Raw genomic sequence first — 57,671 nt, forward strand, 5'->3', positions numbered from 1 at the left:
TGTTTGTCGGCGTTGGTGCATCCCGCGTCCGCGACTTGTTTAAAAAAGCCAAGGAAAACGCTCCTTGTCTGATCTTCATCGATGAAATTGACGCTGTAGGACGGCAACGTGGCACAGGTATCGGCGGCGGTAACGACGAGAGGGAACAAACCCTTAACCAGTTGCTGACCGAAATGGACGGCTTTGAAGGCAACACTGGGATTATTATTATTGCTGCCACCAACCGTCCCGATGTACTAGATTCGGCATTACTGCGTCCGGGACGCTTTGACCGCCAAGTAATAGTAGACTACCCGGATCTGAAAGGACGACGGGAAATTTTGGATGTACACGCGCGTAACAAAAAAATCGCTCCGGAAGTATCCTTAGAAGCGATCGCTCGTCGTACCCCTGGTTTCACAGGTGCTGACTTAGCCAACCTGCTCAACGAAGCCGCAATTCTAACAGCTCGTCGCCGGAAAGATGCCGTTTCAGAGTTAGAAATCAACGATGCCATAGACCGGGTGGTAGCTGGCATGGAACGAACCCCCTTGGTAGACGGCAGGAAGAAGCGCCTGATTGCTTATCATGAGGTTGGTCACGCGATCGTCGGCACCCTGAGTCCCCACCACAACCCCTTAGAGAAAGTCACCATACTGCCTCGCGGACAAGCTTTGGGCCTAACTTGGTTTACTCCTGCCGAGGAGATAGGTTTGGATTCCAAATCTCAAATTCTCTCCAGCATTACTGCTACCTTAGGCGGGAGAGCAGCAGAGGAAATCATCTTTGGCAACGATGAAGTAACTACTGGAGCCGGTAACGACCTGGAGAAGGTGACAGAACGAGCGCGACAGATGGTGACACGGTTTGGAATGTCCGAGCTTGGGCCTGTGGCACTAGAAAGCCCGAATGGGGAAGTATTTTTAGGTCGAGATTGGGGGAACCGCAGCGAGTATTCGGAGGAGATTGCTGCTCGGATTGATGGTCACGTCCGTTCAATTGTTGACCATTGCTACAAAGAAGCTTGCCGGATAATTCTGGAAAACCGTGCCTTGATAGATATGCTCGTGGATCTGCTGTTAGACCACGAAACCATCGAAGGCGATCGCTTCCGTCAGATTGTTGATGAATACATCCAAAAGCCTAAGAAAGAGCTAGTGCTTCCCTCCACTCCCTTAAAAGAGAGCGTGTAGAAAAAAAGTTCTCTTTTAATCTATTTCTCTTTCGCAGTTGAGTCTAATACACAGCCAACCCCTTCCCTTTCCTTCAAGGGAAGGGGCTAATTTTAAAGCCTCTCCCGTGAAAAGATTTTTCCTTTTCCCTCTCCTCTGAGGATAGGGTTAGGGACACGCCAAAACTGTAGTACCGCATCCACGTGAGAGCCGCTTAACTAATCTATGGTGCGTCGCCCTTGAGAGCTACCCCAAGACGGCTGTCCTGTAGATGGCTGAGAGAAACCCTGAGCAAATTGCTGAGTGGTGCCTGGTTGTTGAGAGTACATAGCTCGGAGAACCTGGGCAGGATCTACATAGTTATTAGCGTACTTTAAGCCCCAATGCAGGTGGGGGCCAGTGGTACGCCCAGTCATACCTATACGACCAATCCGCGCCCCTGCGGGGAGCTGTTGACCTTGCCAAATTATGATGCCGCCGCCACGATCAATTACATAACGGTTGCCATTGGCAGTTCCTACACTTCCTTTCAGGTGACAGTAGACGTGCTGCCATTGCCCAGATTGGATCTTAATTAAGGTGCCGCAGGCGGTATGGTCTGAGACTTCCACGACGTAACCTGCCCACCAATTGCGGATGTAGCTGCCTTCTGGCCCAGCAATGTCTAAACCGCGATGAAATTCCCAGCCAGAAGCGTCAGTGGGAGAACGGCGGTAGCCAAAGCCAGAAGTGTAGCCTTTAAAATTTTCGACGGGGAAAGATGCACCTTGCCAACTACTGCGAGTTAATAGTGAATTTGTTCTAATTTCCCTCGCCTCAACTTTCTCCTCCTGAAGTTCTACTGCTGGCATTAACCCGATTAAACTCAGCCCTAGAAAAAGTAGAAGAAATATGGGACGCAGAAAGCGGTTTTGGAGATTTGGTGGCGTTGGCGCTTGCTGCATTAATTCGCTCCTCGACTGCTTAAATAAGTTACACACAACGGTGTATTTTGCCAAAAAAAATCAAAGATCGTGGTGTATTTTACTCTAGATTGCAGCTCTGTCAAGCCTCCCAGTAGAGGGGTATTAGCTATTTCGCGAGATTCTTTAATTTTGTTAAAATTCCTAAAAGTGAAAAATATAATGCTTTAAAACTCATGCTGACTGAAATTTTACCTTTTAGATTCGCTCTCGATGCGACTGCGATCGCTGGTGCCTCTTTATGGTCGTTAGCTTTATATCTAGGTTTCTCTCCAGCCAGTGAATGGGTTGCAGAACAACTGAATCGCTGGTTTAACTTTGCTGAGCGATCGCTATACACTTCTAATGAGGAATTTGAAAGAACTCGTAAGGGTAGAGAATCACAAAACGCTTTTTATGCTTCCATTTTCAGCATTGTACCTTTTTTAATTGTTGGTGCTGCCTGCAATTACGGTGTAGAAATTGGTTTAGGACGCAGCTGGGCAATTAGTATGGGAATACTAGCTTGTATGAGTTGTGGGGTTTATGAACTAGGTCGAAGAGATGGGAAATCTTCTTAAAATAGGGAGCCGTTATTAACCTATAACTCCTAGCTCTTGACAAACTAAAGTTGCTAGTTTTTCCGCAGCCCCAGGTTGACCGCGAAGACTTTTGAGGCGATCGCGCATTTGTTGTAATTTTTCCGGATGGTTAAGATAATCTAAAGCGAGTGCTGCCACCTCTGTTGCTTGCAGTCTGCCGACCAATTCTGGCACTACCTGCGATTTCGCCCAGAGATTAGGCCAAGCATATAAACGTCCTTGTTTCATGACTTGTTTCATTATTATCCAGTTGATCGCTTTGGCAAAACTGGAACCTAATACTGGCAAGTTGGCGAGTAACCCAGGCAAACCATCCCAGCTTCGCATGGCATCAAGTTGTTGAGTTGGCAGTAAGACGATCATTGGTACTGCTAAGGCACCGAGTTCAGCAGTGTTGGCTCCCACGGTGGTAAAACATAGTGAACATTGGGATAATAATTCGTAAGCAGGCGATCGCGTCCACAATTGCACCCTCAATCCAGCCTCTGTCTTGAAATACGGCAACTCTGGCCGTTCCGGTACGATAAGCTTCGCTGAAGAACCTTTCACCAGTTCAATTACTGGATTTTGCTGTTTGTCAGCAAATCTAGATAAAGTTGACAAATCTAAAGTAGGAGCAACAGGAATTACAAACTGAGTTTGGGGACGTTGCTTGTGGATGTTTTCTGCGATCGCTAAACACAAAGGCACACCTTGAGCTAGTTTAGCCGCTTTCGATCCCGGAAGTAATCCGATAAGTTCCGGACTGAGTAAAAATGAGGCAGTATAAGAGTCTTCTTTGCCTTCTTGAGATACGTCTGCCATTAAATCCCCAACAACGGTAAATTTATCGGCATATTTTTGAGGTACTTTGGCGATAATCTCTGGTTTCATCGCACCAAACTTGTCAATCCACCCCTGCCAACGTGCTTCCCATTCCGCATAGACAACGGTACGATAATTTAAGCGTTTGCCAATCGCTACGGCAAAAAATTGATCGCCTCCTAAAAAGACTACTACACCGCGATCTCGCCATTCCCAATTTTCGGCAGTCTTTCCCCAAAGCAAAAACTTTAAAAAATGATCTGCTCCCTGTACGCGGTCTACTTCTGGATATGAGAGTGCGATCGCTGGTTCTTTTCCGGTAGCATGAGTACAAGGCGACAACACAACAGAAATCCGCACCTTTTCTCGGTCGTCTCCCAACTGTTCTCTTAAACGTCGCACAACTGGACGCACCCAGGTTGCCAACTCCCCAGGCCCATTTGAGAGAATCAAAATATCAACGGGTTGCACCGATTGCTTTCCTGCTGATGAGTTAAATATCAAAGCCAACCCTTTAATTATATTTTCAATTTTAAACTATAATTATTGCTTTTTTGAGCTTAATAAACTAAGAACATCAAATATCTATAAATCCGATACAATAGCTGTTTTTTATATTTATATTTACATCCTAAGCAAAACATTAAACTATCAAAATGCTTAAGGGCTATTTATATTAATTTTAAATTTTTCAGCTTCATATTTATAAACCTATTCTTTCCAGGGTAAAAACACCCAATAAGAGTGACTTTGCCCGGAGAAAGCAGGAATGATTTTAGATATATGTAGATTTATTTTACCATGATGGAGCAAATACTCGCATTTATATAAACTAATGTAAATAAAGTTGGCTTTTTTTTTATCAAATTGTGTCAATAGAGAGCCAAAAGTCCCACAGTGTAAGCATCTTCTGCTAAAAATGCTGATGTGCCTACTTTTAGCAATTAACGATTTTGCGACTGGGAGGGGAGTATTGCCTATCCTGCCCTAGAGCTAAAAGATCGAGCATTCCTGAAGAAGAGAACACTGTATCATTGGAGCCTAAGCGAATGTTCACTCACGTCAAGTCCACCATTCGCCACATTTCCCCGGACAACCTGAGGGGGCGATCGCTACTCAAGGTGGTCTATGTCGTGCTAGAGCCACAGTACCAGAGTGCCATCTCAGGAGCGGTTCGCTCAATTAACAAGAACCACCCCGACTTAGCGGTTGAAATCAGCGGATATCTGCTGGAAGAACTGCGAGATCCTGAGAACTACGAGGGTTTTAAGCAAGATGTCGCTGCGGCGAATATCTTTATCGCTTCGTTAATCTTTATAGAAGACTTAGCCGATAAAGTTGTAGCGGCGGTGGAACCCCACCGAGACAACCTTGATGTTGCCGTAGTATTTCCCTCAATGCCGCAAGTGATGCGCCTGAACAAGATGGGCAGCTTCTCGATGGCGCAGCTGGGACAATCGAAGAGTGCGATCGCGCAATTCATGCGAAAGCGCAAGGAAAAATCCGGCAGCGGCTTCCAAGATGGGATGCTGAAGCTACTGCAAACTCTGCCCAAAGTCCTGAAATACCTGCCAATGGACAAAGCGCAGGATGCCAGAAACTTCATGCTTAGCTTCCAATATTGGCTAGGCGGTTCTCAGGAAAACCTGGAGAACTTCCTGCTGATGCTGGCGGATAAATACGTTTACAAAGGTGAGCAAAAGCTGAAGTTTCAGGAACCAGTAACCTATCCTGACATGGGCATCTGGCATCCTCTGGCACCACAAATGTTTGAGGATGTCAAGGAGTATCTTAACTGGCACAGCAGCCGCAGGGATATATCCAACGATATCAAAGATCCTTTGGCACCCTGTGTTGGCTTAGTGCTGCAACGCACCCACCTGGTCACAGGCGATGATGCCCATTATGTGGCAATGGTGCAGGAACTAGAAGCGATGGGCGCACGGGTAATTCCCGTTTTTGCTGGAGGTTTAGATTTTGCCAAGCCAATTGAGGCTTATTTCTACGATCCATCTGCCAAGACACCCCAGGCAATAGTAGATACGGTGATATCTCTTACCGGGTTTGCTCTCGTGGGTGGCCCCGCTAGACAAGATCACCCAAAAGCCATTGATGCGCTAAAAAAATTGAATCGTCCCTACATGGTGGCTTTGCCCTTAGTCTTCCAAACTACGGAAGAATGGGAAGATAGCGACTTAGGACTGCATCCAATTCAAGTAGCGTTGCAGATTGCGATTCCGGAACTGGATGGAGCGATTGAACCGATTATATTATCGGGAAGGGATGGAGCGACTGGGAAAGCGATCGCACTCCAAGACCGAATTGAAGCGATCGCTCAACGCGCTTTAAAATGGGCTAACCTGCGCCGCAAGCCAAAACTTGGTAAGAAAATTGCTATCACCGTTTTCAGCTTCCCACCGGATAAAGGCAACGTCGGTACTGCTGCTTACCTAGATGTATTTGGTTCAATTTACGAGGTGATGAAAGCCCTCAAGCAGAACGGCTACGACTTGCCAGAATTGCCAGATTCAGCAATGGCGTTGATGCAAGAAGTTATCCACGATGCTCAAGCACAGTACGCCAGTCCTGAGCTTAACATTGCCTATCGGATGTCAGTACCGGAGTATGAAGAACTCACACCCTACTCGCAACGCCTAGAAGAGAACTGGGGGGCACCTCCCGGACATCTCAATAGCGACGGGCAGAATTTGCTAATTTACGGCAAACACTTCGGCAATGTCTTTATCGGCGTTCAGCCTACTTTTGGCTATGAAGGCGATCCGATGCGGTTGCTGTTCTCCCGTTCTGCCAGCCCCCATCACGGTTTTGCTGCCTACTACACCTATCTGGAACGTATTTGGGAAGCTGACGCAGTGCTGCACTTCGGCACGCACGGATCGTTGGAATTCATGCCCGGTAAGCAGATGGGAATGTCTGGCGACTGTTACCCAGATAACCTGATTGGTTCTATTCCCAATCTTTACTACTATGCGGCGAATAATCCCAGCGAGGCCACAATTGCCAAGCGTCGCAGCTATGCCGAAACGATTAGTTATCTGACACCACCAGCAGAAAATGCGGGATTGTACAAGGGTTTGAAGGAATTAAGCGAGTTAATCGCCTCCTACCAAACTCTCAAAGATACAGGGCGAGGCGTGCAAATTGTCAACACCATCGTAGACAAGTGCCGTTTGGTGAATCTGGATAAGGATATCTCCTTGCCAGAGAAAGATGCTAACGACATGACCGCCGAGGAACGGGATACCTTAATTGGTTTGGTGTATCGTAGGCTGATGGAGATTGAATCGCGGCTGTTGCCCTGTGGCTTGCACGTCGTTGGGAAACCGCCGAGTGCAGAGGAAGCGATCGCTACCCTGGTCAACATCGCCTCTCTCGACCGTGCCGAAGAAGAAATCTTGAGTCTTCCCCGCATCATCGCCAACAGCATCGGACGCAACATTGACGACATCTACAAAAACAACGATCAAGGTGTCTTAGAAGATGTCCAGTTATTGCAGGATATCACCCTAGCCACCCGTGCCGCAGTTTCCGCCCTCGTCAAAGAACAAACCGACGCTGATGGTCGCGTTTCCCTCGTTTCCAAGCTGAATTTCTTCAACATGGGCAGAAAGCAGCCTTGGATTGAAACATTGCACGCAGCAGGATATCCCAAAATTGACGAAGCACAAATCAAGCCTTTGTTTGAATATCTGGAATTCTGCCTCCAGCAAGTTTGTGCCGACAACGAACTGGGTGCATTACTCAAAGGCTTAGAAGGGGAATACATCCTTCCGGGGCCAGGTGGCGATCCCATCCGCAACCCGGATGTCCTGCCTACTGGCAAAAACATCCACGCCCTCGACCCCCAATCTATCCCCACCGCAGCCGCAGTCAAATCCGCCAAAGTCGTTGTAGACCGACTTCTAGAACGGCAACGCGCGGAAACGGGTGCCTATCCCGAAACCATTGCCTGCGTCCTCTGGGGAACGGACAACATCAAAACCTACGGGGAATCCCTCGCCCAAATTATGTGGATGGTCGGCGTTAAACCCGTGCCAGATGCTTTAGGACGAGTCAATAAACTGGAACTGATTCCCCTGGCTGAACTCGGTCGTCCCCGCGTTGATGTGGTAATCAACTGTTCTGGTGTCTTCCGCGACTTGTTCATCAACCAGATGAATTTACTCGACCAAGCAGTGAAGATGGCAGCAGAAGCCGACGAACCGCTATCGATGAACTTTGTCCGCAAACACGCCTTACTACAGGCGGAGGAAATGGGCATCAACCTGCGCCAAGCGGCGACTCGCGTTTTTTCTAATGCCTCCGGTTCTTATTCTTCTAATATCAACCTGGCAGTAGAAAACAGCACTTGGGAAAGCGAATCTGAGTTACAAGATATGTACCTCAGCCGCAAATCCTTCGCCTTCACCTCCGATAGCCCAGGCACAATGGAACAGTCGCGTCAGATTTTTGAAACGGCCCTGAAAACCGCTGAAGTGACGTTCCAAAACCTCGACTCTTCCGAGATTAGTCTCACGGATGTTTCCCACTACTTCGACTCTGACCCCACTAAGGTTGTCGCCAGTCTGCGCGGCGATGGCAAAACGCCAGCATCCTACATTGCTGACACCACCACCGCCAACGCCCAAGTCCGCACGCTATCGGAAACCGTTCGCTTAGATGCCCGTACCAAACTACTAAATCCCAAGTGGTACGAAGGGATGCTAAGTCACGGTTACGAGGGTGTCCGCGAACTCTCAAAGCGCTTGGTAAATACGATGGGTTGGTCTGCAACAGCTGGCGCTGTCGATAACTGGATTTACGAGGATACAAATACCACGTTTATCCAAGATGAAGAGATGCGGAAGCGGTTGATGAACCTCAATCCTCACTCTTTCCGAAAAGTTGTCGCCACCTTACTCGAAGTAAATGGTCGCGGTTACTGGGAAACCAGCGAAAGCAACTTGCAAATGCTACGCGAATTGTATCAGGAGGTCGAAGACCGGATTGAAGGAATAGAATAGTCGGTAACTGAAACTCATGTAGAGACGAGATTAATCTCGTCTCTACATGAGTTAAATAATCCAAAATATAAACCCCAGCATTGGTATGACTGCCCTAACCGTCAACTTTAACCCCATTATTAAGCTGACAGATGAGCAATTTTTTCAGCTTTGTCAGGTAAATGAAAATCTAAGGTTTGAACGCACGGCTACAGGGGAATTAATCATTATGTCACCTGCTGGGGGAGAAACAGGAAATCGAAATGGTAGACTGACGCAGCAATTATTTAATTGGGCAAATACGAATAATTTAGGTATTGCCTTCGATTCTTCCACAGGTTTTAAACTCCCTAATGGTGCAGATCGTTCCCCTGATGCAGCTTGGCTGAAATTGGAACGTTGGGAGACGTTAACATCTGAGCAAAAAGAGAAATTTATCCCCTTTTGTCCTGATTTTGTCATTGAGTTACTTTCACCGAGTGATACTTTGAAAGTAGCTCAAGAGAAAATTAAAGAATACCGAAACAATGGCACTATTTTGGGTTTGTTAATTAACCGCAAATCCAAGCAAGTAGAAATTTATCGCCAAGGTCAAGAAGTTGAAGTGCTGCAATCTCCTACTACGTTCTCAGGAGAAAAGGTTCTCCCCGGATTTGTCTTAAATCTTGAACCAATCTGGTAACAACTAGCATAAATGAAATCTAGCTGAGGAATTAGTGCGAATGCTAGAAAACATAATTGAGAGAGTTTTATCGAACTACCCAATCGTTAGTAAAGAAAATTTTAAAAAACATTTGTTTGCTAGTTATCTAAGAAATGATGTACCAGTTTCGTTAGATACTTATCTAAAGCTTCCAGATATTTATAGCATCGAAGCATCCCCCGGAAATGGTTCATGGGCAAATATTCCTTGGATTGCTATTTTCAACAAGCTCGTCACAGAAAGTGTAAGGTTTGGATTTTTCGTTGTCTACCTTTTTCGTGCTGATTTTTCTGGTGTCTACCTATCGCTTATTCAAGGTACAGCATCTCAGAAAGAGATTTACGGACTCGGACGTTCAAGAGAAGTTTTGCGAAATCAAGCCAAGATATTTAGAAGGATGATCTTGACAAAAATTGATATAAATATTTATGAGAAAATTGATCTTAAGCTTGAGGCAATTCCTAAAGAAACCACTGCTAGACGATTAGGACAAGCTTATGAAGCAGGTAATATTATAGCTACTTATTATTCCAGAGATGCGTTACCATCATCTCAAAAAATGCTTGAAGATTTATTGAAATTTATTAATATATATGAAGAATTAGTTGAAAATCAACCTTTTGAGGCTCCGGGAAGTGATCCCTATTCTGAAGAAGTTTGGCTGGAAGACTTAACAAAGTATAGGATTCATCGAAGAGTAGAGAGAAATCAAGCTCTGTGTAAGAGAGCAAAAGAAATACATGGATATATATGCAAGGCTTGCAGATTCGATTTTGAAACTCACTACGGAGAAATTGGAAGAAACTATATAGAGGCTCATCATATTGTTCCAATTTCAAGTTTAGAAAAAACTAAAGTTCAGCTAGATCCATCAAAAGATTTCACTGTTTTATGCTCTAACTGTCACCGCATGATTCACCGAATAAAACCTACCCCAAGTTTAGAAGAGTTCAAAGCAATAATCAGAATATAAAGAAGACTCTTAAGCGATCGCATTTATCTTTCCCAAAGCGCGATCGCATCCATCTTGCCAAGCCTGCGATCGCATCCTCTTTTCCAAAATGCGATCGCTTCTACTAACATAGCGCTCGCTAACTATCAAATGGATTCAACACAATCAATCCATTGATGCGCTGAAAATCTTTAACATTGCGAGTTACTAACGTACAACCCTCAACCAAGGCGCAAGCTGCTATTAAAGCATCTCCTAATTTAGTACGATAATGACGACGGATTTGAGCAGCACCATCTAAAACTGATTCAGTTAGCGATACACATCTGAGACTCCGCAAAAATTCTCGCATTTCTAACGCTTCAGTGTCGCTCAATGTAGGGTAACAGAGTAACTCTACCCAAGTAATGGGACAGTAAAATCCTGTAGCATCGCTCCTTTCAATTTCGTCAAAGATATATTTTACAGCTAACTCGCCTTTAAAGAAGCCAATGATAATGTTAGTATCCAGTAGATATTTACTACTCATCCCATTCTGATCTGAGTTGCAACTGGAATTCTAGAGAATCAATGCGCTCAGGTAAAAATCCAAACCATCGGTCAAAGTTTTTCCCTGGCGATTTTTGGCTGCTAGTCTGATGCTCTGATATTGCTCGCTGATGAATTAGTGCTGCCAATTCTTCTAACAGCCGTAGTTGTTCTTCAGCACTGAGGTTTTCTACCTGATGGCGTACCTCGTTATAAGTAGACATAGACTTTCTTCTGTAACTCTCGCGTCCTGATTCCAATATACACAGAGTGCGATCGCATCTGCCAAAATAGCGATCGCATTTATCTTTCCCAAAATGCGATCATATCCACATTTGCGAGAGTGCGATCGCATCCACATTTGCGAGAGTGCGATCGCAAGTTGAATAGAGCATGGTAGAGTATTTATTTCTATATAAGCACAGCAGCTAGTCTCAATATGAGTAGGCAAGATTCACAAACTACATTTCAGAACCAGTGGAATGCAGAACTCTACGATCGTAAACATTCTTTTGTCTCGCAGTTAGGATCAGATGTGGTAGAAATACTGTCTCCCAAATATGGGGAATGTATTCTCGATATCGGCTGTGGAACAGGTCATTTATCCGAAAAAATTACAACTTTTGGCGCTAAAGTAGTTGGCATTGATAGTGCAGCCACGATGATTGAGCAGGCACAAAAAAACTATCCTAGTTTACAGTTTGAGGTAATAGATGCAACTAATCTACAATTTACCGAACAGTTTGATGCTGTATTTTCAAATGCGGCACTTCATTGGATAAAAGAGCCTGAAAAAGTTGTGTCTGGTATTTATCAAGCGTTAAAACCAAAAGGGCGTTTTGTCGCTGAATTTGGTGGGAAGGGAAATGTTAAAGCAATCGTTACAGCCCTCTATAATGCCCTTCAAGCTGCTGGTTATCCTGTCGAGGAAGCTCTCAATCCTTGGTATTTTCCCAGTATTGGGGAATATGGTGCTTTACTAGAAGAACATAGTTTAGAGTTAACTTTCGCCACCCTGTTTGACCGTCCAACACCATTAGATGATGGAGAACAAGGGATGCAAAATTGGATAAAAATGTTTGCAAATAACATTTTGACTGCATTTCCTGCTGACCAACAAATGAGCATTATTGCTGATATTGAAAAGCAGTTGCGTCCAACACTGTATAAAAATGGCACTTGGTTTGCAGATTACAGACGAATTCGAGTAATTGCCATTAAATATTAACTCGTTTTAGCTTCAATTAAGCGATGGCGCTACCTTGGTGTATCTCCCCCAAGCGTGCGATCGCGCACATTTTCCCCAGCATGCGATCGCATTTCCCGAATTGGAGCTATATTAAGCGAATACCCAAATTGCTTAATTTAAAATTAAATTATATGAAAATTCTCAACTATATCAGTTTGTTGGTGCGGCGAACTTTACCGGAAGTCTACAACACTTATCACGGGTACCAAAAGCTTAAACTTCCTGAAAACATCCAACGCATTAACAATCTAATCATTCAAAAATACGGTTTGGTTGTTCAAAGTGGCCCTTTTGCTGGCATGGTTCATGTAGGACGCAAGGGAGGCGCAGCATTAGTACCAACGCTTATAGGTTGTTACGAAGAAGAATTGCATGAAATTTTAGGCTCTGTAATTCAAACAAACTACGACAATATTATCAATGTTGGTAGTGGCGAAGGTTACTATGCAATTGGATTTGCTTTAAAGATACCTACCGCCAAGATTTATGCTTTCGAGATTAACCCCATTGCTCGGCGAATGTCTAAGGAAATGGCACGAGCTAATGGTGTTTTTGACCGTATATTTTTTGCTGGAGAATGGATATAAAAGCATTGAATGAGACAATAGATAAAAAATCGCTAGTATTTATGGATTGTGAAGGCGGTGAAGTTGATTTACTACAACCGGATCTGGCACCTAATCTTAGATACAGCGACGTGTTAGTTGAATTACACGACTTTTTAAACCCAACCATTTCAGAAACTATTATGTCCCGCTTTAAAGAAACTCATGATATCACGTTAGTAAGTAGTACAAAGCGCGAGCCGGAAGCATATGCAGCTATTAGCTTCCTCAATGAAGAAGACCGTCAAATTACTGTTAGCGAGTTTCGTCCAGCAGTAATGCAGTGGGCGTTTATGACTGCTAAATCTTATCAAAAATAAGAGTATATTCAGCAACACAAAGATAAATTATGCCAAAATCATTACAGCTAAATAGTCTTTGTTGCTGATGAAACGGTTCACAATTTTTTGCTACGCAGCGGCAGCATCCGTACTGGCTCTATTGGTATTGGCTTGTCGCGATCGCACTATTCCCGTATCCAGTGCCAATACACCTAGTCCAGATACTTTAAGCTTACTTCAGGCGGAGCCGCCCCCTGCAAAGGCATTTAAAAACCAGTGGACACCTGAACTCGAAAAAGAATTTCAGCAACGAGCTAAAGAAGTTATTAAGTATTACGCAGGCAAAAAATATGGCAACACCTATGGAGAGAATGAAAAAGCGTCTTATCCTAATGCCATGTTTGACCTTTTGGATGGAAATCGGGAGAAAGCAATCGCATTTCTTGAAAATGAAGATAACCAAGCCAAAGATAACGCCCACACCGAAGGGATTGACTATTACTATTCTTTCACTCTCAAAGGACAAATTCGCAAATACTTCTTCTTCGGTAAATTCCTAGATCCTGCCTACAAACAACGAATGTTTTTAGGTGCAAAAAAGTGGACGCAGCAAGATCCCAATGGTCGTCCTCACCCGATTTATGGGAAAGGCCGTGGCGGTGACGGTTGGGGGCCAGAGGTGCGCGGTAGCTGGGTGGATGGACGCAATACAGATAATCTCAGAGCGATGCGAGAAACATCCGTTTATCTGATGGCGGAGGAAACTGGAAATGAAGATGTGCGACAGCTATATAAAAAGAGAATTCAGCGGTATGTTTGGGCGCTTTATCATATTGGCATGGGCGAGTGGGATTCGGAAAATTATCACGGTCATACCTTAGCTGCCTATCTTAATCTTTACGATTTTGCTAAAGATCCAGAAGTAAAAATGTTAGGTAAAGCAGCTTTAGATTGGCTTTGTGCTGCGGGGGCATTGAAGTATTACCACGGCGGTTTCGGGGGGCCATCTAAACGAGATTATGGTAATAGTAATGTAGTTTACGGTTCATCTGCTGCACGTTTGCTATGGCTATATTTCGGGGATAATTCCCTACCTAATCCTAAACCTGAACGCGATTCAATTCACGTATTTACTAGCAGTTACCGTCCTCCATTGGCAGTTGTGGCATTAGCCAGAAAACAGTTTAAAAAGCCGATTGAATTACTTAGTACCAAGCCAGTTTATGAAAATTGGAAACCTGGAGGTGAAGATAAACCTGGTTATTGGGAAACAACATTTTTCGGGAATACTTATCAACTGGGTAGTGTTGTTGCAGAGTTTAGCGATGGTGATGTTGGAACTTTCAAATTGATGGCTGAAAATTCTCAGCATGGGGTGGATTATTTTGTAGCCAATACTGGTAGCGACAGGCTAAAGCCTGGAAAAAAGAAAGGCGATCAAATAGGACAATACCGCAATCTTTTGATTTGGCTACGCCCAGCCTCAAACCAACCCTTTTATTTTCAGATTCCTAAAACTGCCGTATCAGAAATTGAAGATGGAATTTGGTTCTTTAAGTTTGAAAAGACTTGGCTGGCTGTTCATCCCATAAACCTAAATAGTTACACAAAAATTGCTATTAAAGGAAAAAAGCTTGAGGAACTATACCACGATGAAGTAATGCTGAAAGCAACACCCAAAGATAATCAATATGCTGGATTTACGCTGGAAGTGGGAGATAAAACTACAACCAGTTATGCTAGTTTTAAAGAATCTGTGAAGAAAAAAAGTAAGTTGAACGTGAGCCAGATAGCATCTGGTACAGTACAGCTAAAAGGAGTTAATGGCAATAATCTTAAAATAACTCATAATTATCAAAATGAGTTGCCAACTATTGTTCGCAATGGTGTCAAGTATGACTGGTTTAAAAATTATGATTTATACAAAGTAACTGAAGAGAATAACCTTATTTCTCTAGGCTGGAAACAAGGTAAAATGCGGGTAGAAGCTGGCGGTTTAGTGTTTGAACAGACGGTTTCAAGTGATGGAAAGGTGAGTTTTTAAACTTATCATGTCACCTTTTACGTTCTGTAACTAAGGTGAGGCTAACCCATTCTCCTTTATTGTTATAACTGCGAATCATTCGCAGGCGCAAATCTCGTTGCAATAACCATCCTGCTTCTAGAAAAAAGGCTTGACCAACTTTCACTTGTAGGGGACAGTTGGAAGAGGCACCATCTGGTAATAATAATACTTGAATTGGCTGGGTATTTTGGTCAAAGTGAAGAATGGAACCGTTAATTTTAGCGGTAGAAGTAATGGTTCTGTCGCCAAAAGTCAATTGCTGAAATAAGCGATCGCTTTCTTTTTGCTCTACCTTCAGCGTGCTAGAATAAGTATCAGAATTTTGATTGTCTGGATAAATTGTTACCGCTTCTCCCTGCCATTCTCCCACCAAATCATTAACAGTTAAGGATGGGCGTTCTGGAGAGTCTGTCGCGGCTAATTTTTCCCTAATTAAGGTAATTCTATCTAACTTCCCTTCACGGTTAAATAGCTGCACCAAACGCATCCTTCTGGTGCCATCAATCAAGCCTAATTCTGCTCCAAATTCCGAGAAAGGAGCTTGTTGAATCGAGCCTTGAGAAAATGCCCCATTCTGAAAAAATAAAACGCTTTTTCCTAGAGAACTATATTCTAAAACTTTCTCTTCTGCCTGTTGACCGGGTGGCAAGCGGCGGATAATTTGGCGAATGGTTTGGTTATTGTTTAAACCTTCTAGAGAGACAACTGTAGGCGTGTCTTCCAGTAGCTCTCCTTGGGGCGAAAGTCGGGTGAATGAGCCTTGCCATTCCCCTAAATTTTGTAGTAGAGATTCCCATTGCGATCGCATAATTTAATTTGAGAATTTGGATTGATTATCGTACAGCAAAGCGGCGGACAGCAAACAAACTTCCGATTAAGCCTACCGAACCGCCGAGACACAGGAGAATCACAGGTAACATAAAAATTTGTATTGGACTAAGTTGCAAACCGTTGACGAGAAATTGGATAAAATTCGGTTGAGAAGTAAGCAAGTTATTCAAAGTACGTCCAACGGTGCTGATGAGAAGCCAAGCGATCGCAGCCCCAACCAAACCAAAGGTAATTCCCTGTAAAATAAACGGCAGGTAAATCCATACCGTAGTTGCTCCCACCAGCTGCATTATCTCAATTTCCCGCCGTCGTGCCATCACAATTAGGCGAATTGTTGTTGTAATTACTGCAACTGCCGTCAAAGTAAGTAGGATGGTGATAGTAAGGCTAACGTAGCTCAGACCTTTATTCAACTGACCTAATCGTTGCAAAGCTTCATCCATATACTGTACGCCATCCACCCCTGGGATTTTTACCAGCTTTTGGGCTAAAACTGGCACTATCTCAGAGTTACGAACCTTGACTTTTAGCTCATCTACGAGAGGATTTCCCTGTAGCTGCTGGGTAGCACCGTCGATATCGGAAATTAAGAGTTCTTTAACCAGAGATTTCCAAGCTTGCTCTTTAGAAATCGTTTTTATCTCAACCACTTCTGGGATTTTTTCCACAGCCGGGGCGACCATTTCCACTCGCGCCCCAGGATCTAAATATACAGATACTTCCAGTTGGCTGCCAAATTGAGTCAGCAGGCGTTCCATTTGCCAGGATGCTTGGAGACTCATGCCAAATAGAAATAGCAACACGGTGACTGTACTAACCGCCGCCCAGTTCATCCAACCGCCACGCCGCAAGCCCCGCAAGGTTTCGCGCAGTAGGTAATCTAGTTTACTTAGGAATTTAAACACAAATTTCCTCCTCAACCACAGCCATCATCAGAGAGTTTATAGCACGGTCGTTCGATTCTTTGAAGAGTAGATTTTACAGTTGCATTAGATTCTACTCTCCCGAACCGCTCCCCATTGACTCTAATATGTTGTAGTATTTGTAGTATGTATGCATTCCTAAATGATTCGTGAAGGCGAGATACCGGACTTCTTTAAGAAGTCCGGTATCTGAAGCGGTGGCAATAATTATGGTGAAGTTATGAATCAGTATCGCTTTAAACGGTCATTCTCGGCTGACTCCAATTTAAGTAATAAGTTGTTTGACTTGGTTGAAGGCGTGTTTTCTGGATTGGGGGAATTAATAGAATGCGGCAGAAAATTAGGCGCATCCTGGGAAGATGCTTCAACTCCGTTTATTCGTTTTCATGACGACATAGCTGTTACCCATGTAGGAGTGTTAGAAATTCCTATGCAAATTATGGGACAAGCGGTGACGGTGGGGGGAGTACATGGAGTATGTACGCGGACGGAATTTCGCAGGCGCGGCTACTACCGCGAAGTGATGGAGGAGGTGCTGGAATATTGCGATAAACGCTATGAAACGCTGGTATTGACAACGCCGAATGCGGAATTTTATACACCTTTTGGCTTTCTCAAACTAGAAGAATATGTGTTTAAAATCAGATGGGATTCCCAGAATAGCAGGGATGGTTTTAGAATACTGAATTTTGATGATGCCAAAGATTTAAAATTGCTACACCGACTGTTAGAAACGCGGACACCTGTTTCTAATATTGTGGGAGTTGTGAAAGAAAAAGCCGTATTTTGCTTCAACGAAGGAAGTCGCCCTTTATACTATGCAGAAGATTTGGATTTAATCGCTTGCATGGAGATAAAAGATACCCAACTTCACCTTTTTGATATAGTCGCAACGCAGATATGCCCGTTGAAAGAAATTATTGACAGAATACCCCAAACCATTGAAGAGGTGACGATATACTTTAGTCCTGAACTTTTGGATGCGGGAGATATGAGGGCATTTCTCCACCTATTTGATGAGACGGTGCTGATGGTGAGGGGTAAATTTGCAGCAGAGGGGGAAAAATTTATGCTACCGCGTTCGGCGCGTTGTTGATGAAATTAGATGTTGGTGACGAGAGTAAGGGAGTTACGTAGGAAGGGAGCTAACAACTGAGAACTGTTAAGATATAAGAAAATCGCAATTAAAATTTAGCTGTCTTGCGAGTCACAATACTATGACCATGACGAGTGAAGTTGCCGTCGAAAAGAAAAAGTTAGAAAAACCGCCTTTAGAGATTCACTATATGGGCGATCGCGTCCTGCGTCACCCTGCCAAACGTATTGCCAAGGTAGACAACGAAATTCGGCAACTCGTGCGAGAAATGCTACAAACCATGTACAGCGCAGATGGCATCGGTTTGGCAGCCCCTCAAGTGGCAGTGCATAAACAGCTGATTGTCATTGACACCGAACCGGATAACGCCGCTAATCAGCCTTTAGTGTTGATTAACCCAACTATCAAGAAATTCGGGCGCGACTTGTGTATGTTTCAAGAAGGCTGTCTTTCTATTCCTGGTGTTTATATCGACGTGAAGCGCCCGGAAATGGTTGAAGTCACTTACAAAGACGAACAGGGCCGTCCGCGTAGTATGAAGGCAACTGGACTGCTTTCCCGCGCCATTCAGCACGAGATGGATCACCTCAATGGGGTGCTGTTTGTTGACCGCGTAGAGAATGCTTTGGTGTTGAATGAAGAGTTGAAAAAGCACGGCTTCTCGGCTCAAGCTGTCAATCCCGCACCCAAGGGATGGTAGTATTCCGTCATGATGACTCCGAAAAGTGGTGTATTTTTGCTTGGTTCGTGCGTAGCAGGGATAGCAGCTGTTGGTTCCGTCTTTGAACTTGCTTCTGGAGACCCCCGGCTGGGTAGTCTGACTACGGGAATTATTCTGGCAGCCAGCATTCCCTTAGTGGGATTTCTATTCTATGCCGCCGTGCGAGATGCAAACCAAAACTCATGAAAAGGTGTGGAGATGTTGTATCCAGCGTCTCCACACCTTTTTATCGTTAGCCGCAATAGTCGCCCTGTAATTTTTGCCACAACCCTACTCGATAATCAGCGGTAATTGCTAAGCTAATCGCTAACGCTTTCTCCCAATCTCTAAAAAATGACTGGTCAGAGTTACGCAAATGGGTTTCTCCGGCTACTGTCCAGCGGTGCCACTACTACGCCTTTGCCGCCTTACGCGCTACCTGGAAATCGGGAAGTAACGATAGGGCGCGAACCAAGTTGTCAAATTGTCTTAGATTCCAGCCAGCACGGTATTGTATCCCGTCGGCACGCCACTATTCGTCCTCTCTCGCAGTCGGGAGGCGCATCAGTAGGGTGGGAAATATGCGACATGAATAGTGCCAATGGCACCTATGTAAATGGGAGACGGTTGCAGGGATGGCAAAAATTGCTGTCAGGCGATCGCATTATGTTAGGGCAAAACGGTGCCGAATTCATGTTTGAGTACCAAGTTGCCTCCGTCAAAACTCAACTGTCCTCGCCACCAGTAACGCCGCCGCCGCAACTTCAGACCAAGGCAGTAATTGCGTCAGTAACGCCACCGCCACCTCAGCCAGAGGGGGTAACTTTTACCCAGTTATTTCCCATCCTTTCCACAGGAAGAGATTTAACTAAAAAAGCTTACTTGGTACCAGGCATTCTCACAGTCGCATTTGTAATCTTGCTGTTCGCCGCCGTAGGGACACCAATAGTATTTAATCTGGTGCTGGCATCTTATCTGGCTGGGGCGGCTTATTATTTTGTCTACCAACTTTGCGGCAAACATAAGCCGTGGTGGGTGCTACTGTTTTCAGCTTCAACTACCGCCTTAATTCTCGTCAGTCCGCTGTTACTAGGATTTATCTATGTTTTTCGCGTTATCCTGCCTGGGGACGTGGATACAATACTTAGGGGTGCCGAACAGGTAAGCTTTAGGGAATTTCCCAGTTTACTTGTGCGAATGTTTTTCGGCGCTGGGTTGATGGAAGAATTGCTGAAGGCGTTGCCAGTCCTGGCATTGTATTTAATTGGACGCAGGCTTCCTTCTAAGAAGTGGCGCGATCGCATCGGAGTTTGGGAACCCCTGGATGGTATTCTGCTAGGAACGGCTTCCGCAGTCGGCTTCACCCTGTTGGAAACCCTGGGACAGTACGTTCCCAATATTATTCAAAACATCACGCTGCAAGCTGGGGAAGGGGCGGGAGAATTGGTAGGATTGCAACTTCTAATTCCCCGTATTTTAGGCTCAGTGGCAGGACACATGGCTTATAGTGGCTATTTTGGGTATTTCATTGGATTAAGTGCGCTCAAACCTAGTAAGCGTTGGACAATTCTAGTAGTAGGCTATTTCACCGCATCTGGACTCCATGCCCTCTGGAACGCCACAGGATCTGTCAGCGGTTTACTGTTAGCAGTCGTAGGAGTGCTATCCTATGCCTTTTTGACCGCGGCAATTCTCAAGGCGCGTGCTTTGTCTCCAACACGAAATTCAAACTTTGCTACCCGGTTTGGTACCTTACCGTAGCTTAAAAAACTCTAAAATTCGATTCCACGCCCACCAAGGATCAGGATCTTTTGCTTGATGCTGACATTCTCGACTGCTGATATAGCCGACATGACCACCGTATTGAGTTAGCACTAAGTGGATGTTAGGATTGCGATCGCTTTCCTTCTTCAAATCTGCCACAATTGACGGATCGAACATTGGATCATCGGCAGCATATAAAATCAAAGTTGGTTTTTGTAGGTGAGGCAATATGTGTAATGCACTGCTAGCGTCATAATAGGCCTCCACCGAGGGAAAGCCCAAGCGTCCGATTACCAGTTCGTTATCAAAACCCCAAATACTATTAGCCCGTTCTATTGCTGCGGGGTCTATTGCCCCAGGATGAGCATCATACATCCGAATCGCCAGTTTTTTCAATTCTCGTGCGATCGCTTGTTCTAAATATCTGCCCAAGGGATCTTTCACTAAATAAGACAGCGAACGGTTAGAATCCAAACTCGGACAAATAACTGCCGCGCCCCCAATTTCCTCTTCCTGCAACCCTAAATCCTGACCTTCCTTAGTTAACTCCTGTGCAGCTTTTACCGCCCACAGTGCCAGTTGTCCCCCTAAAGAATATCCCGTAAACCAAAACGGTGCCGGACAACCCATTCCCTTCGCCGTCGCCGCAATACGGACAAAATCTTCCCCCTCGTACAAACCATCAGAAGTCAAGGTAGGAGACAACTCTGCTGTTTTGCCGTGCGCCCTCCAGTCAAAAAGTACCACTGCATAACCTTGGGCAAATGCTTTGCGTCCCAGCAGTCTTAGAAACCACTGGTTATCCAAACTGCCCGTAATGCCATAAGTGCCAACAATTGTACTGTGCGCCTTTTCTGGAATCGCCACCCAGCCAAAAATTGGCACGTTACCCGCACCTGTAAAAACTGTTTCTCGATAAGGTGGTTCCGGGTCTACAGTAGTCTTTTCCCATTCCTTACCTGCCTGCAAAGCAGTGTAGAGAGTCATCGATAGACCATTTCTTAGCAGCCAAGGCGGAGTGTAGGGAGGATTCTGCATGAATAAGCGCATTTAAAGCCGATTGTTGCCAGCATTGCTTAATACATTTTAACAAAGCAATATTTATTTATTTGGATTTTCTACTGCTGAAAAAATTGTTGCATAAACAGACTAAACGCTTGCCAAAACGTGCCTGCAATGAATACAAAGAACAAAGTAATCGCCCCAGTTAACCCATAGCTGACGCACATCAAAAAACCATCAGCTTCCAAAGTGGCAACGACAAACAACAAAATGCCAACTGCGGGAATCGGATTAGTCAACGGGATGGGTGACATCAACAACACCGTCAGCCAAGCAATACACACTCCATTCAATCGCCACGCTTGGGGATTCTCTGCCACCCTACGAAAACGGGGACGAGTCAATTTTTCTAGCACACCTGTGACTCGTTGCAGGTTTTTCAACAGTTGCAGAATAAACCAGCGAGGAAATTTGAACTGACGAATCCGTTTCGGTAGCCAAGGAGAACGCCATCCAAAAGCCATCTGTAGCGCTAAAAGTAAGCTACCGCTACCTAAAACTACGGTAAATCCAGGCGGCATTGGAAACAGAAACGGCAGAGTGAGTAAGCCGATAACCAGGCTAAACCCTCGTTCAGAGGTTTCTGCCAGAATGTCTGCTAGGGTTAGCGGCTGATTGGCTAACCTCTCAAGCAGAGACTTAATATCTTGAGAAAATCTCAGGCGCATTGGGTGTTAGGTATTGGGTGTTGGGTGCCTACTGCGGTTGTCTTGTACCAGCCGATAAATAGTTTTATCCCATTCAGTCCAAACAAACATCAAAGCACTCAAGCAGATGCCAGTAGCAATTTCAAATTTTAGATACGGCGGTTAGCCTTGTCTGTAGCCGGTATCCAAGAAATCTCGCAGCAGTGCCAGGTACATTATTTTCAGTTTTAACATAGTAGTCAAGGTAACAGATCCCACTAAGTAGGGATTTATGGTGGGGGCTGGGGCTAGGGACTGGGGGCTAGGAAATAAAGTTCACTTAAAGCGAAAAATCCTCCAGCTTTGTAGGTTGAGGCGTATGGCGTTAGTCATCCGGCGTTTTTACAAACATTGGGATGCTCCCGAATGCAACTGTTTCCTCTTCCCAGTCCTCAGTCCCCAGCCTGCCTTATTCCGTATGCTATTTGGCGTTCATGTAACGAATAATCCAATAACTAATTGAAAGAGATAATAGGGCAATTCCCAACCCAATTATGTCAACCCCTGATGTTTTTTCCAAATCTAGAATAATAATTTTTCGAGCAACGGCGATTATAGAAGTAACAATAACTAACTCAACTTGAATAACGTGCTTTTTTAGATATGCAGTGATATTCTCTAAAATTTCAAGAGCAATTAAAACGTTCAAAAATAATCCGAATATTTTGAACAATGTTTTAGTAAAAGGCTCATCTGGTTGACCAATCAGCATTTGTACCAAAGAAAGGCCTAAATTCCAAATTGCCACTAGGATAACTAAGATCATAGCAACTGAAAGAACCTTGGAAACTATGCCTTCTATATTTTCCAGCCCATGCAGAAAGTTTTCATCTTTGGAAGCGGCTCTGATTTGTTTTGTTAACTTTTTGCCTATCCGCATTTTTATAGACACACCATTGAGATTGTTTTAAAAGCGTTAGTATTTTTTATAATTAACGCGCTAAAAGGCAAAAGGAAAAAAAGGGCGCTATTTTTCCTTTTGCCTTTTGCTTTATTCGTCGTCGTGGGCGAAGCGATTGTAGAGAAAATCTAGAGCGTGATTCCGCAGCTTATAGTATTGTGGATCTTCCATAATGCGAGCGCGATCGCGCGGACGCGGAAAAGGAATTTCCAGCACTTCGCCAATTTTAGCATGAGGCCCATTCGTCATCATCACCAATCGATCTGCTAGAAATAGAGCCTCATCAATATCGTGAGTGATCATCAAAACCGTCGCCCGGTTGTCGTTCCAAATTTTCAGCAGTTCTTCCTGTAATTCTTCCTTGGTAATTGCATCCAACGCTCCAAAAGGCTCATCTAGAATTAAGACTTGGGGACGAATCGCCAAAGCACGGGCAATACTTACTCGCTGTTTCATCCCGCCGGATAGTTGGGGCGGCTTTTTGTCAGCAGCTTCTGTGAGTCCCACCATCGCTAGATGATCTTTTACAATCGCCCTTTTTTCAGCTTCCGGCTTATTAGGATAAACTGCGTTAACCGCCAGGTAGATGTTTTCAAACGCAGTCCGCCAAGGCAACAAAGCGTAATTCTGGAATACTACCATGCGGTCTGGCCCCGGCTGAGTGATGCGCTTAGAGCCAACCCGCACCTCGCCGCTGCTGGGCGTATTGAAACCCGACACCATATTCAACAGTGTCGATTTACCACAGCCAGAGTGACCGATGAGGCAGATAAACTCGCCTTGCTGTACGGTGAGATTCACGTCTTCCAATACCGTGTAAGGGCCTTTTGGCGTTGGATAAACTTTGGAGACGTTCTCAATCACCAAAAACGGTGAACTAGGGGACTTTTGAGTTTTGAGTTTTGAGCTTTGAGTTAAAGAAGTTGAGGTTTGAAAGTTGAAGGCTTGCATGGCTGTTGAAGAGTTAGGAGTAGGGTGGGATTGTTTCGCTTACTTACTCAGCTTGTAAGCTTAAATTACCAGATAACGAACCGCTTCAGATACACAAGACCTCTTGCCTAAATGCCTTGAACTAAAGTCCTCACAAAGCGAGAAGCAAGCTACAGGCTTAAAGCTAAAATCCGTTAAAACGGGCTGAAAATGTCTGCCAGTTAGCTAAAGCTAACTTTGGCGTTCAGCCCGAAATAAATTTCAGGGCTGACTTTTGCCAGAGGTCTAGAAAACGCAGAGGAGAGATAGCTTTAAGAGAAGCATTTGAGAGAATCAGTAAAAGGCAAGAGTAAAAACAGGAAATTCTTTCTTCTTGCCTTTTGCCTTTCTTTAAGCTGCTGTCTTCGTCCTTGAATCGATGACAACTTCCGCAACTGAAAAATCCTGTTTAATCGCCAGACTGTTGAGGTAGGCAATTGGGTCATCGGCATTAAAGGGAGTGCCATCGAACAGTTGAATTGGTCCGCGAGTGTAACTAATGTCAAGACCCAGTTCTCGCGCTGCTGTGCTGAACGCACCAACCCGACAGACTCGTTCCAGAATTTCTACCCAATTTCTGGGGAAAGGAGTATCGCCCCAACGCGCTAGCTGCGTCATAATCCAAAGTTGTTCAGTGCGACTGGGACGGTTGACACCACCTTCGCCGTAAAACTGGTGATGGGCATACTCGCGCATCGGATGCTCTAAGCTACAGGCAGAGTAGTTTGGTTCTCCCATCTGGATGTAAGCCAAATCGGTACTGACATACTCCCGCCGCGCCAAAATCTCCCGAACCTCTTGGGCATTCGCCGCATCTGCACAGTATTTGCAAGCCTCTAAGAGAGCTTTAACTAAGGCGATGTGGGTGTTAGGATAAGCTGCTGCCCAGTCTTCCCGGACACCAAGCACTTTGCCTGGGTGTCCTAGCCAAATTTCTAAGTCTGTCGCAATGGTAAAGCCAATTTCTTCCTCGGCGGCGCGGAGGTTCCAAGGTTCCCCGACGCAGTAACCGTCAATCGTTCCGGCTTGCAAATCCACGACCATTTGGGCGGGAGGGATGGTTTTGAGGGATACGTCGCGGTCGGGGTCAATGCCACCAGCTGCCAGCCAATAACGCAACAGCAGGTTGTGCATGGAACTGGGATGCACCATTCCCATCCGGTGTTGACCGGGGGTGCGACGCAGGTAATCTTTAAAATCTGACAAGCTGTACACGCCTTCCTCGTAAAAGCGCTTGGCGAGGGTGATGGCGTTGCCGTTGCGGGTCATGGTCAGGGAGGTGACGACCGGAACGGGGCGGTTTTCATGACCTCCCAGGGTTAACCAGATGGGCATTCCAGAGGGCATCTGGGCGGCATCTAAATATCCGCCAGTCATGCCGTCGGTGATTCCCCGCCAGCTGGTTTCGCGCATCAGGTTGACTTCATCAAGTCCATGCTTGGTAAAGAAACCTTTTTCTTTAGCGACAGCTAGAGGCGCACAAGCGGTGAGAGGTAAGAAGCCAATATCGAGATTAACTTTTTCTAGACCATGCCGCGCGATCGCTGTCGTCTTTCTCGCGCGAATTTTCTTAATCCGTTTCTGCTGATTGAGGAAGTAAATCATTTCACTTCGCAAGCTGTAGTAGCTGGGATGTTCTACCACTTCCATCCGCTTGCGGGGTCGGGGAATATCAACTTCCAGAATTTGACCAATCTTGGATTCTGGCCCGTTGGTCAGCATTACAATTCGGTCAGATAACAGTACCGCTTCATCGACATCGTGAGTCACCATGACGGCGGTAACTTGGTTTTCTTCGCAAATTTTCATCAGCTGTTCTTGCAAGTTACCCCGTGTCAGTGCATCTAATGCACCAAACGGTTCATCTAATAGCAGTAACTTGGGACGAATAGCGAGGGCGCGTGCGATCGCAACCCGCTGTTTCATTCCACCCGATAATTGAGCTGGTGGTTTATCGGCAGCATGACGCAAGCCTACCATATCAATATGCTGCTCGACGATTGCTTTGCGTTCCCCAGCAGGTAAATCTTTCATCACCGAGTTTACCGCTAAGGCAATATTTTCCCGTACCGTGCGCCAAGGCAATAGTGAATAATTTTGGAATACTACCATCCGGTCAGGGCCAGGTTTAGTAATGCGTTGTCCTTCCAACGTCACTACACCTTCAGTTGGCAAATCTAAACCAGCCACCATGTTTAACAAAGTGGATTTACCACAACCGGAGTGACCAATTAGAGAAACAAATTCTCCCTTTTTTATCTGGAGGTCAATTCCTTTGAGGGCGACATAGGTACCACCTCCGGTTAACGAAAAAACCTTATCTATTTGGTCAACGGCAACAAAAACGCTCATCTATTTGTCCTTTATTCTTTGTCAGTTGTCTGTTTCTAATGGCTAATTGCAATTAGCCATTAGCCATTAGTTACTTTTGTCCTTCGGGTACAATCCGCGTTTCGATCCAACCCATCGCTTTGTCTAGCAGCAGACCAACAACACCGATGTAGACTAAAGCCAAGATAACTTCACTAACTGCGTTATTCTGATACGCTTCCCAGATAAAGAAGCCAATCCCGACAATCCCGGACATCACAATCTCTGCTGCGATAATTGCCAACCAAGCCAAACCGATTGCAATTCTCAAACCTGTGAAAATGTAGGGTAAAGCAGCAGGAATGAGAATATTGAAGAAGTATTCTTTCCGTGAAAGCTGCAAAACTTTGGCGACGTTGTTGTAATCTTGAGGGATTTGCTTCACTCCCACCGCTGTATTAATCAAGATAGGCCAGATTGCGGTGATAAAAATTACGAAAAGGGCGGCTGGTTCGTTTTGGCGCAATGCTGCTAAAGAAATTGGCACCCAAGCTAGAGGCGGTACAGTTCGCAATAACTGGAAGAGGGGATCTAAAGCTTTGGACATCATTTTATTTGTACCAATCAAGATGCCCAAGGCAATACCCATAATCGCTGCTAAGGAGTAACTAATAGCCACCCGCTGTAAACTAGCGAAAATCTGCCAAAACAAGCCTTTATCCGTACCACCTTTGTCATAAAAGGGATACAGAATCAGTATCCAAGTGTCTTTGATAACCTGAATGGGGCCTGGTAGTGTCGCACCCGGAGTCCAAGAAAACAGCTGCCACACGAGGAGGAAGATAGCGATCGCTATAATTGGCGGTATCAGGTCGGGAAATTGCTTGTTCAGGCGGGATAACCAGGCGTTCTGGGAAGTAGTTGAAGCGCGTCTTTGTAGCGTTGTCATGGACAGTCTTCTCCTAAAGTTGGGTAATTGGTAATTAGTAATTGGTCTACTGTTTTTTGTCCGTTGTCTGTTGTTTGTTATCAACTAGCGGCTGACAACAGACTAAGCTTTCACTTTCTTGATTTTCAGTTGTTGTAGGTAAGCTGTGGGATTCTCTGGGTCAAACTTGACACCATCAAAAAATTCTTCAACGCCACGAGATGTACTTGTCGGAATGTCAGCAGCAGCAATTCCTGCTTCTTTGGCAGCTTCTCTCCAAATATCCTCCCTATTGACTTTATCAATAATGGTTTTAGCATTTGCCAATGTAGATTCAGGCAAAAAGCCCCAGCGGACGCTTTCTGTGATAAACCAAAGATCGTGGCTCTTGTAGGGATAAGAAACACTACCTTTCTCATCTTTCCAGTAATAAGGTGCCATTGATTTATCGTCAATAACGCGACCATCACCCATATCGTATTTACCCATCATTGGGTTTTCAAGGATTTCTGGTGCAAGGTTGAAATAATTCCGTGAACCGAGAATTTGTACTGCTTCTTTCCGGTTATCAAAATTATCTAACCACTGTTGTGCTTCCATGATACCTTTCAAAATCGCTTTAGTTGCCTTGGGATTTTTGTCAACCCAATCTTTTCTTAAAGCCAAGTATTCTTCAGGATGATTTTTCCACATTTCTGCGGTTAATGCAGCCATGAAGCCAATCTTATCTTTAACAATTCGATAGGGCCAGGGGTCGCCTGTACTGAAAGCATCCATCGTCCCCGTCTTCATGTTGGCGACAGTTTGAGCCGAGGGTACGGGAATTAATTTCATATCAGCATCTGGGTCAATGCCGTTTGCTGCTAACCAGTAGCGAATCCAGAAATCTTGGTTAACTTGCGGAAAAGTATGGGCGGCTGTAAACGGAGTGTTTGCTGATTTCAGTTGATTGAAGAATGCAGTTGCGCCGTTCATTTTCAAGGAAATTTCTTTCCCTAGATGCTTGCTGGCAACGGCAATTCCATTCCCATGAGTATTCAACTGAGCCAGTAAGTACATGGGGATTTTTTGATTACCTTTGGTGATAATACCTTCAGTAATCAAATGCGGCATTGGCATCTGATATTGACCGCCATCAACACCGCCACCTGCTGAACCAATCTCGGTGTTATCCCGCATGGAACCCCAGGAAGCTTGCTTAGAAAGTTCAACTCCAGTCATGCCGTATTTAGCAAAGAAGCCTTTTTCTTGAGCAATAATTAGGGGAGCAGATTCTACAATGGGGACAAATCCTAGTTTTACTTTCGGAGTTTCCGGCGCTTGTTCTGGGTTGATGTTAGCAGCAGGAGCAGCACCAGAAGTTGTCTGTGCTTGAGTGCCGCCCGGTTCGGGGGGATTTCCTAAACAGCCTTTTAGCAATACAGAACCTACAGCAGATGCTCCAGCAGTTAAGAGAAATTTGCGGCGGGAAACTTGATTGGAAAACTGGCTCATAACATCTCCTCGGAATGGATTCCCTGTGATTTTGTACGCAGCAGATACTTCTTAAAAAGATGCTTTTTAAATGCAAACAGCTATGCCAATTAGATACAGAAAAGCCCTAGTTCCTGTGGAGGACAAAGGTTACTGCAATTGATAATTGGTCGCTATAAGCTAGCCACTAACCTACTTATAGGTGTGCGGCAATTAGCTTCAAAAAAGTTTGCTAAATTCAGTTGCGTTAACTGCTAGATGTCAGTCAACTCTGCTGTATCTCTGCGTTAAATGTAACTTTATCACCTTTAATAGAGGAATGGTTAACCTACAACCCTAGCTTATGAATGAAAGATCCAATGGTATGTATAGAATTTTTCTTGGGGAGACTAATCTATCAATAAAATTAAGATAGGGGTTAAGTTGGAGTTATCAAAACGATTGAATTATATCTCTGACTCTTTAGGGATCAAGGCGATCGCGCAAACTTTCCTCCCTTACTAGACAACGGCAAGGTTACGTGGTAATCGTAAGCCATTCTTAAAAAGGGCGAAGGCATGGCTCCCCGACTACAACCTGAAATATAACAATTCCAGGGTTGGGTGCTATATATCTGTAGGGATATGGCATCGCTATGTCTTTACCAAGCGGGAACCTCAGAACGGCAATATATTCCACCCAACTGATAAACGCTATATCATGCCTTCTCCTTATCAAAGCTATCAAAATTCAAAATAGTATTTCTCCTTTCCTTGAGGCGACAGGAAAAAAGTTACTCAAACTCTAAATACAAATTTCCCTAAAAAATATATAACCGGTGGTATTGATATACTCACCGGTCTTATGGAACGCGACGCACACCACACAGTAGCTAGAGGTGTAAAGTCCACATCACCCATCCTAAGCAAATTGCTCTATATGGTTTTTGTTGATTTCAAAACAAAAGGCAAGTTCCTGACGATCGCTCTTGCGGCTTAAAGCCAATCTAATATGTCAATTAGTCAACTTACTGTTCGCTTTGTGCAGTTAGCTTGTTGAATTCGTTTATAGCATCGTGAGCGATCGCTAAACTCAAACGCGCCTGCTCAGTCTGAGATAACTCACTCCAATCTACTAGGCGGACGTTTCTTACCTCAGCTTCTCGCATAGAGAATGCTAATGGACGCGCCCATACCTGCAAAACATCTTCACCCCACTCAGGTAAAAGATCCTGAACGCACTGCACCATCTTATCTGTAAGTGACAATTGACTTGACACCACATCTTGGGCTTTTGAAAATATCGTATCCAGCCACTCTTGGGGAACACTACTTGCAAACCGTTCGGCAATTTTAGCTCTAACCGAGACTGCGGCTGATTCGGTAGCAACTGCTACAGATGTATCTCTAACCCAACATTCGTCGAATTTAGCATACAGCGATCGCGATCTAGCTGTAATTTCCTCATCCAACCACCCATCAAGCTCAAACCCTTGTTCCAACTCTGCCCAATACGCTTCCGTGTTTGGATCAGTAGGATTCCAAGGATAAGTAGACTCATCTGGCTGTAGGAGAGCTTCTAGTAGCTCCGTTTCCACTTGCGAGCGAGAATTTTCAAGACATTCAAATTCCATTGATTTTACCGCCATTTTGATGCTCCTGTGTGTATTGTTTTACCAACGTCGGCAGGGATAGCTACAGTGGCACCTTAACCCGTTCCGTAAACATTAATCATTACTCAATATTGTCTTGAATAATAAATTCCCAGGTTTGTCCCTGGACACTTCCAAACTTTAACTGGGTTCCAGATTGTAATGGTACTTCCTGATGGAATACTTTTTGCCAACCATTGGGGCCTAAAATGAACGTGCCATATGAAGAATTATCACTTAAGAAATAAGTAGGCTTACCCCCTTCAAAAGAATCGCGGCAGAAGATTTCAGCGTGTTTGCGAGAAACCTCTTGTTTTTCAATTACCAAGTCATTCTCTCGGTGGCGTCCTACACGCATATGTCCGCCTTCAATTTGCTCAACTTTAGACAGCCCTCCGATTAAACGCAGATAAGCTGATTGAGTGGTTGATTCAGGCGTTTGTAGAGAATCTACCGGGAATTGCGTGGGGTTCTCCTCAATAGGTCTAATCAGCTCACCATCAAACTGCGGGTGCATATAGAGAACTGGCAAAGTCCAAGCTGGTTGGTTGAATTTGTAAAGCGTTAACAGCTTTTGTCTTGCCACCGCCACCGCCTCATCAATTGAGTTTTGTGCTGCCAAAGCTTGGGCAAAAGCCTGAATAAAGGAGAGAGCTTCCTCGTCGGCAATTGGCTCCCGCATTCCTAACACTGCTGGGACACCGTGATGGATCAGCACCTCTGCCAAACTGCTGCGAGGTAGACTGTGCTGGTTGTACCGCTCTGGTTGAGCGCCCCAACAAGCATTAAACACTGCCAGCTTGACATGACAGCGAACCAAAACCTGCGCTAATTCTGTGCCATTGATTCGGGCATCTGGTCGCAAAAATAGTAAGCCGCCATCTGGCGCTCGTTCGCCATGACCTGCATAAAACAAGATATTATATTTTTCATTTTCCAGGCGGGAAATCAGTTCTGCTTTTGTGGGTTGCAGAAGTGTATCCACTTGGCACAGCACTGTGCGGCTGGAATTTTCACCTTCTTGAGAGTCATTTTTGCAACATTCCAGAATTTTAGCTAGAGCTTTTGCCTCTTGTTCAAGCTGCAAAGGGGAAGCTGTTTTATGTCCGCCATTATTCTGGTTTGGGTCAGGATCTCCCAGTATCAGCAGAATATTTAAAGACTGTTCTAAGCGCTGGGGTGGTAGGGGGTCAACATTGCTGGTGGTGCGACTAAAAAGAATTTGTTGCGATCGCGATATCGCTGGTTTCCCTGTCTCCGGTTGCATAATTTCCCAAGGCACAGCGATTAAATCCGGATCGCGAATTTCTAGCCGCAGCCGCAGCTGTTTTTTCTGCCCTCTGGCAAATCCTTCGCTTTGATCGAGACTTCTTTTAATCGCTCCATCAAACAGCCACCTCCAGAGGCTAATCCCTAAATCTTGCATCAACATTGCCGTATACGGAAGCACCTGACCGTTCGCAGAGGGGCTTGTGTTTACGGACTTAGGGGCTAGAGGTGGCAAGGAAGCTTGATGTATCTGGGGAACATCAGGCAGTTCCCGTGTGGAGAACATTTCTTGCCATGCTCGCCAGGACTGCGTTAAAGTCTCGGGCCAAACACACTCGTTGAGGACTTGCCCATTCGGAAAGGGAGCCTTCAGAACCCATATGGCAAAACGTTCTGCCCCAGTAGTGGTTCTGGAGAGAGGATCGATCGCTAAACTAAGGCAGGGATTCTCAGATTGGTGCATTCAAAGCCATCAACCTTAAAATTGGCAATTTATGGGGCTTTTTATTCAGTCTACCTGAACAGCAAGGAAATACTTATAGGATATATCTCTCCAGCTGTTATCGCTCAGCTTGAGAGCAAAGATTTTTATCTAGTGCAGTTCGATAGAAGTTGCTGACTATGATAATCTGCCAATGTTCTAAGGAGAAGGTGATGCTGTGGTCGCTGGCGTTGGTGAGGCAGTTTTAATGGCACATTCACCTAAATTACTAGACGTAGCTGTGAAATTTTGCACCAGTACAGGTGTAAATTCCGACTCTCTTATCCAGCCGAGATCGCCTTGTTTCACTGGACGATAGGTGATAACAGGTGACTTAGAACCAGTTGTCTGTGAGGGTTGCCAAACGACTCCTGGCGGTTGTTTTTTTTGTTCCGGGGCGGCTGGTGGTTTTTGGGTACCAGCATTTACGTTGGGAGGAACTGGAGGTTCAGGGGTAGCAGGCGTTGAGCAAACCTGTACCTGTAGCCAGGTGTCTAGGTTTCCATTTCTTTGAATTGAGCTGACTTGCAAAACACTACCGGGCAAGATTATACCGTTTACTGATTCGTTTTGAGGTTGCTGAGTACCCCGCCTGAGTAAAACGGGAACTTCGTTATCTTGAGAGTTCCTGGTTGTGAAACTGTTGATTTGCACTATAGTTCCCGCTTCTATATCAGCAGCCGGGGTGGGGGTGGTGACTGGTGGTTCTGGTGACTGTGGTATGGTAGTCGGCGTTGTGGCGGTGGGGGTGGGAGTGGAATCCAGACCAATTAGGGGATTCACCCAAGCTTGGACTTCTGGAAGAAACCAGTAAGCGATCGCTCCCCCTAAACCTGCCAAAATAAGTAGCATCAGTAGGGGCAACCAGGGGCTCCCAGAGGAAGATCGCTGCGGAATAATCTTCGTTTTAATTCTGGAAGAAGCAGCTTGGGGAGAAGCCAAATTTCGCGTTCCCCCAGCTTCAGGTTCTGGAATGGCTGCCATCTGTAGCGCGGTGGCATTTTGTCCAGCCTGTGCCTGTCTTACCTGGCAGTAAACTAGGCCAATAGTAGTATTGTCGTGTCCATTTTGGGTATTGGCAATCTCCATTAGTCGCGATCCAGCTGTTGCTAAATCAATCTGACCTTCCAGAACTGGCAGAATCTCTGTTTCCCAATATTGTTCTACTCGGTCGTTGTCACTCAGACCATCCGAGCAGAGTAAAAATATAGAGTCTTCATCCAGAACAAAGCGCTGTACAGTGGGATGCAACATTAATGATGAACCCATACCCAAGGCTTGCACCAGAGAACCAGCGCCTGCTTGTTCCACAGCAGCTCGATAAAGAGAATATCCCAGGCGCACCTCTCGCGAAGCAATGTCATCATCCAGCGTTACCTGACGGCAACCAGTGCGAGTAATCCAGTAAGCTCGACTATCTCCCACATGGGAAATATACATTTCATGAGCGTGGGCTAGTGCCATCACTAACGTGGTTCCCATGCGTTGTCGGTCTTGGCGCTGTTCTAAGTCGTTGCGCTGGCTGATGACATCATTGGCAGCACAGGCAAAGCTTTCTAATTCCAGATTGATAGTTGTCGGGTTTATATTGTTCGGGTTTTCCAGCAGATGCTCTACCCGCTCCCGGATGGTTTCAATCGCTAGATTCGAGGCTACTTCGCCGCCTTCGTGGCCGCCGATGCCGTCGCAAACAATCGCTAAGGGATGCTCTTGTGTCTCCTGACTACCTGGAGAAGGTGGGTAGCAGGAATCTTCGTTTTGCTTGCGGATAGGGCCGGTGTCGGTACGGGTAACAATTTGATAGCTGTATGAAAGCGATCGCCCAATTTTAGCGAGTCCCGACTCCAAATGTACCACCAGTTGATCTGATGACGGTATTGTTCCTTGTACCAGCTCCTGACAAACTTGTGCTAAAAAACTGGCAACTGTTGGATGTGCGGAACCCACCCATTGCGACCAAAGTTGACCTAATTTTTGCAGGGTGGCTGGTTGATTTTGGTCGTCGCGTAATTCCAACAATCTGAAGATTGAACCTTCTATTCGCAGCAGTTTTGGTGTCAGCAAAGTAGAAGCTACGCGGTTGCTTTGCAAAGGCGACCACAAAGAAGCCATCTGCCAGAGAAAGGAAAGTTGGCTCATGGGAGACGCATTTTTCCAGACGCTGGCCAGTTCTGGCATCAGCTGCCCTTCAACGTTGCCAGTGGTGTAGATGGGTGAGTTTTCTAGCAGCCAAATTTCGCTGTTACGTCTTCCTTCGCCCGATGTTATTTGCCCATATACTTGGGGAACGTGCAGTTGATAGGAAGAAAGCTTGAGATACGGTATGAGGCTATTTGGTATCTCCGGCGGCATCTGTGGCAATAGCCCTGGTCTAGTATCTAGAACAATGCGGTAAGCGAAGCTATCCCGAAGGGAATCGCTCTTGTGCAAGTATCTCTCAGCAATCAGGCTTCCAGTTTTATACGCTTCTATCCCTTCACCCATCGCCCACAGATAGCGTTTTGCAAGCGGCGTGCGGCATTGCTGGCAAAAGTTATGGCTCTCAAGGTTTGGAGCCTGACAGTTAGGATTTGAGCAGTGTAGCGTTGCCGCCGGATTTTTCATCAAGGTTATGCGCTCCTATCAGCCAGTTGCGATTTAGCTTGCCTTCAAGATTGGCTACCCACAAAAAGCAGCTTTTTCTCAAATTGCCAAATCTGAGCGTTACTCTGGATTGTAGCGTCTGGCACCCTATAGATTAGTGATTTTTCAATTAAAATCATTCTTCCCTAATAGAATTTTGCGTTTGTTGGTAATAAAGCTTCATCAATCGGGGCCAGAATAACAAAAAGTATGACATCCAGATGAGGATAGGAATTGACACGCCAACCGTTACCCAAATACTTTTCCCCAGCACCCAAGATGCACCGATTATGGCGATACCAGTCAGCAGGATCGACCAAGGCTGACACCACCAAGGTTTATATTTCCAAGGGCTTTCCGACGATTCTTCATACACTATAGTTACGAGATAATCAAGCTATTTATCAGTTTATCGATTCATGGGTAGACCAGGTGCGAGGAAATTTGCACGGTAGCGTTAGATTTGAATTAGGCTGTGTTCCCGGCACTAGCATTTAGGGAAATGCTTGCGGAGCCATCTTGCTTGATCCGTATATCCTCAATTGCAGCTTTCCGTTGATTTTTGTGCTGCTTAACTCTTGTCATACTATCTTCTTTGCGATCGCTATGCCGAAGCCTGAAACCAACACCTCTGGTGAACCGAACTTCACAGACCTTAACTCTCCTGCTAGTGCAGAGATTAAGCAATTAATTTCTAATTTACAGCAGTCTCACCATCTGCGTTCCAAGATGATGAATCTCGAAGCTTGGGCGCTTGCTGAAACGATGGATCATTTTCTTCCTGGGTTCTGGAGCCGCTTTTTGGACAATCGTCGCACGGCTATGAAGCAGTTTTTGGAGCGGAAGCGAACTGAGCGATCGTCACAGGCTGCTACAACTAATCCGCCTGCGGACGGTATCGATATTCCCCAAAACCCATAGGATGCCCTTCCTAAATGAAGGAATTAATCAATACTTGACTTACGCCCGCAGAAAGATGCGATCGCATCTTCATTCTTCTAATCTAAAACAAGAAAACCATAAATTTTAAAATTTTCAGGAGTTTTATGGAAACCCCATCCAAAGATACAAAAAATAGAACTACCAATCCAGGCGATACTATCTCCGAAGAACCTCAAAGCATTGAAGAAAAAAGAGAGCAAATCGCTGTAGATGCACCGGATATCACTGGCGATCATATCGTTGTTCCTACTTACTTTGAAGTAGAAGAACCGGATGGCGAACACAAGGCTCTACACCACGTTAAAGATGCCGAAGAAATATCTGACGTGATTCGCCAGGCTCGCGTGGACGAAAATGGCGAACGAGTTTGGTGGTAAGTTACTTCAAGTAATTAGTTGTTAGAAGTTGTTTTAAATACAATTTTATCTAACAACTAATTATTCTTATTACTCAGCAGTTTGAGCGCTTACTTGGGGTAGCCCCATACTGTAATTGAGAACCCGGCTGTTCAAGTTATAACTAATTTGACCTTGTTGCAGCATGAATCTCATGAAATGCTCTAAATCAGAACCGATGCGGCGCAAATTATATTCTGTCAAGTCTGCACCATTGTAGGATTCAACCAATTCATCAAACTTGCGATAAATTCTTTGCAGAGCGTCGTCATTCCAATTAAATTCATTATCTGGGTCGATATCCAGAGTTAATACTTTATCACTTTCGACCAGTTCGTTGTTCTTAACCTCAGCAGTGTAGATACGGATGTGGCGGGTGGTACACTTCAGCAGCATAGTTGTAAATTCTTCTTAGAAGAAGGACACTTTAAGTATTGTAAATTATTGTAAAAACAATAGCTGTCAACTTTAAAAATTTTGAGTGTGGTATTTTGAGTTTTGAATTAAAAAAATCAACTCAAAACTCATAGCTCATAATTTTTTGACCGCTACCGGGAAATCATCCCTGTCTGACGAGCATAGGCAAAAATTCCGCCAGCATCAATCACCGGGCCTACTTCGCCCAAAGGTTTCAGCGAGTAGGTTTTGCCTAGCGTATGGTTAATCAGCTGATTTTGTTCAAAATCAATTGAAACTTCTTGTCCCGTCTCAAATTCATCGCACAGCCGTTCTACAGATTCCCAAGGGTAGAGTTCTCCGGTTGCTGCACAGTTACGGAAAAAGATCCGAGCGTAACTTAGAGCTACTACTGCTTTTACTCCGCTAGCACCAAGAGCTATCGGTGCATGTTCCCGTGAAGAACCACAACCAAAGTTTTCTCCAGCGATAATGATGGGATACTGTGTTTTTATTTCGCCCGCCTTCACAAACTCGCCGTAACGATCTGGCAACCCAACGAGAGCGTAACTACCCAGTTTTTCGTACTCGTCAGGCTTTGAGGGAACCAGAGTCAGGTATTCAGCTGGGATAATTTGATCGGTATCGATGTTGTCATCCAGAACAAAAATTGCGCCGCGAATCAATGCGCCCATGAGCAGTATCCCGGTTTTCCCATCTTGGAGTTTAGCTATTTCACTTTATCATCCAAGAGCGACATCCGCCCTCTTAAAGAGAGCGCAGGCTGCCAAGAACGCGATCGCGCACCACCTACGGCAAAAATTCGGTTTCCCAGACGAGTACGGTTTTGTCTGACTAGCAGTAAAGTGGGCATGGGCAATCAAACAAAATTTATCTTCGGATCTTAAACAAAAACACTGATACTCTAATAAATAAAAAAAACTCAGGTTGAACTACCGCATCATTTGCTCAAATAAAAATGGTTGATCCGATGGATGACATCGCCAAACAGGCTCGCCAGGGCAGCGTCGCGGCGATTATTCAAATACTCAATGAAAAGCTGGCAGATTCTGGTGTCAGAACCAGAGCGATGTTTGTCGATGGTGTCTTGCAACTTTTGTGTGAGGCGGCTACTCCCCAGCAACTCGAACAATCTACCCTGGTGCAGCGAATTCGGCAAATTCTGGAGTCAATTGCTCCGCACAATATTCGGCGCGTCAATATCAACAGTCGGATTGTCCGAGAGCAACAATTACTCTGGTTAGAAGAAATTAGCCGAGATCCGGACGCTCAACTGCTCTGGTCAGAAGAAATTATCCTTGCCAAGCCAAACATTATCCGCCGTCTAGGGGAGGATTTAAAAAATCGCAAACCTGCCAAAAATAAGGCACCCCTTCCGCAGCCTTCTTCCCGTTCAGGGCGAGAAAAACGCCAATTCTGGCGCGGCATTGTTGGGGGTGCAAGTTTATCGTTATTTTTAGTGCTAGTTGGCTGGGCTATTTATGATTGGCTAGGGCCTTTTACGATCGCTAGGGTACCAACTGCATCGCCAAACTCTCCGGCACAGCCGACTACACCGCCAGCAACATCCCCCACTCCATTATCAGGGGCTACCACTACCCCTGTATCTGCCTCGTCTGATCCTTTTGCTGAAGCTGTACGACTAGCTGAACAAACTGCTGGGGCTGGGAAAGATGCTCAAACTTCGGCTCAGTGGTTGGATTTAGCAGCTAGGTGGCAACGAGCATCCGATCTGATGGCTGCTGTACCCCAGACCGATTCCCGCTATTCAACAGCTCAGAATCGTGTCACAGCTTATCGCCAAAAGAGTGAGATTGCACAACGGGAAGCGCAGAAAAGGCGTTCTTAGTTGGGTAATGGGGATTGGGGATTGGGAATTGGGGATTGGGGATTGGGAATGAGAATTCGGAAAAAGTCTTACCTAGTCCCTATTCCCTAGTCCCCAGCCCCCAGTCCCGGTTAATTTCAGCCTTTAGGTAGAGGATAAATGCGATCGCGATCGCATTTATCCTCTTAACGTGTCACTGCAATAACCATAGCTATGACTTAAAGTATTTCTAGCTTTCTACCAGGTCAACGCAAGCAGCGATGTCTGGTCAGCAAGCCTAAAAATCTCCCGTGCTTGGAGGCGGAGAAAATTCTAGAATAATCAGCTCTTTGTGTAGAACGGTTGATAAAAACAGTAATTTTCACCCCTTACACTTTGCATTTTGAATCACATCTATTTTGGGGGGCTAGCGATTGGGCAGTTAGATGTAGGCAATTAAAGTATTTTAAATCACCTTTTACTAAGTAAAATCACGAAAAAATCGAATATGCCACTTGAAGACGGGGGATATAGGTTCATAACTTTTAGAATTTCGCTAATCAAGCTGGTAGAAAACTGTAAATTCTGGGAATCCTAATCTAGAGAGGGGAGAGCTTAGGATCTGGTTTACCCAGTCATAGTTGTAAGAAATTTGCTGCGGAAAGCTCTGTGGTAAACCGCTGCTTCTATTGCCACTGTGTCCAAAGCCTGTCCTCTACACAGTAACAGTGTCTCTTAGACACTCACTTAACGATCCCCTATTTAAGCTCGGCGAAGATGAATGATGCACAAGCGGATATGGATGTGGCCACTGGCATAGCGAAGCATCTGCACGTTAGCGTTAGCGGATGCGAAGCGGTTCCGGAGAATCTAGCGGCTCCGGAAGGGCGATCGCTACTAGCACCTCGGAGGGTAGATTCTTTTACCTCAAAGCTGTCTAGCCCTTCCAGTCCAGTTTTCACGCAGGAACATAAGGGCGCAGTCATGAACTATAAGGGCGATCCGATTCAAATCGGGCAACAGATTACTCAAATCCTCCTCAATAGCCCCGATCCGGAAACGGTGTTGCTAAAGATAGCGGATGTTTTGGGCAAGAGTTTTCAGGCAGACACGTGCTTAATTTCATCTGTTGCTAGCCATCAGGCAACACCGCAAACGGTCGTGTGGTCTGCCGATGACCACACAGGTTTAGCGGGAAATTTGAGTGAGGTTCGCTCTAAGCTGTGGATGCTGTTGAACCCATTGCTAGAAGATAACTTAAGCAATAGCGAACCGCTAGCCATTTCTGATATTCATGTAATTGAAACTAGGTTTGCTGTAGAAGATCCGGTACGAGCAGTTCTGGTAATTCAAACCAAGTTTCAATCACGAGCCAATGGGTCGATTGTCATAGGGCGATCGCAAGCCTTGGAGTGGACAGACGTTGAAAAAGGATTGCTCAAAGCCGTAGCAGATTCAGTAGCGATCGCTATTTCTCAAGTGCAACTCCAGCGCCAGTTACGGGCCGCCACTCAATACCAAACTCTAATTAGCCAGCTAACGATGGCAATCCGTAGTGCCATTGAAGTAAATCAGATTCTTCAGATGGCGATCGCTGGTACCGCCCAAGCTCTTGGGGTCGAACGTGGCTTTATTCTGCTGTTGAAATACGTCGATCCCTTATTCAAAACTCGTTCTTTAACAAAAGCTCTTCCCAAAGCGAAGGTTACGGTTGCTTGTGAATACAACACAGGGGAACAAGCCGCTATTTCGGAGTCGGGGAGCGCTCTAGGGGAGAGTGCTGACAATATCAGCAGCGAACAATCTTCGATAAACCCGCTCTCTTCAACTCTCCCAAGTTCCTTTTTGCTGTCAGACTGTTACCTGTGCCAACAAGCCTTCCAAAAGGCACCTGAGCCAGTTATTATTACCGATAAACAAGATATTCCCACCTCTAATGGTTTTGACCTTTTTGACCTGGAAACCATGCCAGCTTTGCTGATGGTTCCCCTAGAAAGTCAAGGTACTGTGCTGGGATTTCTGGTGCTACAGCATCATCAGCCTCGTTCCTGGCAGTCAGAAGAGTTAGAGCTAGTAAAATGGGTGAGCGCCCAGGCGAGTACGGCAATTATTCAACATCAATCAATACGGGTGAGGCAGGATCTCGTCGAGGAACGCACCGCTCAACTACAAAGGAGTTTAGAAGTCCAAGCGAAGTTGTATGACAAAATGCGCCAACAGGTTGAGCAGCTGCGCCAACTCAATCAAATTAAGGATGAGTTCATCAACGCTATCAATCACGAGTTGAAAACACCGCTCACTACTATGAGTGTAGCGATTCGGATGTTGCGTCAAGCGGAACTGCCGCCCGAACGCCGTGCTAAGTACCTGGAAATCTTAGATCAACAGTGTACTCAGGAAATTAATCTGATCACTGACTTACTGACGCTGCAAAAAGTAGAGTCTAAGAAATCTCCGATTGAGCTGCAAAAGATAGACCTCAAGCAAGTAATTCAGAATTTGGCTGAGCCGTTTGCCAAAAAATGGGCGGATAAGGGATTAACCTTGGAGATAGAGTCCCCTACGCGATCGCTGATGCTGCAAACCGATTCCGACAGCCTGAACCGCATTCTAGAAGAACTATTGACCAATGCTGGAAAATTCTCCGAGCCTGACTCTATAGTTAGTTTGCGGGTTACTCACCAGGTCAGTCAGAAAGTTAATCAAATTGCGCTTTGCTTAACCAACACTGGCGCTTGCATCTCACCGACAGAAGTGGAGCATATCTTTGAAAAATTCCGTCGCGGCCAAGTTGCGATCCAAAATGCCGTTCAAGGCACTGGGTTGGGCTTGGCTCTGGTAAAGTCTTTAGTACAGCACATAAATGGCGCGATCGCACTCACTAGCTGTCCTATTGAGGATACCCAATCTTGTGAAACCTGCTTTACTCTCACCCTACCTCTAGTTTTTGACCTTACCAAAATCTAAAGTCTAGAAGCCACAAAATTAAGAATTAAAAATGCCTAATTACAAATTTTTAATTCTTTTCTGACTTCTCGCTTTAATCACCAATATTATGCTTAAAAAGGCGGAGCCTAAACCACTACGTTGGCAACGAAATAAATATTCTCCACTAGCACGACAACTAGACATTTTTGGCTCAGCAGCAGCGTTGATGTTTTATTTGTGGTGGGATAGTGTATTTAAAAACGATTCCACTTTACATAGGAAACGCCGCGCTCAGTGGTTAGTTAATACTCTGCTAGATTTAGGGCCGACATTTATTAAGATTGGACAGGCATTGTCCACTCGTGCTGATTTGCTACCCCTAGAATATGTGGAGGCGTTGGGAAAGCTACAGGATCGGGTTCCTGAGTTTAGCGACATACAAGCGATCGCTTTAATTGAATCCGAACTCGGCAACTCTATTCATGCTTTGTATCGGGATTTCGATCGTCTCCCCATTGCTGCTGCGAGTCTAGGACAAGTACACAAAGCACGACTGCACACCGGGGAAGATGTAGTAGTTAAAGTACAGCGTCCGGGATTAGAAAAGCTATTCAAATTAGATTTTCAAGCTTTGGGTAAACTTGTCCGGTTTTGTCGGCGCTATTTGGCTTGGACAAGAAAGTATGAATTAGAAGCAATTTATAGTGAGTTTTTTAACCTTCTTTATCAAGAAATTGACTATATCCAAGAAGGGAAAAACTCAGAACGCTTCGCTACCAACTTTAGCGGTTATCCTCGGATTCTTGTCCCAAAAGTTTATTGGCGTTACACCACAACCAAAATTTTGACGGCGGACTATTTACCGGGAATAAAAGTAAACGATCGCAAAACAATTGAAGCTTGTGGTTTAGATCCTAAGAAAATTAACCAGCTTGGTATTTGTTGTTACTTAAAACAATTATTACTAGATGGCTTTTTTCAGGCAGATCCCCATCCGGGAAATATGGCTGTCAGTCAAGATGGTAGCCTAATTTTTTATGATTTTGGCATGATGGCAGAGTTGAAGTCACTTGCTAAAGATCAGATGATTAGGACGTTTTTTGCAGTATTAAAAAAGGACACAGACGAGGTACTTGATACCTTAATTGACATGGGGTTAATTGTGCCAGTGGCAGATATGACCCCAGTACGAAGATTATTAACATTTATTTTAGATAAATTTACGGAAAAGCCTATAGATATAAAAGCTTTTAGTCAAATGAGTACAGAAGCTTATGCCATGTTTGAGCAGCAACCCTTTCGTTTGCCTGCTCAGATGACATTTATATTAAAATCGTTGACTACTCTGGATGGCATCGCTAGGTCGTTAGATCCTGAATATAACCCAGTAGCAGCTGCTCAACCTTTCATTAAAAGTATCACTATCTCTCAAGGAAAAGGAACGCTAATCGGGGAATTAGCCAGGCAAGCTAGGGATTTCGTTAAATATAAGTTGCGACAACCTAACCCAACCCAAATTGTAATCCGGCGTTTAGAAGAACGAATTGAACGGGGTGAGTTGCAATTGCGGGTGCGAACAGTTGAGAGCGATCGCGTCCTCAAACGTATTAATCTAGCTATTAAAAGCCTAATTTATGCCTGTTGTACTGGCTTCAGCTTAATAGCTGGCGTGATGCTGCTGTCACTGCCTGGGTATAGTGGCTTGGGTGTAGCTATTATGACTTTATCTGGAATCTGGTTCTTGGTGCTGTTGCGATCGCTACTTCTTCTCGGCGTTAAAGAAAAAATTGACAAACTCACTGAAAAATAGCTTAGGGTGGACGCCTACCCTATATCTATCTAGTTTGTCTGGCATATTCCCTATTCGCCTTTATATAAATTACGTCCCTGTAAGGCTTTAAATTCTTACAGGGACGTGATTTAGATTATTTAGTTTTAGTACCCCCAGGGGAATTCGAATCCCCGTCGCCTCCGTGAAAGGGAGGTGTCCTAGGCCTCTAGACGATGGGGGCCTGTCCTTTGCACTTTTATTAAGATAGCCAATAAGAATGGTTATGTCAACACTTTTGTAGAATTTTTTTTCTGGCGGGTGGGGGAAGGAAGCGATCGCTACCCAGCAAGAGGTGATTTAAAGCAAGACGTGATTTAATAAGACGATCCCTACAATTGCCCTCTCTAGAGCTGTTAGAACAGAAATAGTATTCTATCTCCTCACACTCAATGCTGACCCATCACCGCAAACCAGTCTGTCTATCACTTGTATCTACCAATCTTCCGGTTTGGTCTACAGTTGAAACCTCTGCCACACTCTATCAAAAAGACAAAGAGCGGTTTCATCTACTGCTCACGGAACCGTCAATCGGAGAATGGGAACCTAGCGCCAAAAAGCCTGCGCCTGGTGACGACCAAACGACGGTAACTCCACGACTCTTGTGGCTAGAAATCTCGCCTTACCGGGTAATTATGACTATGCAGGGAAACGGCAAGTTGAGTTATCGTCACCTGTGGGAGCGCGGCATTTATGGACTGAGCCGCTATTGGCTGCACAGCGAGTCATTAAGCGGTTCTGGACAGCTACGTTTGAGGAATTATACCCGGAGTTTGACGCTAGAAGGGCGTGTTTTACCGGAGCATCTGCGGCTGGAGTACGAGTTGTGGTCAGAGAAGGTTGAGTTGGGTAGCTATATTTTGAACCTGGAAATTCATCATTAGTTTTTAGCTAGTGGCTAATGGCTGATAAACAATTAGCCATTAGCCACTAGCTAAAAACTAAACGTGGTGCGGAGGGTGCCAATAAAAATATCATCATTGGCAGCGTTATGGTCGGGAGCCGTCAGCCAAATTATTCCTGGTGTAAGGGAGATATTATCCGTCAGCTGGTATTGATAGAAAGCTTCCAGATGCAATGAGGTGTCTGGGTCTGTGATACCTAACTGGCTGAGGCTTTCAGCCTGATTTGTGACTTTCGGCTCCATGCCAATAATTAAACCCGCCAGATTGCCTTTTTTCCCCAAGTCAGGAAAAGCCAGCGTCACAGCCCAGTTCCAAATACTAGCATCCCCTCGCTCGATTACTCGCGCCGCTGTGTAACCAGCCCATCCCCCCACTACAAACTGGGGACTAATTTGAAAGGAAGCTTCTACGCCATAAGAATTGGTAACAACTGAGAAACCTAGTGGATTGAACAAATTAGCTAGATTAGCATCCTTGCTGCCCGTTTGCAGGTCGTTGTTATAAGCGTGAACATAGGTTAAGCCAATGCTTGCGCGATCGCTTGGCTTAAATAATACTTGTGCTAAGGCACCATAAGAGCTATTAAACAAACCACCGCCAGCAGCAGAATTGCTAGCGTCACCACCTAAATAGCCTAAACTTAGTTCCAGTTTGTCGCTGAAGCTGTGCCTGACACCCACACCAGCACCTTCAACTTGATAATAAATGGAAGGGCGCGTCCCAAAGCGAGATAAGGCACCTCTGGCACCATCGCCGTCTAGGTAAGGATTAACGGTATTGGTAAAATCTGCGGCATCAGCATTAGCAGCTACAACGACTTGCGTGTTGTTGTTAATTGGGAACTGGTACAGCAGCTCATCGATAACCACATCACTGCTGGTATCGCCAGCAAAAGCCAAGTCGCCTTCGGGTGTGAGGGTGCGGTTAGAAAGAGAACCGAGTCCTTCTGCCTGAAGTCGCGTCAAGAGTAAGTCTCTACCTGTCAAGCTGGTTTTTAAGTTTAGGCGCGTCCGATGACCGAAAATCGTCGCGTCGTCGATATCTTTACCAGTCGCATCTTCTCCTGTGGGAATAGTGGCAACTCCAAAGATGACTTCTCCGGCGAGTTTGGTGGTTTTGGAAAATGCAGTCAGTTCTAGTTCCGCAGTTCGCGCTGTTGCTGCATCGACTTTCCCGCGCAGGAGGGCTAGTTCTAGGGTATATTCTGCTTCTAAGCGTTTTAAAATCGCTAAGTCTTCTTTGCGGATGGCATTCGGTCCTGGTACAGCTAGCGCTTGAGTAATCCGATCTAAGGTTGCTTTTACGGCGGCGGCAAATTCATAACGGCTTAAGGATCTGTTGCCCCGAAATGTGCCATCTGGATAGCCGCTAATTATACCATATCTCTCTACTAACGAGCGCAGCGCTTCATAAGCCCAGTCACCGGGCTGGACATCCCTAAGCTGGGAAATGTTGGTGACTTGACTCATGGGGTCAGTGTCTTGGTCAATTTCTTCCAAGCTTTGTTGGTCAATTTGTTCCAAAATTGGTGTTTCGTCGATTGGCTTATCTGAAGGCATCAGAGTCACTGATGTTTCTGGCTCTGGTAGGGTTTCCTCTGGAGGGGAGTATCCGAGTTTTGTAGATATATCGCCCCTCTGCCCTATCCCCTCACCCACAAGGGGAGAGGAGGCAGAAAACGTCACTTCCCCATTAGGGGGTGTTGCTGCTAATACTGGATGGACGATCAAGGTAGGGGAAAGGTAAAAAGGCAAAAGCCAAAATAAATTAGTTGTTACTTTTACTTTGTTGAGAGGATTAGGTAAGATTTGAGACATTTTTAACACCACTTCTCACACTATTCAACTTTCTCGTACATTGTCGATTTTCAGGCTGTTTGTGGCGTTGTCGAGAAATTAACGAATTTTCTTAAGCGCAGAGACACAGGTACACGAGGCAAATAGGCGGTGTCCCAGCCAACACATCTTTTGATAACAATAAAAAACATCCTTGGAGATTATCCTTGGGAGGTGGGAAATATAAGCGCGATCGCTGCTAAAACAAAGAAAGAACCACCACCATAAAACAACTATGACACCAAAAACTACGCGCCGTGTTTTCTTGGCGACAAGTATGGCTGTGGCGGGGGGAATCGTCGGGGGTGCGGCGCTGAAACAACAATCTACAGCATCATCAGATGGGGTGCCAACGACGGCGACAATGCCAGAACGGGTACTGGGTAATACAGGGGTGCGCGTTCCTATTCTGGGTTTGGGTGGTGCGGGTCAGACACCGATATCTTGGGAAGGAAAGGAAAAGGAAGCGATCGCTCTGATTCAACGTGCTTTAGACTTGGGTATTCGCTACTTTGATACGGCAGATAGCTATGGCCCTAGTGAAGACTATCTAGGCAAAGTGCTGCCAGCACATCGGGCGCGGCTCTTCCTTGCTAGCAAGACGGCTCAAAGAGATAGAGACGGTGCTTGGCGTGCATTAGAGCGAAGTCTAAAACGTCTAAACACAGACTACCTTGACTTGTGGCAACTCCACCACGTCTCTTTTGAACAAGAACTAGATACAATCTTTGGGCGTAATGGTGCGGTTCAAGCTTTAGAAGAGGCAAAGCAGCAAAAACTGGTGCGTTTTGTGGGCATCACCGGACACCACGAAGGGGCAATTATTGCTGAAGGTTTGCGTCGCTATGCCTTTGATACAGCACTCATCCCAGTGAATGCCGCAGATAAACACCACCCGCGTCCGTTTATACCTGCGGTGCTGCCTGTGGCACGAAGCAAGCAGGTGGGAGTAATTGCCATGAAGGTGCCAGCCTACGGGCGATTGTTTAAGCCTGGTGTGCTGGACGGGATGCACCAAGCATTGGGGTATACGCTTTCAGTCCCCGGTGTTCATTGTGCTGTGATTGCTGCTGAAGATATTGCACAGTTGGAGTCGAATGTCAAGGTGGCGCAGGCATTTGAACCACTGTCTGAGAATGCGATCGCCCAAATTGAGCAACGCACTGCGGCTGCTTGGCAAGATAACACTTTCTTTCGCGCCTGGACTTAAATTTTGAACTGTAAACAAGTAGCTTTAGGTGCGATCGCGTTTTAATTTACTTGACCTAATTCGATATTTCAATCAACCTGTCGTTTGGATCGTGGAGGTAAATAGAGTTAATTGCTCTTGTGGCTAACAAGGCCATACACAAGGTCTACAAGGCATCAGCTATTGACAATAATTGATAATAACTACTCTGACATATATACTTCAATAGTAAGGAATTATTTTCAATAACAATCGGTTCATGACAGACCGTCCGCACAACAATACTGAATGGAACCGTCGCACATTTCTCAAGGTGGGAATGGCAGGAATCGGTTTAACCGGAGCAGCGATCGCTCTCAAACAGTTATCCCAAGTGAACTCTAAAGCACGGGTAATAATACCACCTTTGCCGAGCGATGCGGCGATGGCTAGTGGCATTAATCCAATGGCGGTGCTGCGGGATTTTGATTATGGCACGATAAAGCAGGAAAACGGACGGCAAATCCGGGAGTTTCGCATTATTGCTGATAATTCCACGCTTCAGCTCAATAGTGCTGTTACTTTCAACACCTGGAACTTCAACAATCGCGTACCGGGGCCAACGTTAAGAGCGAAAGAAGGCGATCGCATTCGAGTTCTTTTCCTCAACCAAGGTGGACATTCCCATTCAATGCACTTTCACGGTTTCCATCGCTCGGAAATGGATGGGGTGAAACCTGTGCGTCACGGTGCAGCAACAGTTTATGAGTTTGACGCGGAACCTTTTGGAGTACATTTGTACCACTGTCACACTGAACCAGTTACGCGACATATTGGTAAAGGACTCTACGGGATGTTTATCATCGACCCGCCTAAAAGTCGTCCCCCGGCGGATGAAATGGTGCTGATGATGGCTGGCTATGACATTGACGACGATCGGCACAATGAACTCTACGCTTTCAATGGTCTGCCAGACTACTACATGATGCACCCGATCCCGATTTACCAAAATCAACTGATTCGGCTATATCTCCTGAACATGATTGAATTTGATGTGGCGGCAACGTTTCATCTTCATGCGAATATGTTTCAGGTTTATCCCACAGGAAGGACTCTCAAACCTACTGAGGAAACCGATGTAATTACGATGGGAACTGCTGAACGGCACATTCTGGAATTTAGCTTCCGGTATCCGGGGAAGTATATGTTTCATCCCCATCAAGATTACATTGCCGAAGCAGGCTGCATGGGTGTCTTTGATGTCATCGAACGTAACGCCTAGTGCCTCTATGTTAGTCAGATATTTATCTCAAACTGTTGACAAAAATTATCAACAGTTTGAGAATGATTCATGCTTAGCTGTTGATAAGCTTTTTTAAAAGTCAGCACTAGCACCCTCCCAGTTTGATCAGAAATTGTGAAGAATTAATATGAAATCTATCTTTCGTTTTTTCGCTATTGCCTTTGCTGTCGCTAGTCTGCTTATTCTGAGCAACTGTAGTCAGACACCTTCCACAAGTGACACCTCAAACACAAACACGGCACCTGTTGCTAGTTCCAGTCCGGTCGCCACAACAACCCACAGCAATCATGGCGGACGGAAAATTAACATCAACAGCGCCATCCTATCCGAGTTGGATAAGTTAGAAGCAAAGTTAGGCGTTCCAGCACTGTCGAATAAAATTCAGGCGAGCCGTCCCTACGGTAGCACTGAAGAATTGGTATCTAAAAAAGTGATTAGCCAAGAGCAATTTGACCAAGTTAAAGATATGGTCACAATTGAGGATGTAGTGCTGACTGGAGAAGCAAAAGATGTTGACTATATGACAAAATTAGGTTTGATGAAAGGTCATCTTGTGGTTGCCAAAGAACTACTAGATCAGCAAAAACCAGAACAGGCAGAACCTCACATCGGACACCCAGTAGAAGAGATTTATGTTGATGTGGAAGAGCAACTCCAAGAGCGAAACGTCAAAGAATTTAAGACAACTTTGATCGGTTTGCAAGATTTGGTGAAGTCTAAACCTAAAGATCCCCAAGTAAAGAATAATTTTGAGGTTTCCATGCAGGCGGTTGATGGAGCAATTCAAGGTTTGCCAGAACAACAGCGCCAGTCACCGGAATTCGTGCTACAGGTAGTTAATGGGTTGCTAGATGCGGCAAACTCAGAATATGGAGCAGCGATCGCTAACGGTAAAGTGTCCGCCGCAATTGAGTATCAGGACTCGCGGGGATTTGTTAACTATGCTGACCAATTGTTAAACAATGTCTCTGACCAAATGGCAAAAGAGAATCCGGAAGCACAAAAAGCGATCGCATCCAGCATTACTGAACTCAAAACCGCGTGGCCCTCGGCTGTTCCTCCTGCTGCACCCGTGAAAACTCCAGAGCAAGTTTCCCAATTAGTTAAAACAATTGAGCAAAACGCGCAAAAAGTAATTAAATAAGTTGTAGAGACGCAACATATAGCAATTCAACGGTTGGGTGCGAATCTGTAAGGACATGACATTGCCATGCCCCTAGCAAAACTGCCCGAAGGACAGAATTGCGATATACTCCACCCAACTGAGAAACGCTATATTGCGTTTCTATTCAAAACTCAGACGCGATATATCACGTCTTTACTAAAAACTGATGAAAGAGCTTGACCAAAAAAAGACCACCGACCTGCTGAACTCAATCATGGAATTTGAGCTAGCTGGTGTCGTGCGCTATACTCACTATTCCCTAATGGTGACTGGCCCAAACCGGATTCCGATTGTAGACTTTTTTAAGTTGCAAGCAACAGAATCTTTAACCCACGCTCAGCAAGCTGGAGAAATTCTCACAGGCTTAGAAGGCCATCCTAGCCTAAGAATTGCTCCGATGGAAGAAAGCTACCAACACTCAGTGCAGGATATTTTGCGGGAAAGTTTGAACCACGAGAAAAAAGCTTTGGATTTGTATAAAGCTTTACTCGAAACGGTGCAAGATTGCAGCATTTATCTGGAAGAATTTGCCCGCACTATGATCGGCACAGAAGAAATGCACAACATTGAAATTAAAAAGATGTTGCGTGATTTTAGTTAAAAGCTAATTGCTAATGGCTAATCGCTAATTGTAACTAGCCATTAGCAATAAACAATTAGCAATGAACAATTAGCAATTAGCAAATTATGGATTTTAGTTCTGCCTTACCGACGTTTGTAATTACCTTGCGAGAAGGTGTCGAAGCCGCTTTGGTAGTGGGAATTGTGCTGGCTTGTCTGAGAAAAGCTAAACAGAGCCAGCTTAATTCTTGGGTTTATGCTGGGATTGTGGCGGGACTGGTGGCGAGTGCTTTGGTGGGAGTGCTGCTTGGGGGGGTAAGTCAAGCCCTCTCGAAATCAAACAGCCCCTATGCGCCAGTTATGGAGACGTTGCTGGAAGGTATATTCAGCGTGATAGCGATCGCTATGCTCAGCTGGATGCTCATCTGGATGACGAAGCAAGCACGATTTCTGAAAGCTCAAGTTGAGGGATCTCTAACTGATGCCTTGAACCAAAATGCTAATGCTGGTTGGGGTGTCTTCAGTTTAATCTTTATTGCAGTGTTGCGAGAAGGCTTTGAAACTGTTCTGTTTATTGTTGCCAAATTTGAACAAGGTTTGATTCCAGCCTTGGGAGCAATTAGCGGTATAGTTGTTGCTGTTCTTATTGGCGTAGGGTTATTTAAGTGGGGAGTTAAAATTAATATTCGTCTGTTTTTTCAGGTGATGGGCATATTATTACTTTTCATCGTAGCTGGTTTGGTTGTCTCAGCTATGGGACATTTTGACGCAACCGTTGCCACCCTTTCTAAGATGGATCGCAAATCAGCAAGTTTGTGTTTCTATTACGAAAGATTTGCCAAAGAAGCATCGTGTATTTTAGGGCCGATGGTTTGGAATACTACCAAAATATTGCCCCAAGACAAGTTTCCTGGGCTGCTTCTTAATGCTTTGTTTGGTTATACAGATAGGCTTTATCGGGTGCAAGCGATCGCTTACGTTCTATTTTTAGTCAGCATCGGCGGCATTTATTTGAACAGTTTAAAAGGTCGCCCCAAGGTAGCAGCAGCGAAGCATGAATCAGTGCAAAACACAATCAGTTCCGGGCAGGAATAAACTGTTGGTTTTTTGTTCGCCGCTTGCGTCAACCTATAGGTGTTTTTGTGAAAGGGTCGATTTTTGTGGCTGAAACGCTTATCCCGTTTGAATTTGAGTCGGATGACACCATTCAAGGGGTTGCCGCAAACGCTGCCATTTACGCTGTGGCTTGCTTTGAAGCGATTTATAAAAACGCCATCTTGACAACCCGATTCCTGAAACGGTACATTGACTCTAGGTTGACGCAAACGAACCTTGAAAACTACATATATCAATGCTTCCAGAACCCGGCAGCCGGAAAACTCTTAAATCCCTATCAGGGATTGAAACTTAGATACCTAACCAAGACAACTTAGAATCTATAGCGCCGGAAAACTCTTAAATCCCTATCAGGGATTGAAACAGGAATTAAGTCTTCTATTTTGGCTTGGATAATGCCGGAAAACTCTTAAATCCCTATCAGGGATTGAAACAAACCCACAGGCAGCACCCAACTTGACCCTGTGAGCCGGAAAACTCTTAAATCCCTATCAGGGATTGAAACCGGTTGCGGCTCTGTCTCTCCTGATCGGCAATGCCGGAAAACTCTTAAATCCCTATCAGGGATTGAAACATAAACCAACCTTTGCTTTAATGTTCCAAGTTGAGCCGGAAAACTCTTAAATCCCTATCAGGGATTGAAACCTGGGGAATTAGAATAAATAAGGAATCTTAAAAGCCGGAAAACTCTTAAATCCCTATCAGGGATTGAAACCTTTGGTAGCCCAACCCTTGTCAGTACGCGCTCGCCCGCCGGAAAACTCTTAAATCCCTATCAGGGATTGAAACAGATTGGATTGACCCAGGTAGAGGGCAAACCCCAAAGCCGGAAAACTCTTAAATCCCTATCAGGGATTGAAACGCAACTGTTGGCCCTGCCAATCCTGGTTGACGCTGGAGCCGGAAAACTCTTAAATCCCTATCAGGGATTGAAACATTTTTGCACCACGCAGAGAACACAGCCGTAAGCGCCGGAAAACTCTTAAATCCCTATCAGGGATTGAAACGGATGCAATCTTTACGACTTTCCCGACGTGCAAGGCCGGAAAACTCTTAAATCCCTATCAGGGATTGAAACTCCCTAGAGTCCGGACACCCAGAATACTACTAGGGCCGGAAAACTCTTAAATCCCTATCAGGGATTGAAACTTTCTCACGAGTGACTTCGATAGCTTTAAGCCAGGCCGGAAAACTCTTAAATCCCTATCAGGGATTGAAACAGGATCATTTTAGAAATGGGATCGTTTCCGAAAATCTGCCGGAAAACTCTTAAATCCCTATCAGGGATTGAAACATGCTTGAACCGATGCGGTACAGGCGATCGCTAGCCGGAAAACTCTTAAATCCCTATCAGGGATTGAAACCTCGACAATACCGCAAGTTGGACTTATACACTCGCGCCGGAAAACTCTTAAATCCCTATCAGGGATTGAAACTTCGTATTGCCCCGGACGATGCTTTTTTTCTGGGGCCGGAAAACTCTTAAATCCCTATCAGGGATTGAAACAACTTGTAAGAATGTCTACTTGTCCAAGTCGGAAAACTCTTTTTGCCGACCTAGCGATGGAAACAATAGGGGAAGCTCATCCCGTAGCGTCTAGAATTAACCATCGGAAATTTGGGTAATCAGTGCCAGCATCTTCTCAAATGCCCAATTTGGCGGTAAGTTGACATTGCGGGGGATGGGATGAGACTTTGGCATGAATGCAAATCAAGATTTAATCAGAGCAGCTAAAAAGGGCGACATCAAGCGGATACAAGCATTACTCCACCAAGGCGCTGATGTTAATACTACCGATAGAGAAGGCACCACTGCTTTAATGTTTGCCGCCCAAAACGGCAACACCGAAATCGTGCGGATGTTGCTAGACAAAGGCGCTAATATCAACCTTGCCAGAAAACAGTATGGTCTGACAACCTTGATGTTAGCAGCGGCGGCAAATCAGGTTGACGTGGTGCAAGCTTTGGTGGCTAGGGGCGCTGACGCGAACGCCAAAAACGAAGATGGAAGTACGGCGCTGATGGTAGCGGCGTTCAAGGGTCATGCTTCCGTGGTGCAAATTTTGCTAGATGCGGGTGCGGAAGTAAATGTTAAAGATAAAGTTGAGGATACTGCTTTAATCTTGGCTGTCCAAGAAGGTTATGCAGCCATTGTGCAAGCTTTGCTAGATGCTGGTGCTGAGGTGAATGCAAGTAGAAATGATGGTGTCTCTCCCTTGTTCCTCGCTGCTGGCTTGGGTCACGCAGACACGGTAAGAATTTTATTAGAACGAGGGGCGGATGCGAATTGTAGCAGAAATGACGGCAGAACTGCCTTAATGCAAGCTGCGGAATTTGGTCGTAAAGATATCGCCCAGCTGTTGTTAGGGAATGGTGCTGATGTCAATGCACAAAACCAAGACGGTGAGACAGCTTTAATCTTGGCAATAGATGAAGGTGACGCTGAAGTAGTGCAGGTAATGCTTTGTGCTGGTGCGGATGTGAATGCTAAAAATCCGGATGGTTCAACAGCGTTGATGGCGGCGGCGGCGGTTGGCGATAGGGACATCGTATCAGCTTTACTCGAAAAAGGCGCTGAAATCAACGCCCAAGATATAGATGGTGAAACAGCTTTAAACTTTGCGGTTGTCGAAGGTTATGACGAAGTTGTGGAGATTTTACTCAATCGGGGGGCTGATGTCCAAACGCGAAATAAGTTAGGGGATACGGCTTTATTAGTGGCGGCGTTGCATGGAAGAAACGCGATCGCATCCTCATTATTACAAAAAAAGGCTGATTTCAATGTCCGAAATTTTGGCGAAACTCCTTTAACGCTGGCAGCATTTCACGGACACAGCGAAACTGTCAAGGTGCTGCTGGATGCTGGTGCCAAGCCGAATACACGCCCCAATGACGGAAAAACAGCGCTGATGAAGGCAGCTATGGCAGGACATACGGGGGTGATGCAACAGCTGCTTTCCTTGGGTGCAGATATCAATCTTCAGGATGATGTCGGTGCGACTGCTTTGATGTGGGCAGTACAGCGTCATCATGTTCAAGTTGTAAAAGTCTTGCTTGATGCTGGTGCAGATGTGAATTTAAAAAATAAAGGCGGCTACACAGCTTTGATGATGGCACAAATGAATCGATTTCGGGATATAGTGCGATCGCTTAAAGCCGCAGGCGCTGTGGATTAAAACAAAAATAGAGTGCTAGGTATTGCCTAACACTCTAACTGAACTCTAAAAATTTGCGATCGCTTAATCAGTGCTGAAAGCTACTGATTATCGTCTTACTTGCGCTTTTTGCCGTAGCGCAGTAATGCCAAACCACTCAGCACGATTGCACCCATTGTACTTGGCTCAGGCACTGGTTCCGGAGTTGGGGATGGGGATGGGGATGGGGTTCCCTGACCCGTTCCGCTGCCACCTATAGAACCAGTAATACTTTGGTAGCGAACCCCGAAGTTACTTAGGGTAAAGGTATTAACGCTGCCGCTGAACGCCAGAATAGGAGAAAAAGTACCAGAATTACCAGTAGTAACACCGCCATTTGATCCGCCTTGACAGGTATTACCATTGGTGAAACATACATCAATATCACCGAATCCATTAGGAAATTGGCCGCTTCTGTCGTTAGTAAAAAGTCCAGATACGCGGGTGTTTTCAGAACCACTAGGCTGTCCGACTCCCAGTAGGGGCAGGTTAACATCAAAACCCAAGGCAGAAGTTCTAGAAGTGATGCCACCACTAGATGTATTTTTTAGCAATATATCAAAAGCAGCTTCGGTATTGCTTCCAACCTTTTTGAATCCTAGAAAGGTAAAGACCGCTTCAGATGAGAGACCAGAAACATTATTTTCGTTTATGCTGCCATCGAAGAAAACGTTAAAAGATTGATTAATATCATTACTATCAATTGTTACGCTATCCCCGCTAAAGGTAAACGCTGAAGCCGGGAGAGCTACGGCTAAAGAATAAGCTCCAACTAAAGACAGTGCAGATAGTAAATGTTTTTTGTGCAAGTTAAATATTGTCATCTCTTTTCCTTTGTTTCAGTGCAATCTCTTACTTATGGAACTTTATAGCAATGAAATTAGTCTGTCTATACTTTATTAGTGATTTCATCGTATCTTTACGTAATTCTTTCAGATTACTAACTTCTCATAAACTAATAGCTCTAAGTTTTTATAAGGTTCATTGTAAGTTTATGTAAATCTTGGTATTTATGAAATTTCCGTAAAAACAACACGGGTTTTGATGATTTGCTTATGAGAAAGGGTGAAAAAGTTCTGATAAAAAAACTTTTTTACGTAGATTTACGTATGATTTCATTAAGCCATGAAGAGCTAATGTAGTTTTTACTTAAAAAAATATAGTCAAAAACTAGGAAAGTCCCGGCAAAGACCTTTCAGGCTACGTGGATTTACATAAACTGTTAACAGTTACAGCAAAAAACAGTGAGCCAGAAGCAAGCTAAGCTAACTTTTGAGCCTCGCGGATGGTATCGAACCGCTAATGCACAAGCTATAGCAATCCTCAGCAGAGTTGTGATCCAGCCCTTCAGATACCCGACTTCGTAAGAGTTGTCGAGTATCTCGTCTTCACGAATCATTTAGGAATGCTATAGATACAGGTAGAAAATAATTAGCAAGCTAAGATTTAATGAAAGTAAGCTATAAAACTGGCAATCAGCTAAGCCTTAGGCGTTATCCAGGCTTTGTTCCGGTTGTCTGATACACTATTTTTTTCCAAGGCGGTTTTATGAATTTATCTAAAGATCCTTCCCAGTCGTCTGTCCCTTGGTTCTGGATTGGGATGGCTGGGGTATTTTTGCTGTCAGCGTTTTTGAGGTTCTGGGGGTTAAGCCGATTTAACACCCTAGTGTTTGACGAAGTTTACTTTGCTAAGTATGGGAATAACTACTTAACCAATACGCCATTCTTTGACGTTCACCCGCCCTTGGGTAAATACTTAATCGCCGTTGGTATCTGGCTGAGTCGCCTGATTCCCTTTGGAAACGATGCACGTAACGAGTTGACGGGTTCTCTGCTTTCTCCTTGGAGTTACCGTTGGCTAAACGCCTTTACAGGTTCTTTAATTCCGTTGGTAGTGGGAGCGATCGCTTATCAGTTGAGTCACCGCCGCAGTTATGCTTTGATTGCAGCCCTGTTTATGGCAGCCGATGGTCTGTTCTTGGTAGAGTCCCGCTATGCTTTGATAAATGTCTACCTGATTATCTTTGGGCTGCTGGGGCAATTATTGTTCCTGATGGCGTTGAATAGCCGTGTTGGACGACGCGCGATTTGGTTGGCTTTATCTGGTATCTGCTTCGGTGCTTGCGTTTCTGTCAAGTGGAATGGTCTGGGATTTCTACTTGGTATCTATCTAGTTTGGATATCTGCTTGGATAATTAGATGGATAGAAAAGAATAAATATAAAAAATTAAGTATTAAAGAGGAAAATTCTGCACCTAACACAAGCGAGGAAATACCCCTACAAGAGTTAGAAAATTTAACTTTCATCCAAAAGCTAACGGAGATTGATTTTAGGCATATGCTTTTTGAGTTGGGTGCTATTCCCGTTGTGGTTTACCGCCTAGCTTGGATTCCCCACATACAACTAAATCCAGAACGCGGATTCTGGGAAATGCAAAAGCAAATTCTGGGCTATCATCAACGGGTTGGAGGAGATGTAAGTATACATCCTTACTGTTCTGCCTGGTACACTTGGCCCTGGATGATGCGCCCGGTCGGCTATTTTTTTGAAAAAGTTGGTAAGACTCCAGAACCAGTTTCCTCTTTAATTTCTCCTTTCCCGCCTAGTCCCCCAAAGGTGGTTTACTTTGATGTACACGCGATGGGGAATCCGGCTTTATGGTGGCTTTCAACGGTTGCGATCGCGATATTACTATTGATACTATCCCAGCGAATCATCAGGGCAACTACAAATCATAACCTTTCTTTAGTTCAATCAACAGAGTTTGGTGTTGCCCTATTTTTGATTTTGAATTATGTTGCCAACTTGCTGCCTTGGGTAAAAGTGACTCGCTGCGCTTTTCTGTATCATTACATGGGTGCTGCTATTTTTGCATTTTTAGCGATCGCGTGGATAGTCGATAGCTACCTGCAAAGTTATAATCTCTGGCTTCGGGCTGTAGGAGTCACTATTATATTTGCGATTTTGCTAGCTTTTGTGTACTGGATGCCACTATATTTGGGACTCCCCTTGTCTCCGGAAAGCTTTGGAAGCCGTATGTGGTTCCGTTCTTGGATTTAATCCCTAGGGTGGGCATTATCCACCCTACTTATCTATTTATCTGGATTATGAAGTCATTACTGAAAATTTACCAATCTCATAAAAAAGCTCTTTTAGTTCTCTTTGCAACCTGGGGACTTTACTTCTTTCTTGTATTTATTCGGATGATTGCATATAAACCATCCGGTTTATATGTGGGTCACAAAAACGTCTGGGGAGACTGGGCGCTACACATTGGCATGGTTTCAATTTTTGCTTACAAAGACCCCCAATATTGGTTTGCTTATCACCCCGTATATGCTGGAGGGAAATTAACTTATCCATTCCTGGTTAATTTTATTTCGGGAATGCTAGTAAGAGTAGGATTCTCGATGGATATGGCATTTATTATTCCATCGTTGATTTATGTTTTCTTTTTGTTGACTGGTATGTATGCACTATTTTATATAGTGTTGAAATCTAAAAAGCAAACTCTTGTTGCCATATCTATCTTCTTTCTTTCAGCCGGATTGGGTTTTATCAACTTCTTAAGAGAT

50 protein-coding genes, 1 tRNA gene and 1 CRISPR repeat array (1 of these 52 running past the window's edge) are annotated in these 57,671 nt (G+C 44.9%); of the genes, 27 read left to right on the plus strand and 24 right to left on the minus strand.

Annotation, left to right across the window (positions count from 1 at the left end):
• Positions 1 to 1,172 (plus strand): AAA family ATPase (locus H6F63_RS07490; RefSeq protein WP_190636228.1); only part of this gene is annotated, 1,172 nt, incomplete at its 5' end.
• Positions 1,173 to 1,369: 197 nt separating this feature from the next.
• Here H6F63_RS07490 and H6F63_RS07495 read toward each other — a convergent pair.
• Positions 1,370 to 2,095, minus strand: coding sequence for a M23 family metallopeptidase (locus H6F63_RS07495; protein ID WP_190636230.1), 726 nt, complete (start codon positions 2,093 to 2,095; stop codon positions 1,370 to 1,372).
• A gap of 194 nt (positions 2,096 to 2,289) precedes the next feature.
• Between H6F63_RS07495 and H6F63_RS07500 the strand changes: the two genes are divergently transcribed.
• Positions 2,290 to 2,673 (plus strand): hypothetical protein, encoded by a 384-nt coding sequence (locus tag H6F63_RS07500; RefSeq protein WP_190425789.1) that lies wholly within the window; start codon positions 2,290 to 2,292, stop codon positions 2,671 to 2,673.
• 15 nt (positions 2,674 to 2,688) lie between these two features.
• Here H6F63_RS07500 and H6F63_RS07505 read toward each other — a convergent pair whose 3' ends face one another.
• Positions 2,689 to 3,969 (minus strand): lipid-A-disaccharide synthase, encoded by a 1,281-nt coding sequence (locus tag H6F63_RS07505; RefSeq protein ID WP_190636324.1) that lies wholly within the window; start codon positions 3,967 to 3,969, stop codon positions 2,689 to 2,691.
• 578 nt (positions 3,970 to 4,547) lie between these two features.
• Here H6F63_RS07505 and H6F63_RS07510 point away from each other — a divergent pair.
• The 3 genes from H6F63_RS07510 to H6F63_RS07520 all read left to right on the plus strand — a co-directional run bounded on the left by H6F63_RS07510 (position 4,548) and on the right by H6F63_RS07520 (position 10,177).
• Positions 4,548 to 8,522 carry a magnesium chelatase subunit H gene (locus H6F63_RS07510; RefSeq protein ID WP_190636232.1) on the plus strand — a complete coding sequence of 1,325 codons (3,975 nt, stop codon included), beginning with the start codon at positions 4,548 to 4,550 and terminating at the stop codon, positions 8,520 to 8,522.
• 85 nt (positions 8,523 to 8,607) lie between these two features.
• Complete coding sequence (locus H6F63_RS07515; protein ID WP_190636234.1) at positions 8,608 to 9,183, plus strand: Uma2 family endonuclease; 576 nt, start codon at positions 8,608 to 8,610, stop codon at positions 9,181 to 9,183.
• Positions 9,184 to 9,223: 40 nt separating this feature from the next.
• Positions 9,224 to 10,177, plus strand: coding sequence for a DUF3578 domain-containing protein (locus H6F63_RS07520; RefSeq protein ID WP_190636236.1), 954 nt, complete (start codon positions 9,224 to 9,226; stop codon positions 10,175 to 10,177).
• Between the two features lie 118 nt (positions 10,178 to 10,295).
• On the opposite strand, the gene H6F63_RS07525 is transcribed toward H6F63_RS07520, so the two are convergent.
• From H6F63_RS07525 to H6F63_RS07535, 3 genes are read right to left on the minus strand one after another with little or no spacing between them, the layout of a single operon-like run.
• Positions 10,296 to 10,685, minus strand: a complete 390-nt coding sequence (locus H6F63_RS07525) for a type II toxin-antitoxin system VapC family toxin (RefSeq protein WP_190636238.1) — start codon at positions 10,683 to 10,685, stop codon at positions 10,296 to 10,298.
• Entirely contained in the window at positions 10,678 to 10,908 is a 231-nt protein-coding gene (locus H6F63_RS07530) for a hypothetical protein (protein WP_190425855.1), read from the minus strand. The genes H6F63_RS07525 and H6F63_RS07530 overlap by 8 nt, the downstream gene beginning before the upstream one ends.
• Positions 10,875 to 11,135: a hypothetical protein gene (locus tag H6F63_RS07535; RefSeq protein WP_190636240.1), complete on the minus strand. Its 261-nt coding sequence runs from the start codon at positions 11,133 to 11,135 to the stop codon at positions 10,875 to 10,877. The genes H6F63_RS07530 and H6F63_RS07535 overlap by 34 nt, the downstream gene beginning before the upstream one ends.
• Here H6F63_RS07535 and H6F63_RS07540 point away from each other — a divergent pair.
• The 4 genes from H6F63_RS07540 (at position 11,124) to H6F63_RS07555 (ending at position 14,863) form a co-directional block, all read left to right on the plus strand.
• Positions 11,124 to 11,912 (plus strand): class I SAM-dependent methyltransferase, encoded by a 789-nt coding sequence (locus H6F63_RS07540; protein WP_190636242.1) that lies wholly within the window; start codon positions 11,124 to 11,126, stop codon positions 11,910 to 11,912. The genes H6F63_RS07535 and H6F63_RS07540 overlap by 12 nt on opposite strands.
• A 23-nt stretch (positions 11,913 to 11,935) precedes the next feature.
• Complete coding sequence (locus H6F63_RS07545) at positions 11,936 to 12,520, plus strand: hypothetical protein (protein WP_190636244.1); 585 nt, start codon at positions 11,936 to 11,938, stop codon at positions 12,518 to 12,520.
• Positions 12,511 to 12,858, plus strand: coding sequence for a hypothetical protein (locus H6F63_RS07550; RefSeq protein ID WP_190636246.1), 348 nt, complete (start codon positions 12,511 to 12,513; stop codon positions 12,856 to 12,858). Before H6F63_RS07545 ends, H6F63_RS07550 begins: the two co-directional genes overlap by 10 nt.
• 67 nt (positions 12,859 to 12,925) lie before the next feature.
• Positions 12,926 to 14,863 (plus strand): hypothetical protein, encoded by a 1,938-nt coding sequence (locus H6F63_RS07555; protein WP_190636247.1) that lies wholly within the window; start codon positions 12,926 to 12,928, stop codon positions 14,861 to 14,863.
• Between the two features lie 10 nt (positions 14,864 to 14,873).
• Here the strand turns inward: H6F63_RS07555 and H6F63_RS07560 are convergent, their stop codons facing one another.
• Positions 14,874 to 15,692, minus strand: a complete 819-nt coding sequence (locus H6F63_RS07560) for a DUF3598 family protein (RefSeq protein ID WP_190636249.1) — start codon at positions 15,690 to 15,692, stop codon at positions 14,874 to 14,876.
• Between the two features lie 25 nt (positions 15,693 to 15,717).
• Positions 15,718 to 16,620 (minus strand): permease-like cell division protein FtsX, encoded by a 903-nt coding sequence (locus H6F63_RS07565; RefSeq protein WP_190636252.1) that lies wholly within the window; start codon positions 16,618 to 16,620, stop codon positions 15,718 to 15,720.
• Between the two features lie 238 nt (positions 16,621 to 16,858).
• Here H6F63_RS07565 and H6F63_RS07570 point away from each other — a divergent pair, with 238 nt between their 5' ends.
• From H6F63_RS07570 to H6F63_RS07585, 4 genes are all read left to right on the plus strand, one after another.
• Positions 16,859 to 17,734, plus strand: a complete 876-nt coding sequence (locus H6F63_RS07570; protein WP_190636255.1) for a GNAT family N-acetyltransferase — start codon at positions 16,859 to 16,861, stop codon at positions 17,732 to 17,734.
• A 127-nt stretch (positions 17,735 to 17,861) separates the two neighbouring features.
• A complete protein-coding gene (def, locus tag H6F63_RS07575; RefSeq protein WP_190636325.1) occupies positions 17,862 to 18,434 on the plus strand; it encodes a peptide deformylase in 573 nt (190 codons plus the stop codon).
• A 12-nt stretch (positions 18,435 to 18,446) separates the two neighbouring features.
• Positions 18,447 to 18,641 (plus strand): hypothetical protein, encoded by a 195-nt coding sequence (locus H6F63_RS07580; RefSeq protein WP_190425861.1) that lies wholly within the window; start codon positions 18,447 to 18,449, stop codon positions 18,639 to 18,641.
• Positions 18,642 to 18,788: 147 nt separating this feature from the next.
• Complete coding sequence (locus H6F63_RS07585) at positions 18,789 to 20,195, plus strand: PrsW family glutamic-type intramembrane protease (protein ID WP_190636257.1); 1,407 nt, start codon at positions 18,789 to 18,791, stop codon at positions 20,193 to 20,195.
• Here H6F63_RS07585 and H6F63_RS07590 read toward each other — a convergent pair.
• The 11 genes from H6F63_RS07590 to H6F63_RS07640 all read right to left on the minus strand — a co-directional run bounded on the left by H6F63_RS07590 (position 20,187) and on the right by H6F63_RS07640 (position 34,905).
• Entirely contained in the window at positions 20,187 to 21,236 is a 1,050-nt protein-coding gene (locus H6F63_RS07590) for an alpha/beta fold hydrolase (protein WP_190636259.1), read from the minus strand. The genes H6F63_RS07585 and H6F63_RS07590 overlap by 9 nt on opposite strands.
• A gap of 80 nt (positions 21,237 to 21,316) precedes the next feature.
• Positions 21,317 to 21,928 (minus strand): exopolysaccharide biosynthesis protein, encoded by a 612-nt coding sequence (locus H6F63_RS07595; protein ID WP_190636261.1) that lies wholly within the window; start codon positions 21,926 to 21,928, stop codon positions 21,317 to 21,319.
• A gap of 439 nt (positions 21,929 to 22,367) precedes the next feature.
• Positions 22,368 to 22,826: a phosphate-starvation-inducible PsiE family protein gene (locus tag H6F63_RS07600; RefSeq protein ID WP_190636263.1), complete on the minus strand. Its 459-nt coding sequence runs from the start codon at positions 22,824 to 22,826 to the stop codon at positions 22,368 to 22,370.
• 111 nt (positions 22,827 to 22,937) lie between these two features.
• Positions 22,938 to 23,798, minus strand: a complete 861-nt coding sequence (locus H6F63_RS07605; RefSeq protein ID WP_190636265.1) for a nitrate ABC transporter ATP-binding protein — start codon at positions 23,796 to 23,798, stop codon at positions 22,938 to 22,940.
• A gap of 369 nt (positions 23,799 to 24,167) precedes the next feature.
• A complete protein-coding gene (locus tag H6F63_RS07610) occupies positions 24,168 to 26,168 on the minus strand; it encodes a nitrate ABC transporter ATP-binding protein (RefSeq protein ID WP_190636267.1) in 2,001 nt (666 codons plus the stop codon).
• Between the two features lie 70 nt (positions 26,169 to 26,238).
• Complete coding sequence (gene ntrB, locus H6F63_RS07615; RefSeq protein ID WP_190636269.1) at positions 26,239 to 27,075, minus strand: nitrate ABC transporter permease; 837 nt, start codon at positions 27,073 to 27,075, stop codon at positions 26,239 to 26,241.
• 102 nt (positions 27,076 to 27,177) lie between these two features.
• Positions 27,178 to 28,548, minus strand: coding sequence for a CmpA/NrtA family ABC transporter substrate-binding protein (locus H6F63_RS07620; protein ID WP_190636271.1), 1,371 nt, complete (start codon positions 28,546 to 28,548; stop codon positions 27,178 to 27,180).
• Positions 28,549 to 29,533: 985 nt separating this feature from the next.
• Positions 29,534 to 30,154 carry a hypothetical protein gene (locus H6F63_RS07625; RefSeq protein WP_190636273.1) on the minus strand — a complete coding sequence of 207 codons (621 nt, stop codon included), beginning with the start codon at positions 30,152 to 30,154 and terminating at the stop codon, positions 29,534 to 29,536.
• Between the two features lie 85 nt (positions 30,155 to 30,239).
• The gene (locus H6F63_RS07630) at positions 30,240 to 31,889 is read right to left on the minus strand and encodes a CHAT domain-containing protein (protein ID WP_190636275.1); all 1,650 of its coding nucleotides are present in this window, start codon (positions 31,887 to 31,889) and stop codon (positions 30,240 to 30,242) included.
• Between the two features lie 177 nt (positions 31,890 to 32,066).
• Positions 32,067 to 34,511, minus strand: a complete 2,445-nt coding sequence (locus tag H6F63_RS07635; RefSeq protein ID WP_242019595.1) for a protein phosphatase 2C domain-containing protein — start codon at positions 34,509 to 34,511, stop codon at positions 32,067 to 32,069.
• A 154-nt stretch (positions 34,512 to 34,665) separates the two neighbouring features.
• Positions 34,666 to 34,905, minus strand: coding sequence for a DUF6737 family protein (locus H6F63_RS07640; protein ID WP_190636279.1), 240 nt, complete (start codon positions 34,903 to 34,905; stop codon positions 34,666 to 34,668).
• 188 nt (positions 34,906 to 35,093) lie between these two features.
• On the opposite strand from H6F63_RS07640, the gene H6F63_RS07645 reads away from it, so the two are divergent.
• The gene (locus H6F63_RS07645) at positions 35,094 to 35,450 is read left to right on the plus strand and encodes a hypothetical protein (RefSeq protein WP_199297862.1); all 357 of its coding nucleotides are present in this window, start codon (positions 35,094 to 35,096) and stop codon (positions 35,448 to 35,450) included.
• Between the two features lie 125 nt (positions 35,451 to 35,575).
• Positions 35,576 to 35,848: a hypothetical protein gene (locus H6F63_RS07650; protein ID WP_190636281.1), complete on the plus strand. Its 273-nt coding sequence runs from the start codon at positions 35,576 to 35,578 to the stop codon at positions 35,846 to 35,848.
• A 69-nt stretch (positions 35,849 to 35,917) separates the two neighbouring features.
• On the opposite strand, the gene H6F63_RS07655 is transcribed toward H6F63_RS07650, so the two are convergent.
• The 3 genes from H6F63_RS07655 to H6F63_RS07665 all read right to left on the minus strand — a co-directional run bounded on the left by H6F63_RS07655 (position 35,918) and on the right by H6F63_RS07665 (position 37,136).
• Positions 35,918 to 36,262 (minus strand): NAD(P)H-quinone oxidoreductase subunit M, encoded by a 345-nt coding sequence (locus H6F63_RS07655; RefSeq protein WP_190417581.1) that lies wholly within the window; start codon positions 36,260 to 36,262, stop codon positions 35,918 to 35,920.
• Between the two features lie 152 nt (positions 36,263 to 36,414).
• A complete protein-coding gene (locus H6F63_RS07660; protein ID WP_190636283.1) occupies positions 36,415 to 36,957 on the minus strand; it encodes a 3-isopropylmalate dehydratase in 543 nt (180 codons plus the stop codon).
• Between the two features lie 35 nt (positions 36,958 to 36,992).
• Positions 36,993 to 37,136, minus strand: a complete 144-nt coding sequence (locus H6F63_RS07665) for a hypothetical protein (RefSeq protein WP_190636285.1) — start codon at positions 37,134 to 37,136, stop codon at positions 36,993 to 36,995.
• A 105-nt stretch (positions 37,137 to 37,241) separates the two neighbouring features.
• On the opposite strand from H6F63_RS07665, the gene H6F63_RS07670 reads away from it, so the two are divergent.
• From H6F63_RS07670 to H6F63_RS07680, 3 genes are all read left to right on the plus strand, one after another.
• Positions 37,242 to 38,132: a hypothetical protein gene (locus H6F63_RS07670; protein WP_190636287.1), complete on the plus strand. Its 891-nt coding sequence runs from the start codon at positions 37,242 to 37,244 to the stop codon at positions 38,130 to 38,132.
• A 735-nt stretch (positions 38,133 to 38,867) separates the two neighbouring features.
• Positions 38,868 to 41,057 (plus strand): GAF domain-containing protein, encoded by a 2,190-nt coding sequence (locus H6F63_RS07675; protein WP_190636289.1) that lies wholly within the window; start codon positions 38,868 to 38,870, stop codon positions 41,055 to 41,057.
• 88 nt (positions 41,058 to 41,145) lie between these two features.
• Positions 41,146 to 42,828 carry an AarF/ABC1/UbiB kinase family protein gene (locus H6F63_RS07680; protein WP_190636291.1) on the plus strand — a complete coding sequence of 561 codons (1,683 nt, stop codon included), beginning with the start codon at positions 41,146 to 41,148 and terminating at the stop codon, positions 42,826 to 42,828.
• A gap of 129 nt (positions 42,829 to 42,957) precedes the next feature.
• On the opposite strand, the gene H6F63_RS07685 is transcribed toward H6F63_RS07680, so the two are convergent.
• A tRNA-Glu gene (locus tag H6F63_RS07685) sits at positions 42,958 to 43,030 on the minus strand.
• A gap of 208 nt (positions 43,031 to 43,238) precedes the next feature.
• Between H6F63_RS07685 and H6F63_RS07690 the strand changes: the two genes are divergently transcribed.
• Positions 43,239 to 43,730 (plus strand): hypothetical protein, encoded by a 492-nt coding sequence (locus tag H6F63_RS07690; protein ID WP_190636293.1) that lies wholly within the window; start codon positions 43,239 to 43,241, stop codon positions 43,728 to 43,730.
• Between the two features lie 50 nt (positions 43,731 to 43,780).
• On the opposite strand, the gene H6F63_RS07695 is transcribed toward H6F63_RS07690, so the two are convergent.
• Positions 43,781 to 45,568, minus strand: coding sequence for an iron uptake porin (locus H6F63_RS07695; RefSeq protein ID WP_199297872.1), 1,788 nt, complete (start codon positions 45,566 to 45,568; stop codon positions 43,781 to 43,783).
• A 253-nt stretch (positions 45,569 to 45,821) separates the two neighbouring features.
• On the opposite strand from H6F63_RS07695, the gene H6F63_RS07700 reads away from it, so the two are divergent.
• The 6 genes from H6F63_RS07700 to H6F63_RS07725 all read left to right on the plus strand — a co-directional run bounded on the left by H6F63_RS07700 (position 45,822) and on the right by H6F63_RS07725 (position 54,075).
• Positions 45,822 to 46,796, plus strand: coding sequence for an aldo/keto reductase (locus tag H6F63_RS07700; RefSeq protein ID WP_190636295.1), 975 nt, complete (start codon positions 45,822 to 45,824; stop codon positions 46,794 to 46,796).
• A gap of 238 nt (positions 46,797 to 47,034) precedes the next feature.
• On the plus strand, positions 47,035 to 48,036 hold the full coding sequence (locus H6F63_RS07705) for a multicopper oxidase domain-containing protein (protein WP_190417596.1): 1,002 nt from the start codon (positions 47,035 to 47,037) through the stop codon (positions 48,034 to 48,036).
• A 148-nt stretch (positions 48,037 to 48,184) separates the two neighbouring features.
• Positions 48,185 to 49,201 (plus strand): helix-hairpin-helix domain-containing protein, encoded by a 1,017-nt coding sequence (locus H6F63_RS07710; protein ID WP_190636296.1) that lies wholly within the window; start codon positions 48,185 to 48,187, stop codon positions 49,199 to 49,201.
• A 187-nt stretch (positions 49,202 to 49,388) separates the two neighbouring features.
• Positions 49,389 to 49,823 carry a ferritin-like domain-containing protein gene (locus tag H6F63_RS07715; protein WP_190417600.1) on the plus strand — a complete coding sequence of 145 codons (435 nt, stop codon included), beginning with the start codon at positions 49,389 to 49,391 and terminating at the stop codon, positions 49,821 to 49,823.
• Between the two features lie 86 nt (positions 49,824 to 49,909).
• Complete coding sequence (locus H6F63_RS07720; RefSeq protein ID WP_190636298.1) at positions 49,910 to 50,878, plus strand: FTR1 family protein; 969 nt, start codon at positions 49,910 to 49,912, stop codon at positions 50,876 to 50,878.
• 275 nt (positions 50,879 to 51,153) lie between these two features.
• Positions 51,154 to 52,470: direct repeats of the CRISPR family, unit length 37 nt; unit sequence GCCGGAAAACTCTTAAATCCCTATCAGGGATTGAAAC.
• A gap of 129 nt (positions 52,471 to 52,599) precedes the next feature.
• Positions 52,600 to 54,075 carry an ankyrin repeat domain-containing protein gene (locus H6F63_RS07725; protein ID WP_190636300.1) on the plus strand — a complete coding sequence of 492 codons (1,476 nt, stop codon included), beginning with the start codon at positions 52,600 to 52,602 and terminating at the stop codon, positions 54,073 to 54,075.
• A 95-nt stretch (positions 54,076 to 54,170) separates the two neighbouring features.
• On the opposite strand, the gene H6F63_RS07730 is transcribed toward H6F63_RS07725, so the two are convergent.
• The gene (locus H6F63_RS07730; RefSeq protein ID WP_190636302.1) at positions 54,171 to 54,917 is read right to left on the minus strand and encodes a cistern family PEP-CTERM protein; all 747 of its coding nucleotides are present in this window, start codon (positions 54,915 to 54,917) and stop codon (positions 54,171 to 54,173) included.
• A gap of 724 nt (positions 54,918 to 55,641) precedes the next feature.
• Between H6F63_RS07730 and H6F63_RS07735 the strand changes: the two genes are divergently transcribed.
• Complete coding sequence (locus H6F63_RS07735; protein ID WP_190636304.1) at positions 55,642 to 57,156, plus strand: phospholipid carrier-dependent glycosyltransferase; 1,515 nt, start codon at positions 55,642 to 55,644, stop codon at positions 57,154 to 57,156.
• 47 nt (positions 57,157 to 57,203) lie between these two features.
• On the plus strand, positions 57,204 to 57,671 hold the beginning of the coding sequence (locus H6F63_RS07740) for a hypothetical protein (protein WP_190636306.1). It continues 1,251 nt past the right edge of the window; the window shows 468 of its 1,719 coding nt (coding positions 1-468); it begins with the start codon at positions 57,204 to 57,206; its stop codon lies beyond the right edge, outside the window.

It is taken from the genome of Trichocoleus sp. FACHB-40 (assembly GCF_014695915.1).
Lineage (GTDB): Bacteria > Cyanobacteriota > Cyanobacteriia > Cyanobacteriales > FACHB-T130 > Funiculus > Funiculus sociatus.

Bases quoted from the DNA above. Each gene is read 5' to 3' on its own strand.
- H6F63_RS07650 (WP_190636281.1), top strand. From the start codon at position 35,576: ATGGAAACCCCATCCAAAGATACAAAAAATAGAACTACCAATCCAGGC.
- H6F63_RS07590 (WP_190636259.1), bottom strand. From the start codon at position 21,236: ATGCAGAATCCTCCCTACACTCCGCCTTGGCTGCTAAGAAATGGTCTA.
- H6F63_RS07715 (WP_190417600.1), top strand. From the start codon at position 49,389: ATGAAAGAGCTTGACCAAAAAAAGACCACCGACCTGCTGAACTCAATC.
- H6F63_RS07710 (WP_190636296.1), top strand. From the start codon at position 48,185: ATGAAATCTATCTTTCGTTTTTTCGCTATTGCCTTTGCTGTCGCTAGT.
- H6F63_RS07500 (WP_190425789.1), top strand. From the start codon at position 2,290: ATGCTGACTGAAATTTTACCTTTTAGATTCGCTCTCGATGCGACTGCG.
- H6F63_RS07675 (WP_190636289.1), top strand. From the start codon at position 38,868: ATGAATGATGCACAAGCGGATATGGATGTGGCCACTGGCATAGCGAAG.
- H6F63_RS07720 (WP_190636298.1), top strand. From the start codon at position 49,910: ATGGATTTTAGTTCTGCCTTACCGACGTTTGTAATTACCTTGCGAGAA.
- H6F63_RS07655 (WP_190417581.1), bottom strand. From the start codon at position 36,262: ATGCTGCTGAAGTGTACCACCCGCCACATCCGTATCTACACTGCTGAG.
- H6F63_RS07555 (WP_190636247.1), top strand. From the start codon at position 12,926: ATGAAACGGTTCACAATTTTTTGCTACGCAGCGGCAGCATCCGTACTG.
- H6F63_RS07540 (WP_190636242.1), top strand. From the start codon at position 11,124: ATGAGTAGGCAAGATTCACAAACTACATTTCAGAACCAGTGGAATGCA.
- ntrB (WP_190636269.1), bottom strand. From the start codon at position 27,075: ATGACAACGCTACAAAGACGCGCTTCAACTACTTCCCAGAACGCCTGG.
- H6F63_RS07670 (WP_190636287.1), top strand. From the start codon at position 37,242: ATGGTTGATCCGATGGATGACATCGCCAAACAGGCTCGCCAGGGCAGC.
- H6F63_RS07635 (WP_242019595.1), bottom strand. From the start codon at position 34,511: ATGAAAAATCCGGCGGCAACGCTACACTGCTCAAATCCTAACTGTCAG.
- H6F63_RS07610 (WP_190636267.1), bottom strand. From the start codon at position 26,168: ATGAGCGTTTTTGTTGCCGTTGACCAAATAGATAAGGTTTTTTCGTTA.
- H6F63_RS07690 (WP_190636293.1), top strand. From the start codon at position 43,239: ATGCTGACCCATCACCGCAAACCAGTCTGTCTATCACTTGTATCTACC.
- H6F63_RS07515 (WP_190636234.1), top strand. From the start codon at position 8,608: ATGACTGCCCTAACCGTCAACTTTAACCCCATTATTAAGCTGACAGAT.
- H6F63_RS07660 (WP_190636283.1), bottom strand. From the start codon at position 36,957: ATGGGCGCATTGATTCGCGGCGCAATTTTTGTTCTGGATGACAACATC.
- H6F63_RS07605 (WP_190636265.1), bottom strand. From the start codon at position 23,798: ATGCAAGCCTTCAACTTTCAAACCTCAACTTCTTTAACTCAAAGCTCA.
- H6F63_RS07700 (WP_190636295.1), top strand. From the start codon at position 45,822: ATGACACCAAAAACTACGCGCCGTGTTTTCTTGGCGACAAGTATGGCT.
- H6F63_RS07550 (WP_190636246.1), top strand. From the start codon at position 12,511: ATGGATATAAAAGCATTGAATGAGACAATAGATAAAAAATCGCTAGTA.
- H6F63_RS07705 (WP_190417596.1), top strand. From the start codon at position 47,035: ATGACAGACCGTCCGCACAACAATACTGAATGGAACCGTCGCACATTT.
- H6F63_RS07665 (WP_190636285.1), bottom strand. From the start codon at position 37,136: ATGCCCACTTTACTGCTAGTCAGACAAAACCGTACTCGTCTGGGAAAC.
- def (WP_190636325.1), top strand. From the start codon at position 17,862: ATGACGAGTGAAGTTGCCGTCGAAAAGAAAAAGTTAGAAAAACCGCCT.
- H6F63_RS07620 (WP_190636271.1), bottom strand. From the start codon at position 28,548: ATGAGCCAGTTTTCCAATCAAGTTTCCCGCCGCAAATTTCTCTTAACT.
- H6F63_RS07580 (WP_190425861.1), top strand. From the start codon at position 18,447: ATGACTCCGAAAAGTGGTGTATTTTTGCTTGGTTCGTGCGTAGCAGGG.
- H6F63_RS07625 (WP_190636273.1), bottom strand. From the start codon at position 30,154: ATGGCGGTAAAATCAATGGAATTTGAATGTCTTGAAAATTCTCGCTCG.
- H6F63_RS07545 (WP_190636244.1), top strand. From the start codon at position 11,936: ATGGCGCTACCTTGGTGTATCTCCCCCAAGCGTGCGATCGCGCACATT.
- H6F63_RS07585 (WP_190636257.1), top strand. From the start codon at position 18,789: ATGACTGGTCAGAGTTACGCAAATGGGTTTCTCCGGCTACTGTCCAGC.
- H6F63_RS07600 (WP_190636263.1), bottom strand. From the start codon at position 22,826: ATGCGGATAGGCAAAAAGTTAACAAAACAAATCAGAGCCGCTTCCAAA.
- H6F63_RS07560 (WP_190636249.1), bottom strand. From the start codon at position 15,692: ATGCGATCGCAATGGGAATCTCTACTACAAAATTTAGGGGAATGGCAA.
- H6F63_RS07570 (WP_190636255.1), top strand. From the start codon at position 16,859: ATGAATCAGTATCGCTTTAAACGGTCATTCTCGGCTGACTCCAATTTA.
- H6F63_RS07730 (WP_190636302.1), bottom strand. From the start codon at position 54,917: ATGACAATATTTAACTTGCACAAAAAACATTTACTATCTGCACTGTCT.
- H6F63_RS07695 (WP_199297872.1), bottom strand. From the start codon at position 45,568: ATGTCTCAAATCTTACCTAATCCTCTCAACAAAGTAAAAGTAACAACT.
- H6F63_RS07680 (WP_190636291.1), top strand. From the start codon at position 41,146: ATGCTTAAAAAGGCGGAGCCTAAACCACTACGTTGGCAACGAAATAAA.
- H6F63_RS07725 (WP_190636300.1), top strand. From the start codon at position 52,600: ATGAATGCAAATCAAGATTTAATCAGAGCAGCTAAAAAGGGCGACATC.
- H6F63_RS07630 (WP_190636275.1), bottom strand. From the start codon at position 31,889: ATGCACCAATCTGAGAATCCCTGCCTTAGTTTAGCGATCGATCCTCTC.
- H6F63_RS07735 (WP_190636304.1), top strand. From the start codon at position 55,642: ATGAATTTATCTAAAGATCCTTCCCAGTCGTCTGTCCCTTGGTTCTGG.
- H6F63_RS07530 (WP_190425855.1), bottom strand. From the start codon at position 10,908: ATGTCTACTTATAACGAGGTACGCCATCAGGTAGAAAACCTCAGTGCT.
- H6F63_RS07595 (WP_190636261.1), bottom strand. From the start codon at position 21,928: ATGCGCCTGAGATTTTCTCAAGATATTAAGTCTCTGCTTGAGAGGTTA.
- H6F63_RS07510 (WP_190636232.1), top strand. From the start codon at position 4,548: ATGTTCACTCACGTCAAGTCCACCATTCGCCACATTTCCCCGGACAAC.
- H6F63_RS07495 (WP_190636230.1), bottom strand. From the start codon at position 2,095: ATGCAGCAAGCGCCAACGCCACCAAATCTCCAAAACCGCTTTCTGCGT.
- H6F63_RS07525 (WP_190636238.1), bottom strand. From the start codon at position 10,685: ATGAGTAGTAAATATCTACTGGATACTAACATTATCATTGGCTTCTTT.
- H6F63_RS07520 (WP_190636236.1), top strand. From the start codon at position 9,224: ATGCTAGAAAACATAATTGAGAGAGTTTTATCGAACTACCCAATCGTT.